Annotated in this window: 31 protein-coding genes and 2 pseudogenes (1 of these 33 cut by a window edge); 7 read left to right on the top strand and 26 right to left on the bottom strand. The window is 36.5% G+C overall.

Annotated elements, in window-relative coordinates:
• The first annotated feature begins 322 nt into the window (after positions 1-322).
• A complete protein-coding gene (locus U8D43_RS11255) occupies positions 323-664 on the top strand; it encodes a hypothetical protein (protein WP_335871275.1) in 342 nt (113 codons plus the stop codon).
• Positions 665-788: 124 nt separating this feature from the next.
• Here the strand turns inward: U8D43_RS11255 and U8D43_RS11250 are convergent.
• Positions 789-3,790, bottom strand: a pseudogene (locus U8D43_RS11250) (Tn3 family transposase).
• A gap of 313 nt (positions 3,791-4,103) precedes the next feature.
• On the opposite strand from U8D43_RS11250, the gene U8D43_RS11245 reads away from it, so the two are divergent.
• Both U8D43_RS11245 and U8D43_RS11240 read left to right on the top strand, forming a co-directional pair.
• Positions 4,104-4,352 (top strand): hypothetical protein, encoded by a 249-nt coding sequence (locus U8D43_RS11245; RefSeq protein WP_335871274.1) that lies wholly within the window; start codon positions 4,104-4,106, stop codon positions 4,350-4,352.
• A gap of 957 nt (positions 4,353-5,309) precedes the next feature.
• Positions 5,310-5,888 (top strand): hypothetical protein, encoded by a 579-nt coding sequence (locus U8D43_RS11240; RefSeq protein ID WP_335871273.1) that lies wholly within the window; start codon positions 5,310-5,312, stop codon positions 5,886-5,888.
• A 173-nt stretch (positions 5,889-6,061) separates the two neighbouring features.
• On the opposite strand, the gene U8D43_RS11235 is transcribed toward U8D43_RS11240, so the two are convergent.
• Complete coding sequence (locus U8D43_RS11235) at positions 6,062-6,580, bottom strand: hypothetical protein (protein WP_335871272.1); 519 nt, start codon at positions 6,578-6,580, stop codon at positions 6,062-6,064.
• Positions 6,581-6,992: 412 nt separating this feature from the next.
• Between U8D43_RS11235 and U8D43_RS11230 the strand changes: the two genes are divergently transcribed.
• Positions 6,993-8,378: a beta-propeller fold lactonase family protein gene (locus U8D43_RS11230; protein ID WP_335871271.1), complete on the top strand. Its 1,386-nt coding sequence runs from the start codon at positions 6,993-6,995 to the stop codon at positions 8,376-8,378.
• A gap of 911 nt (positions 8,379-9,289) precedes the next feature.
• On the opposite strand, the gene U8D43_RS11225 is transcribed toward U8D43_RS11230, so the two are convergent.
• The 11 genes from U8D43_RS11225 to U8D43_RS11175 all read right to left on the bottom strand — a co-directional run bounded on the left by U8D43_RS11225 (position 9,290) and on the right by U8D43_RS11175 (position 17,512).
• A complete protein-coding gene (locus tag U8D43_RS11225) occupies positions 9,290-9,784 on the bottom strand; it encodes a hypothetical protein (protein ID WP_335871270.1) in 495 nt (164 codons plus the stop codon).
• A gap of 410 nt (positions 9,785-10,194) precedes the next feature.
• On the bottom strand, positions 10,195-10,656 hold the full coding sequence (locus U8D43_RS11220) for a hypothetical protein (RefSeq protein WP_335871269.1): 462 nt from the start codon (positions 10,654-10,656) through the stop codon (positions 10,195-10,197).
• Positions 10,657-10,800: 144 nt separating this feature from the next.
• Positions 10,801-11,001: a hypothetical protein gene (locus U8D43_RS11215; RefSeq protein ID WP_335871268.1), complete on the bottom strand. Its 201-nt coding sequence runs from the start codon at positions 10,999-11,001 to the stop codon at positions 10,801-10,803.
• A complete protein-coding gene (locus tag U8D43_RS11210) occupies positions 10,991-11,347 on the bottom strand; it encodes a DUF4062 domain-containing protein (protein ID WP_335871267.1) in 357 nt (118 codons plus the stop codon). Before U8D43_RS11210 ends, U8D43_RS11215 begins: the two co-directional genes overlap by 11 nt.
• Before the next feature lie 367 nt (positions 11,348-11,714).
• Positions 11,715-12,053 carry a hypothetical protein gene (locus tag U8D43_RS11205; protein WP_335871266.1) on the bottom strand — a complete coding sequence of 113 codons (339 nt, stop codon included), beginning with the start codon at positions 12,051-12,053 and terminating at the stop codon, positions 11,715-11,717.
• Between the two features lies 1 nt (position 12,054).
• Positions 12,055-12,558 carry a ClbS/DfsB family four-helix bundle protein gene (locus U8D43_RS11200; RefSeq protein WP_335871265.1) on the bottom strand — a complete coding sequence of 168 codons (504 nt, stop codon included), beginning with the start codon at positions 12,556-12,558 and terminating at the stop codon, positions 12,055-12,057.
• A 188-nt stretch (positions 12,559-12,746) separates the two neighbouring features.
• Complete coding sequence (locus tag U8D43_RS11195; RefSeq protein ID WP_335871264.1) at positions 12,747-13,337, bottom strand: GIY-YIG nuclease family protein; 591 nt, start codon at positions 13,335-13,337, stop codon at positions 12,747-12,749.
• Between the two features lie 117 nt (positions 13,338-13,454).
• The gene (locus U8D43_RS11190; protein WP_335871263.1) at positions 13,455-14,441 is read right to left on the bottom strand and encodes an HNH endonuclease domain-containing protein; all 987 of its coding nucleotides are present in this window, start codon (positions 14,439-14,441) and stop codon (positions 13,455-13,457) included.
• A gap of 482 nt (positions 14,442-14,923) precedes the next feature.
• Positions 14,924-15,364: a hypothetical protein gene (locus U8D43_RS11185; protein WP_335871262.1), complete on the bottom strand. Its 441-nt coding sequence runs from the start codon at positions 15,362-15,364 to the stop codon at positions 14,924-14,926.
• The gene (locus U8D43_RS11180) at positions 15,339-16,595 is read right to left on the bottom strand and encodes a replicative DNA helicase (protein WP_335871261.1); all 1,257 of its coding nucleotides are present in this window, start codon (positions 16,593-16,595) and stop codon (positions 15,339-15,341) included. The genes U8D43_RS11185 and U8D43_RS11180 overlap by 26 nt, the downstream gene beginning before the upstream one ends.
• Complete coding sequence (locus tag U8D43_RS11175) at positions 16,586-17,512, bottom strand: DnaD domain-containing protein (protein WP_335871260.1); 927 nt, start codon at positions 17,510-17,512, stop codon at positions 16,586-16,588. The genes U8D43_RS11180 and U8D43_RS11175 overlap by 10 nt, the downstream gene beginning before the upstream one ends.
• Positions 17,513-17,753: 241 nt before the next feature.
• Here U8D43_RS11175 and U8D43_RS11170 point away from each other — a divergent pair, with 241 nt between their 5' ends.
• On the top strand, positions 17,754-18,014 hold the full coding sequence (locus tag U8D43_RS11170; RefSeq protein WP_335871259.1) for a hypothetical protein: 261 nt from the start codon (positions 17,754-17,756) through the stop codon (positions 18,012-18,014).
• A gap of 1,450 nt (positions 18,015-19,464) precedes the next feature.
• On the opposite strand, the pseudogene U8D43_RS11165 reads toward U8D43_RS11170, so the two are convergent.
• Together U8D43_RS11165 and U8D43_RS11160 are read right to left on the bottom strand one after the other, a co-directional pair.
• Positions 19,465-20,139, bottom strand: a pseudogene (locus U8D43_RS11165) (transposase); the annotation flags it as partial.
• Between the two features lie 814 nt (positions 20,140-20,953).
• Entirely contained in the window at positions 20,954-21,088 is a 135-nt protein-coding gene (locus U8D43_RS11160; protein ID WP_335871258.1) for a hypothetical protein, read from the bottom strand.
• 156 nt (positions 21,089-21,244) lie between these two features.
• Between U8D43_RS11160 and U8D43_RS11155 the strand changes: the two genes are divergently transcribed.
• Entirely contained in the window at positions 21,245-22,498 is a 1,254-nt protein-coding gene (locus U8D43_RS11155; protein ID WP_335871257.1) for a helix-turn-helix domain-containing protein, read from the top strand.
• A 500-nt stretch (positions 22,499-22,998) separates the two neighbouring features.
• Positions 22,999-23,691: a 4'-phosphopantetheinyl transferase family protein gene (locus U8D43_RS11150; RefSeq protein ID WP_335871256.1), complete on the top strand. Its 693-nt coding sequence runs from the start codon at positions 22,999-23,001 to the stop codon at positions 23,689-23,691.
• 131 nt (positions 23,692-23,822) lie between these two features.
• On the opposite strand, the gene U8D43_RS20990 is transcribed toward U8D43_RS11150, so the two are convergent.
• The 11 genes from U8D43_RS20990 to U8D43_RS11100 all read right to left on the bottom strand — a co-directional run.
• Entirely contained in the window at positions 23,823-23,963 is a 141-nt protein-coding gene (locus tag U8D43_RS20990; RefSeq protein WP_442893596.1) for a transposase, read from the bottom strand.
• Positions 23,964-24,071: 108 nt separating this feature from the next.
• Positions 24,072-24,725 (bottom strand): IS630 family transposase, encoded by a 654-nt coding sequence (locus U8D43_RS11145; RefSeq protein ID WP_335871255.1) that lies wholly within the window; start codon positions 24,723-24,725, stop codon positions 24,072-24,074.
• Positions 24,726-24,895: 170 nt separating this feature from the next.
• A complete protein-coding gene (locus U8D43_RS11140) occupies positions 24,896-26,179 on the bottom strand; it encodes an MFS transporter (protein ID WP_335871254.1) in 1,284 nt (427 codons plus the stop codon).
• Positions 26,180-26,619: 440 nt separating this feature from the next.
• Positions 26,620-27,831 (bottom strand): MupA/Atu3671 family FMN-dependent luciferase-like monooxygenase, encoded by a 1,212-nt coding sequence (locus U8D43_RS11135; protein WP_335871253.1) that lies wholly within the window; start codon positions 27,829-27,831, stop codon positions 26,620-26,622.
• Between the two features lie 13 nt (positions 27,832-27,844).
• Positions 27,845-28,363 carry a sterol desaturase family protein gene (locus U8D43_RS11130; RefSeq protein WP_335871252.1) on the bottom strand — a complete coding sequence of 173 codons (519 nt, stop codon included), beginning with the start codon at positions 28,361-28,363 and terminating at the stop codon, positions 27,845-27,847.
• A 53-nt stretch (positions 28,364-28,416) separates the two neighbouring features.
• Complete coding sequence (locus tag U8D43_RS11125) at positions 28,417-32,430, bottom strand: non-ribosomal peptide synthetase (RefSeq protein ID WP_335871251.1); 4,014 nt, start codon at positions 32,428-32,430, stop codon at positions 28,417-28,419.
• Positions 32,431-32,584: 154 nt separating this feature from the next.
• On the bottom strand, positions 32,585-33,094 hold the full coding sequence (locus U8D43_RS11120; RefSeq protein WP_335871250.1) for a GNAT family N-acetyltransferase: 510 nt from the start codon (positions 33,092-33,094) through the stop codon (positions 32,585-32,587).
• Between the two features lie 13 nt (positions 33,095-33,107).
• Entirely contained in the window at positions 33,108-36,206 is a 3,099-nt protein-coding gene (locus U8D43_RS11115) for a type I polyketide synthase (RefSeq protein ID WP_335871249.1), read from the bottom strand.
• Between the two features lie 30 nt (positions 36,207-36,236).
• The gene (locus U8D43_RS11110; RefSeq protein WP_335871248.1) at positions 36,237-42,794 is read right to left on the bottom strand and encodes a non-ribosomal peptide synthetase; all 6,558 of its coding nucleotides are present in this window, start codon (positions 42,792-42,794) and stop codon (positions 36,237-36,239) included.
• Between the two features lie 43 nt (positions 42,795-42,837).
• On the bottom strand, positions 42,838-45,453 hold the full coding sequence (locus tag U8D43_RS11105) for a non-ribosomal peptide synthetase (RefSeq protein WP_335871247.1): 2,616 nt from the start codon (positions 45,451-45,453) through the stop codon (positions 42,838-42,840).
• A gap of 43 nt (positions 45,454-45,496) precedes the next feature.
• Positions 45,497-50,058, bottom strand: partial view of a non-ribosomal peptide synthetase gene (locus U8D43_RS11100; protein WP_335871246.1) — the 3' portion only. 1,723 nt of this gene lie beyond the right edge of the window; 4,562 of the gene's 6,285 nt are visible here — the last part of the coding sequence; the start codon falls outside the window, past its right edge; its stop codon occupies positions 45,497-45,499.

Raw genomic sequence — 50,058 nt, 5'->3', positions numbered from 1 at the left:
AAATGAAAAACTTTTATTAAAGCGATTAAATAAACTTGTTCATAGTAAACTTCTTCAAGTACTAGACTAGCATTGCTTTCGTCAACAATCTGGACATCTATTTGGACATCCTTACAAAATTCTGAGCAAAAGGGATACTCATTTAAATATATTGAACCAAGTTTAAAAAAGTTAATGTATTATGATAATTTAGTTTGGAGTGAAGTTGAAAGTGCAATCTTCAGGTCAATTACAGGGACTGGTTTAAAGGATACCACTTGTAGAAGTATTGCTTTTTGGATAACATACGTTATGAAGTGGTTTTTCTAAGGAGGAATTTATTATGAATGAAAGAGAAAGAGAAGAATTAGTAACTACCCAAATACGCTTGCAAAATGCAATAATTTCTCTTTATGAGCATCTCGCTCCTGGTTTTAAAACACGAGATTTTGTCATATTAAAATATGGATTATCTTCATTAGAAAGCGATAAGCTAGAAAAATTTTTAATAGATCAACAGATACAAAAGAAAATTCCTACCAAAAAGGATATTCAGGTCAAATTGGCGGAAATACAAGATTTGCCTTTAGAAAGTATACCGTTAGATAAAGTTGAAGAAATTATTCAAGGATATTCTTCTGATGGAATAATGAATAAAATGTTAGAAAAAGTGTTGAAAAGTTAAACAAAGAAACCTCATTGTGCAATCGAACGTTCTTCTTGAATTCTTCGAATCTAAGTTCCATGAAAAAGCAGCTATATCATACCCTGATATTAGCTGCGTTATTTTATCGATTAGAATATGATAACTACGATATTTTCAACTTAATAGGTATTCGTTGATCCATATTAAGTTGAAAGGTTCCATAAGGATTCACATGATTATAAAATAATGGTGTTAATTCTCTAAAGTCTTCAGGAGTCATTTTCTTCAACCAATACTGGTTATTCTCATAGAGAACCTCTTGAACCATTAAGGTATTGATGTAAACAAAACAGTTTTGAAGCAATTGAAGCGATAAGACTGACACCTCTTAGTCTTCTAGAGAATTAGAACGCATCTCACTATTTTTCCCGTAAAAAATGTAGCTATTAACGGAGTTCCAGTGTTCAACAGTATTTAATCCCTCATGGATTTCTCTACCAACTTCTTCAAAGTGTAAATAATTACACAAGAAGATCGTTTTGATTGCTTTTCCTAACTCACAAAGCGCCTGATAGGTAGGATGTTTTGTATCCCTGGTAAATCTCTTTAAAATCGATTCTGCTGATGCAGTTCCAAACCGCAAAGCCGTTGCAAACTTTATGATCTGTTCATATTGTTGACGGATGATATCCCAGTTAATTGGTCTACTTAAAACCTCTTGTAAATGAGGATACTCCTCATTCATACCAGTTTCTGGACGATATAGCTTTTGAGAACCGATATTTTTAAAGCGTGGCATCAGTTTAAAGCCAAGTAGATGACAAAAGGCAAAAGCGACAACACCTTGTCCATGAGTGTCGACATAATTCCGGTCTACTTCCATGTCCGCACAGTGACGAAGGACCCCTTCCATCAAAGCCGCCACTTCCGAAGAAAGGCAAGACTTAAGTTGAGAGTAGATACAAGCTGACTTTCGATCTGTATGCCAATAGATCATAACCCCATGCTTTTTATATCGAGGATGCCATTCAGTAAGAAGATTTTGATCCCATGATCCAAAATGTTTTGAATCGGGCGCACATGCAGTGGTAGCTTCTCCCCATACTTCTTTCATTCGATTGTAGATGATATGGTTGGTAACCTCTGCATTCGCTTTACGTAAGTGATCTTTATGTATGAATTTTTGACGGATATAGCGAAGCTCTCGATAACTATCGGTGTTGCTTCCTGCAGAAACAGCTTTTAAACCTGTATTGGTTCCTAGTCCAAATAACCCCCGTAGGAGTCGACGTTGAATCGTTTTTCGTTCCAGGATTTCTCGATCTGCTGTAGTCTTAAAATGCTCAGTGAAATCTGTATGAAAATCGGTTTCTTTTAATAAATCTAATAAATTTATATCCGACCAGCGATTCTTGATTTCATATTTGATTTGAGCCAAATGTGGGGGATCAGGCTGTTTCTCTAAAGGAGAAACTCGAATCCACCCTTTATTATGTTTGGTCGTAATGGCGACTTGCTGATTATTCTTTTCTTCAAATCCATAATTCAATAGACTTAGCCGATCCTTCATTAACTGTTTGATTTCGGAAATAAACAAATCTGCTTCAATGGGTACTTTCAATGCTTGAAAATGTTCTTCTTTACGCTCTTCAAAATCTTGAGGTAAGACTTCGTCAGGATTTCGATATCGATCTGCACCCTCAATCCACACCTCTTTACAAAGAAGTCGAGTACGAAGTGATTGTAATACTGCAATTTCATAATTAATTCGATTCACTCTCTCAATCCCTTTATTATCTGTTTCAATAATGATACTTTTCCATTTGTGTTGGATAACTCCATCAATAGGGACTTCATCTCCGATTGGAAAATAACGTTGGCCACTTTCGCCATACTCTTGAATAAGTTGGATGGCTTCAATTACAGGCTGATGAAATTGATTATTTGAGCGAAAAGTAAGACTTTTAAATATTTCAGAAAGTGATTTCCGATAATGTCCTTGATAAGAAGAGTGCATTTTTGTATAGATTTTCCCTTTGTACTCCCTATTATTTCTTGTCATGTCCTTAATAATCTCTCGAATCACGTCAGAACCAACTATCGGGAATATAGTATCTTGGATGACTCCATCTGTGTGATCGACTACAGCTTCTAGTAAATTGATTATGTGTTTATTTTTCCCTTTTACTCGTTCCAATTCTTCCATTTCCTCTTTACGTGTAGTTTTCATGGCTTTGTTTCCTAACTTGTGTGTGATTTCATCTAAAAGATCAGCTAAAGAGTCAATGATTTCAGCAAGACGATTGGAAAATAAAATGGCAAGTAGGGTGTAACGAATTGGTTCAGGATGTGCGCGTAACTCGGTTACAGTCTCAGTAGCTGTACGGAGCCGATATTTTTCCACTAATTTCGGAGTCATTTGCTAACATAAACCGTCAGGAATTTGAAGATGTTGAATGGCGAGCAGTTTTCTAATTTCCATTTCCATCGTATTTACACTGGGTTTACCAGGAGAGGATAGTAGTTGCCGAAAAGTTAAAATGTCGTTGCTTTCTTCATCAGGAATTTCAGATTCGAAAAAACCACTGGCACCTTCAGCTGAATAGGATTCAAGGAAGGCATCTAATCGTGAACAAGTCTTAGGGGAAAGTTTCTGATGGGTGGTCTTATATAAATCCTTTTCAAAATGATCAATGGCAGATTCAATCATTCGCTTCAAGCTTCCTTCAGAGGGAGGCTCGACTTTCCATGTCCGAAAAGACTATATGTTTGATTCTTTAAGTAATCGGTATCATGTGAAAATTGAACTTGTTCTCCTAACCATTTAGTGAGAAGAATATTGTCATTTGCAGTAAGTTCTCGAAACCCGAAAAGATTACGTATTGTTTTTCGATGTTCTGTGTAACTTCTATCTTTTCCACCCCAACCATAATTGTCAAAAAATTCTTCTATAGAGGAATCTACTTGATTAGCTAGGTGTTGAACTATATCTAGTGGTCCATCTTGCTTCGTATCAGGAAACTGAGCTTCCTGTTGAAAATATTTAAGAAGAACGGCGAATCCTAAACGGTTTGCGCTTGACTTCTTACTCAGCACTAAATGGTTTTCGTTAGGTAATAAGCTAAAATATTTATCAAGTTCTTTTTGATTCCAATTTCTTTTCAATGGATATCCTCTTCTCTCTAGGTCATTTATATACAGTATAAATTTCGACATAGAAAGCTTCAATCATAGTTTGCGTAATTTTCAAAAAACTAATTTACTTTATTTAGGATTTTTCCTACGGACTAGAACAGCTACCCTGTCACTAGGCCTCATAGGTATGTAAATATTAAAGGTACAACCCATTACAATAGTTAAAATTCCAACACAATGATAAGTTTCAAGTCGAACATTCAATCATATGAAAGGTATTTAATTGATAGAATGGAATATGTATGCTTCATGGACAGAAGTTGCTGGATGGTTTTGAGCATTAATGGGCCTTGTATCACTAGTAGCAGAATATGGTACTGGTCCAGCAGGATGGATTGGAATTGGAATTGGAATTGCACTATACTATGGTGAGGCTCGTGCTACTCTTGGAGGACTAGCTTCAACTGTTTTTGTAACATATTCGAGACTATCTTTAAGCCGATATGCTGCTCAATACTGTCAAAACTTTAGGGATATATTATATTATAAAAATTGGGGTACGGTATCTATTATTCTAGTAAACGGATTCTAAATTGTGATATAAAAAAACTCCAACAAGAGGTTTTTTATATTTTCCCCTCTTTTATCCACCGAAAAATCGTAACACTTCCAAATATTCCAACTAATAAAACCAATATAGACATAGTTGTATAAATGCCTACAACATTTAACTCTTTTAACCCAGAGAAATTACTGAATATAAAATAAAGTAAAAAGAAGAATGCCAAATATAGAAAAATAATAGGTATAATCCATATCGCCCTTACCAAATTATTGCTCATATGCTCACCTCATATTAATCTCATTTACCTTAATATACTATTAATACTGTAACCAATAGACACCGTATAATCATTATTTGTTTATTTTTTCTCAATTCTGAAAGTTTACCTAAATACCTTGATTCTTGCAAAAAAACTATCCTATCAAAAATAGTCTAAACGTGCCTCATTGACGGAGCTTTTGTCGTTTCTGGAAATAAAAAAGGACATTTTTACATTTCTGAAGAAATTTTGGTTACCACCCCAAAATCCATTAAAAAGGAGAATGTCCATTATTTATATAACCAAATATTCCCATATAGTCAAATTTATTTTTGCTTTAGGCCTAGGTTTTTCTAAACTCCAAACTCATCACCTGTCGACTTTTATTCATGGAATCATTTTGACAGATGGGAAGAAAACAGCCTCCAATATTCAAAGATCGACCCGTGGGACAAGTCACTTAAGCTGTATAACAAAAATTTCTAAACCAGTCTTCTTGGTGTCCAATTCGCGCAAATCGTAGACGTATACATTTTATGATGAGTAAAATCAAAAAAACTTGCGAAACAAGGAGATACAAGCCCCATCATCGTTCTCACTCTGATGGGAAAAGTGTTTGGTCTCCTTGTATTGTGACTGCCCACGTTGTAAATGAAGGGTATTCCTTTGCTTTCAAATATCGATCCTGCTTCAGAGAATCCTACTGCAGCGTCAAAGGGTAGCACTTGATTGGTGGGCTACGGACAAACCGAAAAATTTATCCAGCAGGCGTTGGAATCAAATTGTCCCAATTTATCTCTGATTATAACCGGAGTGATGATCTTCATCCCGTTACGGTGGGGCATCTCCGATATAAAATATACTCGTATGAAGGAAATCTCAGTGACACTGAGAATGCTAGGGTCTTGGTGTCCTGGATGGATAAATACGATTCAAAGAAAAAAGCGTTCTGTCGCCTCTGTACGGTCTCCAGCCTGAATCTCGTAACAATCTTGAGCTACTATGAAGTGCGTTGGCACATCGAGACAGGATACAGGTATTTGAAAGATTTGCTCGATTTTGATCATTACCAGTTACTTTCGTACAAAGGGATAGAGCGATATTGGTGTATACCATTTCTTACCTATAACTTCCTCGAATGTCAGAGGAAAGAGTGGGACAAGGAAGGGATTATCACCATTGGAGACACCGTTCGCCGAATCCGAAAGGACCATTTGGGTCAGTTGATTCTTTATACTTGTGAGCAAGGGACCGCTCAAACCCCCTTCACAGAAGTAGTAAAACGTCTAAATTTCTCGGCTTAAAAACCAAATACCTTTACCCTTCTTTTAGTGCGGCCATTTTTGAGTGATAGTAATAAAATTGCAAGACTCAAGTAAAGTATTAGACTTGAACTTGAAAATAAAATTGGATGCTAGATCGATAATACTAAAAGTAGAGGAGAATGACGTTTACCCTACAATTATCATAAGTTCAATTACGGAGAGGTTACAGTTAACTCATAAATGTAATAATAGATTCCTGGATTCCCTAGTGGAATCACATCTATTCTAGGAGATCCATCATTAACCCGAGTCTGTAAAGAGGTTTCACTAATAACTTGATTAAATCGAATATTCTCTTCGTTCTCTACTGTTTGTGAAGTGTAAGCAATAAAATTCCCTCGAATTGTTGGATCTTCATTCCTGTCTATCCGATATATCGTTAAACTTGCTGCATTGCTATTCGCTCCGCTTAAGTTGATACTATCTCCACTTCTGTTTCTTATGTTCATAGTCACATTTGTAGCAAACTCCTGACTAGGAACTTGAAAAAAACCTGAACCAGTTTGTACACTATCGGTCCCGCCTGAAGTTAAAAGGTCTCCACCAGACCGTGATCCCTCTACCTCAAATGTCCCAATACCAGGAATCGTTAAGAAGAGTGAAAAAGATAGTGAAATGAAGTCTAGGTCAGGGCATTTGGATTCTTTTGAATATCTATTAGAATTTTTCATTTAGATTTTCTTTCCTTTCACATAAGATATTTACCTTATACCTTATGTAAAGGAACTTGAGCTTGTCACTTTAAAATAAAATAATAGTTATCAGTCTATTGATCCTTAAAAAGTAGCGGAAAAAGATCCTTATCTTTTAAGAAGATGAAGATTACATTAAGAGATCCTGGTAGAATTTTAACATTTGCTCATAACATACTCTTTCAAGTTCTTTCGATCATTCATTAATTAGGTAGAATAAATCTAATCAAATGAGCATTACTACTTTTTAGAACGTGGACAAACATACATTTATGAAGGTTCAACTAGCATTCAGTTCATACACCTAACACATTGTTGATTAAACTCCCATAGCATATATTGATTATTTTTATATTTAATCATTTATAAATTAAGAAAGGAGTTTAATTTGATGTCTAATTATTGTAGAAAAAAAACTTGGAATGGTCCCAACATTACCTTTGAAGTGTCTACTGAAATTGATTGTCAAGGGAATGTGACGGGCTGTGTCACCTCGGATGGAGAATGTCCTGTTTCTGGGGTGGAAGTTTTCTTTTCCAGCTCTATTCCTGATCGCATTAGTTTTAATCCGAATCCAGCAACCACAGATGAAAATGGACAATTTTCTTCCATGGTAACCGTTCAATTACTCACTAGTTCGACTGTCGCAACATTTTTAGCAAGTACGACGGTTGATAATACCCCTATTTCTGACACGGAGTTTACGACTGTAGGGTGTCAGGTTCCTGCAGAAACCGTTTATGTTACGAACTTACTTTCAAATAATGTTACAGCTATTAATGGGCAAACAAATACCGTTATTAAGACGTTATCCGTTCAGTCGTCACCTGCACGAGTCATTGTGACACCTGATGGAAAATTTGCTTTTGTAGCTAATGTAACTGCAGGGTCTGTTTCAGTCATTCGTGTATCAGATAATACACTGGTCGGTGATCCAATTCCTACAGGGGCACGTCCTGTGAATTTAGTTTCATCACCTGATAGTCAATTTGTGTATGTCTATAATGCAACTGCTAAAACCGTTTCTGTAATCGAAGTGAGTGATACGCCGAGTGTTATCAAAAATATAGATGTTGGTGAGGGAACAGGGGGGCCAATTCCATTTAAAAATATTGTCATAACTCCCAATGGACAGTTTGTTTATGTAGCGAATACACTAGACAGTACGATTTCCATTATTCGAACTTCTGATAATCTAGTAATCAAAACCATAGCTGTACAAAATGTCCCTTTGTCTATTGTGAGCTCACCCGATAGTAAGAGAGTGTATGTTGTCATTTCGAACGGAACACTTACTGTGATCGATACGGAGAGTCAGACTGTGATTTTGGACATTACGAGTGTTATTTCTTCTCAAAATTTAGCCATTACACCCAATGGTGAATTTATCTATGTGATTGGTTCCACTCAATTCGTTGGAGTCATAAGGACTTCGGATAATACCAAAATAGCGGAATTCCAACTATCTAAAGCGAACTTCGCACTAGATATCGTCGCCTCTCCAAACTCAGACTTCGTATATATAATAGCCAATCAAAATTTTGTAGCCTTTGGAAGTTATAATGTTATAAATGTAAGTACCAACACAGTTATGAAACAAACACAACTAGGTGTTAACCCACAACAAATGGCTATTAACACGGATGGAAGTAGGTTGTATGTATCAAATGGTGATCCTGATAATGTTGAAGTCATCCAAACCTCAGATAATGAAGTGATCGCAAATATATTTGCCACTGGAAATGGAGCACAAGGTATTGCTGTAACTCCTCAATAATAAAAAATGTGCGCAAGTTTTAGACGACTGAAAACATCTTAAGAGACCCCCGCCTTGGAGGATTTACTTCGTTAGAAATTTCGTTTCTATTTCTCCGATCAAACGAACTCATTCGATTCTTCTGTAATTAGTCTCCTGAATTATTCATAGAGATGGTTACAATTAACCTCGAAACCAGTAGTGATAGATCATTCAAGAGGAAATATTGATCACCCATTAGGTGAAAGTCTAAAAACATGAAAAAAGCCCCATTTTTGGTAATGTAATAGGTACCTAAGCCAAAACAAAACCAAAGAGGGGCTCTTCTATGACTAGGTTAAATGAACAATCCTTAGATTTCAACGGAAGAATAGTGCAACGGAGGGGCAGGTACCTCGTTCCGTTTAAAAGAAAAAATGGTACTGTGAACCAGTCCCTTCGCCTACATTTCTCATCTTAAATTATATGCTAAATCAATGAATGGCCTAATTTGTTCAAAATCATCTACCCACTCTAACCTAATATATGTCTCATGTGGATATCTTTCATCGTCATAATGCTGGCGATCAAATTGTCTTTCCAAAATATGATCTATTTTTTTTTTGATTACTAAGACCTAATTTTTGGCCCTTTTTACCTATGTGAAGAATAAAATGTCTTTGCCTTTGGATAGACAGGGTCGCAAATTTTGGTTTTCCTATACGTTTATAACCAATTCCATCTCTTGTCCCTGCATCTTCAATATCAGTGAAATCAGCTTCCTTCCATATGTAACTATGTATTTTTCTTGCTACCTTCTGAGCAGTGACTTTTTCAAATTGCAAAAAGAAATAATCAATAGTCTTTGCTCCACCTATGCAGTTGATTACACAGAACTCCTCAAACTGATCTAATAAAAAGCAAGTTAATACATCATTGGTTTCTTCAAAATTCTAAATTTGTTCTCTAAAGAAATTTCTTATCTCTTTCCATGTTAAAATGATATTTTCATTCACTTTTTGATTAATAGCAAATCTTTGTTTATGCCCTTCAAGTTGATTTATTTCTAAATATGAACCTATCCCTATCTTAGTTTCTATTAATATTGATACCGTTTCAGTAAGAATTGCACCATCAGGAATGTAATACTTCTTTTCTTGCTGACTATTTATCAATTTATTAGTTTCGGCAATTCCAATTACTACAGCTTGTTGAGTATATCGATGGAGTTCATTTGAAACTTGATACATATATTCATAAGTGTCCCTAACATTTCCATTTAGGCCTAACCAATCAATAAACTTGGCTGTTAGATTTGAAGATGAATTTTGCAATACATTTAAAAATGCCTTTGTAGTGTTATTCTCAACTTGTAGTAGTTTTGTTTCTTCTGAACCTTTTCTTGTTTGTCCACGATAATAATGAAAAATATTTTTATAAATCGACATATAGCCACCCCTTTTTCCAAGTCTCACAAAACCCTTTGCCATTCCAAAACAGGTGCAACGGAGGGACAGTTAACCTGTCCCTTTTGTCCACTAACTCACTATTCAACAAGAACAGTGGATTAAGAAAACGATTCCAGCGGGACAGTCAACTTGTTACGTCATCTCAAGCGTAAAGGGACTATTGGGCTTCATTGAAAAAAGCACAGCAAACAGCAGTGCTTTTTATTCTATAGTCTACTTAGGAATCTATTTTTTTCGTTTGTTATTTTTACCAAAAGCTTCTTTCAGCCGTTTATTCGTTTCGTCAAACCCCTTACCATTTGCCTCGACATACTATTCATCAACTTTTACTTTACCGGTGGCAACATGAATAATTTTTTCATCTTCATTACGAATCGCATGTGTACTCATTACTTTATCCCTCCAAGTGATTTGATGGCAAAATTTCGAAATAGTGCTGGTTCAGTCTCAATTATATTACGCATGATGTCTTCTTTAAAGAATTGTACGTTCTCTTCAGTCCAAAATGAATCGACAGGATAATGAAAACAAATAACATAATTTCCGGTTTTAATTCCAAGATAGAATTGTCTTTTCTCTTCATTATAAAATAATTCAGGGTTTTCACTCATAAATGCTTTTACTACATAGGGAGTCCAGTCGCCTAAGCTATATACAAAATTATTTTCGCTCGCCATTCCTGATACAGCAATTAATCGGAGCTGTTCGTCATCCATTTTATATAATGTGGTACCTGAGCAAGATTCATATTCACCAAGTACTTTTTCAAAAATTGTCCCAGGTTTTGAATAGATCGTACCTTTCTTTAGAAACCGTTGCAAACATTCTAGGATTATGTATTTCTCCGTCACTAAGATAATCCATTATTTTAGAAGTGAATTCTGCATGTTTGCGATAAGTTGGCCCCTCTGAAATTTGTTCATCGATTTCATCTTTCAACCCAAGATATTTGCTACCTTGACGAAATAAGTCACTAAAATACCTTTTAATAATAATTATTGTATCGACACCAAAGGTAAATTGTTCAAGGTAATGCCCTTTTTATAAATATCAAATAAAAATCCCCATACATATGAGTCAATGCTATCTGATATCTCTGGATGTTTGTTCCAAGCTTCTTCAGCTATATCTTTATAGGTATCAGGCTCCCCACCTTGGTGGTTCTTTTTATGTTCTTCAACCATTTCAGCAATCATTAACCTCAGAGTACCAGAACAATCGATAAATATCCTTTTGGACAAACAAGATAATGAGCTTATTGTTTTGATGGGCCGATTGAAATTCACAATGTGTAACGGTTGATTTAAGTGATTCAATATAATTACCAGCTTTACCCGAAACAAATAATAAAAAGACATCGCTTTTCACTACATGAGATAGACAATTTCCAACCAATTCTTGTGGGGGCCAAGGTCCGAAGTCTTTCTCATACATTTGAGGATAGTGTTCCATGTTTAGTAATGCTGTATGCACTTGCTCTCTAAGAATTTTTAGGTTAGGATCAGCTGCAGAACTTATAAAAACTTTTACAGTTTCAGCCATTTAAACACCTCTTTAAAGTTAAGTGCACTAAATAATTCGACACCACCCCGAAATATCCTTTTAATACCAATCATATTTTTTCAATCCAACAAGTTTCAATTCGTGACGTAGTTGCTATACGGCAGTCAAGTTCATACCCCATAAACCCTCCCCCATTCAATAACCCCAACCACCACCGGAAAATGATCTAACTCCTTCCTCATCCCCCGAAACGAGATGAACCGATTTCTCTTTACCATTTCAAAATCAAGCGGATATTCGTGACAATTCTTCTCTATTTGTACTCCAAAACCGAACCCGTTATGATCAAACTCCTTTTTTAAGAATAGAATGACCTCTATGTCAACAAAGTCTCACTGTTATCCAATTAATGTTTCTGACTGTCTTCTATTGTTGAGAAAATTCTTGAATACATTTCTTTAAAATTTTCAACGCTTTCTTTGTCATTATATAATCCATAATACCAATGGGTATCCTTTGCACCATCTGAAGAGAGGAAGCCTATTGCGTAGTGATTACTAATCTCTTTTAAATCTAAGTCATCTTCATAGATTAAATCTTTATCAATGAAAGGGCGATAAGACGTTGTAGCCTCAATAAAGAAAAATGGAAGATTAGAATTTAAATATACATCTGCATATCGACTTTCAGAGTACCAGAGGGACTGTCCCCCTGGTAAAAAGGGTTTGGTATCAACTATTGCCATTTTACAATTGATTCTTTTTCCACTTTCTTATTTTTGTTCTGAATGATTTAAATGGTGCAACAGAATTGATGTGAATAAATCTTATAGCAGGCCATTTCGGGTTACTTCCTGTCCATTTTAAAGTGCCTTGAGTATATAATTCTTCGGTAGTAAGGGTATCAATCCAAGACTGGAATTGTTGCTCTACTTTTTTGAATTCTTGACGAAGATCAGTTAACGAAAAATGCGAATAGTCGTTATAAAACGATTGATAGAGCGCACCTAATTGGTTCCATTTGTATTCAGAAGATGGGGTTACCACTTCTTTTCCAGCGCGCTCATCCCTGTCCCAGCTCATGACGAGATTTAGCCACCCGAGTTGGTAAGCAATTATTTCACCTGGTGTCCGGTCTACATCCTTATCATATGTATCTCTAAGATCATCAGATATATCATTAAACTCCCCATCTAATAACAAATAACGTTTATGAATCTCTTCTTTTAAAAGGTGCTTGGACTCGTACATGGGACCACTTCCTATCCGATTTTAACTATAGTTTACACTATTTTGATCAATCATTTTTACAGACGAACGGAATTTTTTAAATGGGAAACTTTATTTAAAAACAACAGAAAATGAATAGGAATAGTGCCTTTCACTTATCGCTTCAAAAATCAAACACAGAATTCATTGCTTCCTCTCCTACTCATCAATTACTCTATCGTTTTCTTCTGCTCGTACCATCCATCACCACCAGGGGCTAAGTTATAAAAAGATGGATCGTCCACCGCATGAAAGGTGTCAATATACATTTTTTCAAGCTCATTGAGTTGCACTGCTGAATAGGCGTAAGCAATGATCTCTCTCTCAAAGTTTTCTTCCCCTTGTTCTTCAATCGCTTCCTTTAAACGAACACCACTTCCTAGGTATGTATCATCATTCCTTGAATGCTTCCCAACATATTTCATGCCATTTAAGAGATTGGTAGTAAGATAAATAAATCCAAACTTATTGTCAAGATCAATCTCCCATTTTTCTGAGAGTTTTTGTTTCTTTCCAAGATTGGATTCTTTGATTTCTTTCCATTTCCCATTCGCTTGTAAAACTTCTTTACAGAAATGAAACATATTGTTATGGGTTCTAGCCTTGTTTTTACCATGGTGACGATTTGTATGTTCTACGCTTGAAATCAGTGCGTGCTTTCCTTCATGGGGATTTTGAATCGTGATGCGTATTTCATTTTCCGTCCACTGAAAGAAATTCAGTTTAAGACCACTCAATGTTTTCTCTGATTTTTTCGGCATATTACCCTCCTCTTTTTGTCTATATTCATTAAAGCTTTTACTCTATCGGATTCTGCTATCTCTCTCCATTAAATCCAAATCAATAATCTCAATATCAGATACAATTTTTTGAGCCCTCTACGGAATCCATATCTCATCAAACCCATTCTTAACAGAGTATTCATAAAGCAAAATGATTTTCTTTTCGTTATAATTCTGCATCAGTCCTTCAAGTTCACCTTCAGCACCGGGGACAGAAAACGCTTCATTCCGCTCCATGATTGTATCCAAAAACCCTCGTTCAGGTAACTTATCACTCTTTGAACGATTGCACTTGTGACAAGATAACACGAGGTTCCAAATCTGATCTGATTGAACAAAAGACCACGGTATGAAGTGATCGACATGCGTTTCTCTCTTTTGTCCGCTTAACGGCTTATGACAATAGAAGCAACGTGCTTCAAAGTGGGAGAGTAGGATTTTTTCAAAAGGTTTAAGGGTAGACCGTTTGGCAATGCTCTCTACTTTACCAAGAAGGTAGTTAATGCTTGGTACTTCATTCAGCTCTTCAATCATGGCGGACATATGGTAATTGGTTAGACTAATGATCAGGCGCTGGTAGTTTAGCATAAAGGTATGAACGGAGGGATTAAATCGTACCCTTTCTGTTTGATGATCAAAGGCATAAAATTTCCCTCCTGTATCCCCATATAGTGCACCAAAAACATTGACCTTCATTGTTGTTTTCACTTTACTGACTAGTTTTACTTGTACGGAGTCAGTCAGTTTGTCAAAAACCATTTCAGAAGGAATACCGTATTTACTCTGCCCCTCTTGAATAATGGACACGACTCTCGCATTATTTCCACGATTATGTTGAGTCAACTGGTTATGGATGATTAAATTCCAATACACTTTCGTAAAGGTGTACGCTAGTTGATTATAGCTAACTTCAAATTGTTCATTTATTTGATACAGGTTTTCTATCAGTGCTTTGATTAGTGCATACTTATATGTGGACGATTTAACTGACTTACTCGACAGGACGAAAGTGAAGATTCGCCAAATCTCTTCATCTGTTAAATATTCTTCTTTCAGCTCTCCTACCTTTAATTTATGGCTCATCCCTTACTCCTTACCTCAACCAAGAAAATTTCCTCTCCAAAGCTGCTTCTCTTGTCGGCTTTTAGACTGCGAACATCTTCAACTTGTTCCATCGTTGTTCAACGAACCATAGAAAAATCGTGAACAAATCACCTCAAACCAACCAGCATTCCCGATGCCACTTCCCTTGTTTTGGCATCACAATATACCTGCAATTTTTCAAAACTATTATTTTCCAATTAGATTATGTATTCTTGTTCAGAAAGGATTTTAGTTTAAAATTTCTTTCCAGCTGCTTCAATAATTTCTGGAATTCCATCCTTTAAGAGTTTTTGGATATCTGCATGGAGGATTCTCCTATGTTTTTTTAAAAAAGTTGTTTTCTTCCTTATACTATCATTATATAAAAATATAAAAAAGAACCTTATCGTTTAGTTGATAAGGTTCTTCGTACGGGGTTTGCTAAAAATCAACGCCACGTTTCCATTTTACTACGGTAGGGGTCAGGCACCATAAACCCTCCCCCTTTCATAAACCCCAACCATCACCGGAAAACAATCAAACTCCTTCTTCATCTCCCGAAAAGAAACCACTCGATTCCCTTTTACCATTTCAAAATCAAGCGGATACTCATGACAGTTGATCGGTGTTGTCTTCAATGTTTCCCTAAAATGCTTCCTAGCCTCCCCTTTGAACTTGGCATAGATAAAAGCAAATGTGTTTTTCTTTTGCTTGAGGGAAAAAATCCGAACTTGGCTAAAACCCAGAAGATTGTTCTCAATCATATTGTCCAGTTGTTCCGAGTTTGCTAACGATAGATCTAACATAGATTCATCATCTTCTAATGAGACTTTGCCCTCTTGTAGAAGATGCAGAATGCAGTGGGCCAATGTTACGTGTTCATATTCAATACTGGATTCATATAATTCGCGAATCGAGGACATCTTTGACCTCTCCTGTATGTTCGTTATAGCGGGTTGGTACAGTTCCCACTGGACCATTTCGATTTTTTGCAATGATCATTTCTAAAATTTCGCTGTTAGACGCTTTGTCGTAATATTTCTCTCGATACAAAAAGATGATGATGTCAGCGTCCTGTTCGACGCTTCCCGATTCGCGAATATCCGACATAAGGGGTCTTTTATCTGCTCGTTTTTCAACAGAGCGACTGAGCTGTGCGAGACAAATAACGGGACAGTTGAATTCTTTCGCTAGTGCTTTTAAGTTTTTGGATATCTCGGTTACTTGGAGATGGAGGTTCCCACCGAAGGAATCTGTCGAACGTATTAAGGTGAGGTAATCGATGAAGATAACAGGCTTTTTTTGTTGTTGGTGAATCAATCTTCTTGTTTTCGCTCTCATCGCTGAAATCGTTTGACCTGCTTCATCGAAGATCACGATATTTGTTGTGGATATGAGACCTAACACCGTTGGCCATTCCTGTTTCTGTTTATCCGATAAACCATTGGCTAGATTCCTCAAGCGAATTCGGTTAAAGCTTCCGGTTGAAGCAATCAATCGGTTTGTGATACTCCGTGCCGCCATTTCGAGGGAAAAGATTATCGGCATATTACCTTGCCAGCCCGCTTGTTTTGCCAAATGAATGAGTACATCTGTTTTTCCCATGGACGGTCGGGCAGCGATGATGGTTACCTCTCCGTCCTGCCACCCATTGGTGTATTGATTTAATTTGATGATTCCTGTGGTAACACTCTTTTCTTCGGTCTCATCTTGCCAGGGGGCTTCAAAAATTTTGGTTATTTCAGTTTGAATCGACGAGTAATCTTCTAGTTTTGATTGGTTAATGGCATCTAGCGACGAAACGACTTGATCAATCTCCCAATCTTCCTCTTTCGCTCTTGTTAAGATGTTCCGCTTTTCACGTTCTTTCCATGCAGTTAACACGAGGACTTCAAAATCCTCGAACTTTTCCACATTTGCATAGGATTGGAGATCATTCAGATAGGTAATGCCGCCAATATTTTCAAGATTGGTCAAAGTGGATAAGGTGATGACATCAGTCGCCTTTCCATTTTGACTCAGCTCGTTCATTTTTTGAAAAATACTTCGATGTCGCATGTCTTCAAAATGATATGGTTGGAGCACGGTATCTTTCAACAAGTAATTGGCTTTTAAGATGCTACCGATGAATGCTTTTTCTGCCGTCAATCCCATCTCCCTCCTTCGCCCGCTGATAAATCAAATGTGAATTCATTCTCTCTAGGAACATCCCTGCCCACCGCGCCATTACTTTGACATGATTTCACCTGGAATTTTGAATTTTCATAGGTTTGTATGTGGGTCAGACGGGTTAACTTTTTGTCCGCCCATTCTCGAAGAAGATATTCTACAAATCCAAACGTTCGTCGATTCCGGTCATCCGCAATTTTGATGGCCTCCAAAACAATTTCGGGCTCTTGTACATCTTCTACCCATTTTTGGATGGATGCCAATTGCAAAGGGGATAGTCGACATAGGCAGGATTCAAACGTTTGAATGATTGTCGCAGTAGCAGAGGATTTGTTTACTAGTTGATCTTCTACTTCTACTTCTACTTCTACTTCTTCTTCCTCTTTTTCTTCCTCTTGCCCACGTATCGTGGACGTATCGTAAAAACCTTTATTTGACGCGGTTTCACTCTTTTTTGAACCTTGCTTTACGTTCCCTTCATGAGTCGTATACTTATCGTAGATATCTTTAATAGAACCATTCTCCATTTGCTCACTAACGTATGATATTAACGAGACATCTTTGACAGATTTCAGTTGAGATTCCACACAATCCAACATAGGTTTACCCCCTCTGTTCAAGTTGTATTTCCCCCAATTTTTTATGGCAATTTCTCTTGTTTCCGGATTATAAATCATATTTTGATGACGATTGATAAAACGTTCAAGTAGAGCGTTAATACTTTCTTGTGAATAGCCTGTATCATAGGCCATTTGTTTTTTCGTAATTTGATAGATGCCGATTTGACTTGTACTACTATTGGTCAACAAGTAAAGAAAAAAATATTTATCCTCTGGTGTCATCTCTTCCACCACTCTCGGGTCATTCCAAAATTCTGTTTGGACCTTTCTAAATAGAGCCATTGTTTTTCCTCCCTTAGACGATTGGGACGTGTTTTGTAAACTAGCTGAGAGATCGACGCATACACCTTCCCAAATCAGGTATCGTTCTCTTATTCGTTTATATAGAGAGAAAGAATTATTATGGACACCCTTATAAAACATTTTTCCATGGAGACTGTTCTTCAGGTATGTTCCCATTACCACCGCTGAATACAAATAACATTTATAGGGGAATATAGGGGGAAAAAGGAGTGTTCCGAGCATGACACAACATTTTATTATTGAAAAACGGACGAATTCAGCTGCCTCAATATCAATTGTTCTTGCCCTAATTGGATTTGTTTTTAGCTTAATTCCTCTTCTCGGTTGGCTTTTAGTCCCCGTGTGGATATTAGCAATTTTATTTGGAGTAGTTGGCCTATTTAAACAATACAAGCGAGGATTAGCAATTACAGGGATAGCAATTGGCTTTTTTACTTTTTTTATAAAATATCCTTCCTTCAAGCTCTTATTGGATAAATGAAAATGGAACTCACTAATGAATAGGAGTTCCATTTTCATTTGTTAGGGGGAAGCACTGTGCGTTCATGTCCCAAAACACATTTACTTTCTCCTGATGATGAAATTTATTGCATCCCGATTGCTTACATTACTTTTATAAATAGTACTTGTCACTTCTCGACTTTTGCCAATAAAAAAAGGGAAGTGACAAGCACCATGTTTTCACATGAACAAGACTTCATTCATCTATTTTGTTCAGAGCTTTCTACTGGCCTAAAAGGAGTTTGAGTCAGGTTTGTTTTCTCTGCCTTTTAAAAATTGCTGACAAGATGGCTGTCTCCTTGCCCCTAGAGTTGGATTTCTTACCAGTTCTAAATATTTCGACTAGTTCGATTTCTAGAACTAAATATTCGTGGTAAAATACTTTTAATCCAAATTTGTAATCCTCCAAATCAACATAGTAAAGGAGGATTTAGATGAACAATTTAATCTATTTTCTTATCGTGATCATAGCGATTGTGGCGATTGTAGCCATTCTCGTGCTAGTGCCTATCACGAATAGTATTTTTGGTTAGCTTTTCCTAATAGTTGCGTGAAAAAGATTAAGGAGGAGCTATCACTGATTACATATGTATGTGATGTGACATCCTTAAGAAAACTCTAAATATTTTATAAAAAATTAAATGCGGTTCTGTGTTTTGATCCTTTTCAAGCGGAGAAGGATGACACTGCAGTTATGATAACTGTCCAATTATATTTACTGGGATTACAAATGAGGATTTCATCAGAAATTGATGAAGTCCTCATTTGTGAAATAAATTTATAAAGAGATGCAAAGAGGACAAATTAGTTAATTTCGCCCCATATATGTTGCGAGAAAACCTGATTATGAAGGAACTATCACAGATTAAGTATGTATGTGAAAGGGATAATTTAAGGAAAACCCTTAATATTTAATATAACAATTAATTGCGGTTCTTTATATTTGATCCTTTTTTAAGTGGTGTCGAGAAATGTGCAGTGATAATACACTTTAGGTATGTTAACTGTCCAATTATAACGGCTGGGATTACAAATGGGTCCTTCATCATAAAATGATGAAGGACCTTTATTAGTAAAATAAATTTATAAAGAGATGCAAAGAGGACAGTGGAATTTTAAAACGGCGAGCGGTGTTCTTATCCTAAAAAACTGGTTCCACAAAATTCTATTGGTGTCCATGTAGACAGTTCTAAAATGGGATCTTCGGAGTTTTTGCTCAAGAGGAGTAGTTAAAATTAAGGTGCTATTTCCATATCATACCAGGATAATTATTCAACTTTATGCCAATTCACATTATTGAATACCTTTGCAAGTAAGCAGGAATTTTTATAGTTTTGTGAAAATATTCGACATTAAGCTCTAAATCCCCTTCTTTTTCCAGCATATTCTCTTTACCACCGCTGAATAAAGTCGGAAATGCAGACATCGGTATCCACAAGGGATTCTTTTAATACGTTTATTTTTTCTTTAATCTTTGGATATTTACTGATCGCATCATTCTTTTCGACGACCTCTACAAGCTTCTGGCAATATTCGATCTCATCTTCTAGTACATCCGTTTTTGATTTAGGTGGTAACTGTTCCTTTATCACTTGATAAATCGCTTTTCGAAGTAGTTTTGATTTTTCCATTAAACGCTCTTTTGGAGACTTTTGATTATAACGAGCCCTTGAGTGAGTAGCATCAACAATGACAGAATTACTTTTGATGATTTCCTTTTCCAGGACTATTTCAACCGTTTTATTTATAAGTAAATCTAATAGACCGATATCCTTTAATCGCAGTTTACGAAATTTAGTCAACGAACTAGGATCAATGACTTCCTCTTCAGGGGTCATGTCTAGAAAATATTTAAACGACAGATCATACTTGGATCGTTCTACAATATCCACATCGGATAAGTCATGGATGGATTTAAGAAATAAATATTTGAACATACGAATAGGGTGAACCGCAGCCCAACCATTGTCATGACAATAATTGTCCTTGAGTTCATAAAAATCAATAAGTTCATTAATTTTAGGAAGCATATTATCTTTCGGAACGATTAAGTCATAAAGCGCCATAAAAGGGCTCAAATTCATAGACTTGTGGTTTGGAATCATCTCTGTCACCTTCTTCATATTGATACTTCCAATATACAACAAAAAAGAATTCCTTTGATTTATCGCGGATTTTTTCTGTGGCCTCCACTTTGAAAAGGTGCTTTTTTTTGCAATTTCGGCGTATGTTGCCAAGCGAGCTTTAAGAGACAACAATGTCACCTTGTCTGCTTTGGAACTGTCTTTATTTAAGCCAGAGACATACAGGTTCTTGACCTTAACTCCACTCTTTGATAATAATGCCAAGAACTTTATCTTGAATCACTGAACTCTTCCAGCCCTAATTCTATGTTTAAACAAAAATTCAAAGGAGTTGTACGCTCAGTATAGGCTTAACTTTAAACAGAATAAGCCGAAGAACGAAATCGCTAATGCAACGGCTAAAAAACATTCAAAAAACACAATAAAAACATAATAAAACGAAAAAGGGATGCACTTTTTATAGTTTTGTTTAATCGCCAAACCAAACAATCCAAAAAAGAGAGGCATCCTTTTTCGTATGAACAGTACATCACGTATTTCTAGTAAAAAACATCCTCATTTCATGTTTGATGGCATACCTTCGATAATAGCTGTAAACTGTTGACCGTGCGACTCGTCTGCTCTTAAATATCTGATCTCATCTCTTCTTAAATTTATTAACTGGATTAGTACTGATTACTGACACTAAAGTAATTAGTTGTTATGTATTATTTCAGATATACTATAGCCATACTGATTAATCAATATGGCCATTTATAAGCTGTCTTCGATTGATAGTTATACTATATTGAATATTTTTTTCAAAAGAAATTATGAACCTAGTATAACTGCAATACTATATGATTTCAGTTTGGCGAGGCCATACTTCATCGGAGTAGTTTTGAGGAGTGTCATTTGTTTTTAACCCCTCTCCAAATAAAAATGTCCCTATCATTAAAATAGTCGTAAGTAGTAATAGTATTTTTTTCATATCTCTTCTCCTCTGGGTTATTGTCATATATATTAACATTTATTTTCAGGTCATAAAATGTTAATATATAATCACATTTATATAATACCTTGTATTTGGCTAGCAATCAATTACATTTTTTTAAATTTTTAAAATTTTTTGTAGGGTGTGATGATTATGAATACCGTAAGTTATAGATTAAAAGAACTAAGAAAAGAAGCTGGATTGACTCAAAGTGACTTAGCCGAAGGAATTGTGAACAGGAGTTATATTAGTCAGATAGAAAAAGGCAAAGTACAACCTTCCTATAAGTTACTACAAGCTATCTGCGAAAAGCTAAACTGTACCATAAATGATCTTATTGCAGAGTCTGAACTAGAAGGCATTACTAATTTGGAAGTTGACAGAGAGCTAAATTCAGTTGAAGAATACTTAGAAAAAAACGAATACCTTTTGGCAGAGGAAAAGCTAAAACATATTAATCCAGAATCCCATGAACTTAATAATTATCAATTAGGTGTTTTTAACTTTTGTTATGGAGAGGTTGTACACCAACTATATAATATAGCTGAAGCGGAAAATTATTTAAGAAAAAGTATAGAACATTTTTCTCATAAAAATTATCTGAAGGAGAAACTTAAATCTCAAAATCATTTAGCTGAACTTTTGATAAAACAAAATCGAATATTAGAGAGTTTCGATATTTTAGATCAGTCCTATGATGAGGTTGTGTTTAATAAAATAACCGGTATAGAGAAAATCTCTTTACTTATAAATTTAGGAATTGTTCACGGAAGACTTGGTGAATACTACTCTGCAATTAGGTTTTTAAAGGAAGCAAATGATTTAAACAAATCAACTGGCATGTTTTATAAAAGTGGAATAATACATATGGTACTTGGATTATGTAACCGCAGAATAAATAAAATTAATGATGCAAAAGTCACTTATGAAAAAGCTATCGGTTTTCTGAAAAGTGCGGAAGATTTTATAAACTTAGCAGGTACATATATAAACTTAGGTATTTTGTTAAGGCACACCGGAAACTTTAATAAATCCGAAACATACCTCTTCTTAGCAAAGGAAGTTTATACTGACTTAAATGATTCTACGGGGTTGGACAATGCTATTTATGAAATTTGTACTACAAAAACTTCTAAAGGGGAGTATCACGAAGCGGAAGAAATGGCTTTAAACTATCTAAAACAAGTGCCAAAGAACAGCCCTATTATTAGTAAGCTTTATCTCACTTTAGGACTAGGTAAGAAGAAACAAAAATTATACGAAGATGCTATTACTTATTTTAAGTTGGCTTTAGAAAAATCAGATGGTGTATTATCTTCAAAAATCATGGATTATATGGCTGAAACATACTATACACTCAAAGATTATCAGAACTCATCGTATTATTATTTCAGTACAAAACAATAATACAATCACATGTAGAAAAGACCTACTTAAATTACTCGAAGGTTTTTTCTGCATGTGTACAATTAACTAAAATGTGAATTATTATATAGAAGCTGAAAACAGTATTTAAAGATAGTGTTGCTAGAGTACTTCTAGTAAAGGCTTGCGTTTTTGTGGCAAGTCCCCCGTGGCTTTTAGGTTGGATTATACTCTCCAAAAAATTTGGAGGAGTTCTTTAAAGAATCCCTTTCTTTAAATTAGGCTCTTTTCGTTTACATTGTGGCTATTTCTTCTAATTTTTGATTAAATCGTCCATTTCACGTTGATTTCCATCAAATATAGATGAAATGATGCCAGAAACAAAGCTATATCACCGTTTATAGATTGGTTCGAAAAGCAACAAACTTTGCGAAAACAGCCTTAGATTAAAATTTTTCTAGATGGTTTTCATAAAAAAAGAAAAAGACATCCCTTTTGTGATAAGATGTCTGAACTAATCTCGATTCAAATAGGAGGAATCCATGTCAAATATTTACTCGGTCTATCTAAATAAAGACCTCCCTGATGACCATTTCGACCGTCTGTTATCTCTACTCACATTGGAAAAGCAGGAAAAAATTAAACGATTTGTTTTCCCTATGGATGCATTACGAAGTTTAGTAGCCGAGTTGCTATCACGTTATTTGGTTGGAATCAGGCTGCAACTTAATAATGACCAGATACATTTTGAAGTGAATAGTTATGGAAAACCATTTGTTAAAGGACCGACAGATTTCCATTTTAACGTCTCTCATGCTGGTACATGGGTTGTTTGTGCAATTGATACACAACCAATTGGAGTAGATGTTGAAAAAACGATACCAATCGATTTGAAATTAGCAGATCATTTTTTTTCAATAAAAGAGCAACATGATTTAAATGGGCTACCTCACCTAGAACAACAATCCTACTTCTTTGATCTTTGGTGCTTGAAAGAAAGTTATATTAAAATGGTAGGAAAAGGACTTTCAATTCCTTTAGATTCATTTACCTTCAGTTGCTTGAAGCAACAGATTTTTTTCTGTTCAGAATATGAGGACTCCGTTGTATATTCCAAAACGTATAACTTGACCCCTGAGTATAAAATGGCGGTTTGTCAAAGAAATGCCAATTTTACTGATAAAGTGCATAATATTCCTTTTCAAACGTTAGTTAATAAAATGTTAAGTTGCTAACCAAACTAAATTCCGAAAAAATATTTTTGTGTATCCTACTAGTTTTTCACTTCATTTGAGCAAGATTACTAATAAAGACCGTATATATAATGGTAATTAACTAAATAAATAAAACTAAATATTTTGGAGCTTTAAACAGCTTTTATGATCTCTTTTACGCTTTTATAAAACACATTATAAATCACGGATTTTTTCAACCATCCCCAAAGCCCTTCAATAAGATTTAGTTCTGGACTATAGGGTGGAAGAAAAAAATTGAAGTAGATTGGCATTTACTTTTAAAAAGGGTTAAATGAGTTTTGCATGATGAGTTCTTGTATTATCCAAGATCATAACTATTTTTTCATTTGGGTAGTTATTCATCACTTTTCTTAGGAAAGTCAATAAAAACTTACGTCATAGCGTTCTTCTTCCATTAAAAAGAGTTCTCCTATTTCATAATCAAGTGTACCGATTCGTTTAACACCGTGATGTTTTCCATAAGTAGGCATGATTTTCTGTTTTCCTTTAGGGAACCACGTGCAAGATAATACCTGATAGTCACGTATCATAGATTCATCTTCAAACAAAATTCGATCTATTTCGTTATTCATCATTTTTTTAACCCATTTAAATTCTCCCTTGAATAATTCTTGTTTTTCAGGATCTGCTATCGCTAATGTATTCGTTGGTCTAGAGTAGCTGAGTCCTAACCGATGCAATACTTTTCCAAATCCACGATCGGTAGAGTCAACATGAAATGTGCTCTTTATCCAATCACGGATCAGAAAAGAGGTCCAGTTCATTTCAGAAGGGAATCCAACATTAGCTGGTACCTTCTCGGCGATCACCTTATAGAGTTTTTGTTCTTGTTCTTCTGTCAGTTGACACGGGCGACCCGGAGATTGACCAGGAACTAAACCTTCTAGCTCTTTCGTTTTATAAGCACGAACATAATTGTATACAGTCTGGACCGCACACACTGAAAACTCCGCGATTTCGACATAACTACGCCCCTTCAAATGCATCAATATGGCTTGATAGCGTTTGAACATTCGTAGATCTCTTAAACCATGCATCTCAGCTTTTATTTCTTGAATCTTTTCGTTTCTGTTTTTTTTGGTTGTTTTTCATCCACAGTCCTCCTTCCAGTAAGTATCATTTGTTACCTACAGAGATTGGACAAATGTCCTTAAAAACCATTAATTCTATATATATATTGTAATTATTTAACTAAAATTTCCATTTTTCCATCAGTAACTTTTCTGACTGGAGATAATAAAACCCACAAGAAAGAAAACATCCCGCCACTTACAGCCACAACTATAGTAGGATATAACCCTATCCAAGTACCAAGCAGTCCGCCTGTAAAGGCTCCGAGTGGAATACTTCCCCATACAAGCGTACGCATAGTGGCATTCATACGTCCCAGTACATTCTTTTCAGTTATCATTTGACGAAAACTAACTTGGGCAACATTATAAATAGTCATAGAAAAAGTTACGATAAATAATGCTATGCACATCATTATGAATGCAAAAGTTTCACTTCCCACTGCTCCTAAAAAGAATAAACCTCCTAGACCTTGGAAAAAAGAAGAACTTACTATGACTGCACCAAAACCAAATCTTGTGACAATTCGGTTACTTATAAAAGCACTAATTACTGCACCCATAGAACTTAGAGTCATTAACAGTCCTACAAGCGCAGGGCTAAGACCAATCTCTTTTGTGGCATACAAAATTAAAATAGCCAAAAGGATATTAAGAAAGAAGTTTGTCGACGCAGAACAGCCTGCGATTGCAGAAAGGTAACGATTCTTGAATACAAAACCAAGGCCTTCTCCAATTTCTCTCCAAACATTAGAATTCGACTTTTCATTTTTTATTATTTTGGGCTCATCAACTTTTACAAAAAGTAGCATTATACCAGAAATTACAGAAGAAGCTGCATTTAGGATGATAGCAAACGCTCCGGTAAGCAATTGCACCAGCATCCCTGCTAAGCCAGGACCTGAAGACTCAGAGATAGATCTGCTTAATTCCAACTTTGAATTTCCGTCTGTCAATTGGTCCTTTTCTAAAATATAAGGGACGAAAGATTGATAGCAAATAGCATAAAATGTGGTACAGATTCCCGTAAGAAATGCAACAATCCATAAAGAAAGCATATTTAATGATCCTAAGACAAAAAGAATCGGAATAATGAGCAGAATAGCCGCTCGAGAAAAATCCATAGTAATCATAAGTAAACGCTTTGGTAAATAATCCACCCAAACTCCAGCAAACAAGCCAAACAAAAGGAAAGGAGCAAACTCAACAGTCCGTAATACCCCCATCTCAAAAGGGGTTGCATTTAATGAAATTGCAGCAATTAACGGTAATGCCATGACTGTAATTTGTGAGCCAAATGAGGACAAGGTCTGTCCTAACCAAAATAACATGAAATTACTATTTCTCCATAAGCTTTTCTTCTGCTTTACTACTTCACTTCCAAGTTCATGTTCCACTTCAAGTGTTTTAATATAATCACCTTCTATATTGTATTGATATACCTATTTCCTTTAATGAGTATTCAGTTTACTAGAATGATGTTTAACAAGAACGCTTTGCAATGCTAAGAGTAAACGTGATGCAGAATACACTTTAGCTGGTATTGTAGAGCTCGACGATGTTTTTATAGTGCGCGTTTTAAATGCAGAAAGCGAAGTCGTTGGTCGAACTTGCCATTGACTTGATTAAAAACATCTCCAATTTTTTCGGACTAGTTTTTCTTACAATTTGATCGAAGAAATTCAAAGGAGAATAATTTAGCCGATTTGTAAGATTATGTGCATCATTAAAGACAACTACTTAATCTGAGCTAGTGGATATTTATTACTCCTTTTAGAAAAAATTGTTATAATTTTCAAACACTTGAGATTAAAATCATAATTTAAGAAACGACCCTCTAAACAAGCTGTTTTTGGTGTTGGGGAGTAAACCACTCATTTAATTCTTTTAAACCTTCCAAGCCCTCGATAATTTGGTCATTTTCAAGACCATAATCTAGAAGACATGCAATCTCGTCTACCCCATACTGATGTAGACGTTCAACCATTGCTGCACATTTTTGCTTAGAGCCCATTAAAGAACTCATTTGAAAATATTTCTCAAATGCAAATTTTATAAGTGATTCTCGGCTAGTGTGCAACATGCTACCCACTTTTTCGTCTCTATTCGGGTTCATAGTATCGTATTGATCTAGAAAAGTGTCCAAGTAATCCCGCAACGGCTCCCTAACTAAATCTTTAACCTCATTGTCCTCATTCCCTACGTAAGTATGTAACATAACAGCTACTGTACCCTCCTCAGGATCATGCCCATTCTCTTCTCGTTTTTCACGGTAAAGTTTGATACGCTCTTTTAATCCATCAGCTGGATGGTTAGAAAGAGAGCATAATATATTGAACCCCATCTCTCCAGCCTTCTCCCAAGTCGCGGGATTACCAGAGGCTGTAAGGAAAAGAGGTAACTCAGGTTGGATTGGTCTCGGCAACATACTAATATCAATCTCTTTTCCAGTTATGTCTGGGTATTTTACTGCCTCTCCACGCCAGAGCTGGCGAATTTGTTCTAGATTTTTAAACATTAGTTCCTTTCGATTGTCATAATTCTCAGGATTTAAAACAAAATCAGCTGGATGCCAGCCAGTAGCAACTGAAATTGCTGCGCGCCCACCAGAAAGGTTATCAACTACCGACCACTCCTCAGCGACTCGTAAAGGATTATGTAAGGGTAATACAACACTCCCTGCTCGTAGTTGAATGTTTGTAGTCACTGTAGCCAAAGCTGCAGCAAGTACCGACGGGTTGGGATAAAGTCCTCCAATTGCCTGGAAGTGTCGCTCCGGTGTCCATACTGCTTTCAATCCATTTTGATCTGCGAACTTCGCGCTTTCTAATAACAAACGATACTTATCTGTTTTGTTTGAAGAACCCTCACCTGAGAAGAAAATTAAGGAGAAATCCATCCCCTTTTTTTTAAGGCTTTCCGAAATTTTTGGCTTGTCCATATTTTCTGCATTATGATTGGTAGCTTTTTCTTTTTGCTTAAGTCGCTTTTCTAGTATTCTACGTTGCTCTTGATTTAAATCAGCCAATCTATTTTTTAACTCACTCATTAAATTTCCTCCCCTAGACAGTATGCTTACGCGCTAACTTTTTTTGTCTTCTCATTTCCATCATACGTTCATCATTTGTACGGAATAAAAAATCCCACAATGTAATGTAAAAAGAATAATTACATTGATAATATTTATGGTGTTTCATGTGAAATACCCCTATAGGAATGATGTTCGTAATCTTTGATGTAATATTTGGATTGTGATCTAGAACATTACGTGACAGAAAGATTTCATAGAAATAATGAAATACAAACAGAATGACTCCAAAAACTGGATCAACAAAAAATAAAACAATAATTGGTAGGGTGAAAGTAATCCATACGTCTAGAGTTTCTTTCCACCCGCCAAACCAGAAGAAATAATCATGCCAAGGTGGCCATTTTGATTCATCATAATCATACCGATGGTGAGCTAAATGAATTTTATTTAGAAAATTTTTTTTGTGTGGTATATGAGCAATCACATGTATAGTGTAGGACCATAATGTCCATAAGAGAAAGTAAATAAAAAGCTTTAAAATAAAAATCATTTCAACACTCCCTTTAATTAATTGAGAAAGAAATAAGCAAAAACGGACTAATATTATTCAACAGATGAGTAATGGTTATTTACAATATTACCAAGCTTAGGGTGATGTACAATTGAGAAATGATCAGCAATCATTTGATGCAAGGAAATATTAGTGACCAATTCAGTCCAAAGCCCTTCTTCTTCAGGAGAATCTTCTGCACGGAACAATAGAACATTTGGAATTTCTAATTTATGTCGTTGTGAAGGTTTATATTGATGGAATGCCCGTGCTGTACTTTTATAAACGTCAAATAAACGACGTATATATTCAGTAGATGTTCCAAGTGGAACTAATCCAAATGCTTCAAGTTCTTTGTACAATGATGAATGGTTCATGTCTATCCAAGACGAGATCACTGAATCAGAAATTATTTTTCCTGAAAGTGCAGATAATTGTCTAATGAAATTGTAGAAAATTGATTCATCAGTTGTATTTATACTCTTAGACAAATAACTATCAATAATAACCAACTGAATAACTTCATGACCAGCTTCTTTGAGCTTGTTCGTTATTTCATAAGCAATGAATCCCCCCATAGACCATCCACCTAAACGATAAGGGCCTACTGGCTGTACTTCCAGAATTTCTTTAATATACTGATCTGCCATCTCTTCTACTGTGTATATTGTGGAATTCTCATTAACAAATCCATGACCTTGAAAAGCATAGAAAGGTTGATCTTCTCCAAGCTGACGTGCAAGTGTGAAATAACAACTTACTGTTCCTCCGACTGGGTGAATGAAAAAGAGTGGAGTTTTCTTCCCTTTTTGTTGGATTTTCACGATGCATTTTTCTGAATCCAGCTTAGTACTTTTTGATGCCTCAAGTAACTTCATACGTTCAATTTCTGCTACCCATTCTGCTAAAACTGGATATTCAAATAACATTTTTAGAGGAACGATGCACCCAAGCTTACTTTCAGCCTGATATACAACTTGAGTCGCTAACAAAGAGTTCCCCCCTACTTCAAAGAAGTTATCCATTATTCCGAGGTTAGGATAATCTAGCAAATCCGTCCAAATTGACACAGCAATTTCCTCAGTTGGGGTTCGAGGAGCAATGTATTCTTTAGATTTAATGACGTGCAACTCCGGTTTCGGAAGTGCTGCTTCATCCACTTTACCATTTACTGTCAACGGAATCTCTTCCATCAAAACATAATGTGAAGGCACCATGTAATCTGGTAATCTACTTTTTAAGAAGATTCTTAGTTCATCAAGTCTAATTTCAGGATCGTTTACAACAATATATCCTGCCAACTGTGTGTTTCCATTTGCTTGTTTAAATGGAACTACAATTGATTGAGAAACCTTACTGTACTGCTCTATTGCAGCCTCAACTTCACCAACTTCTATTCGATATCCTCTAATCTTCACCTGATCGTCTGAGCGTCCCAAAAACTCTACTGTCCCGTCAGGAAGAAAACGGGCTTGGTCACCAGTTTTATATAACTTATCATTTGAATTCTCAGAGAAAGGGTTTTCTACAAAGAGCTCCTTAGTCAGTTCTGGACGGCCCCAATATCCTTTAGCTACGCCTTTACCACCAATATATAGCTCTCCATAAACACCGATAGGAACGGCTGTTTGATTGTTATCTAAAATGTAAATTTCTACGTTATTTAATGGTGTTCCTATAGGAATAACATTCTGTGGCTCCCATTCAACATCTGGTTCAAACATGGTAGCAGTTATTGTCGTTTCCGTCAGTCCATAGTCATTAATCCATCTCACCTTGCCCTTTGTAACATCCTTCCATGTTAAAAACGTTTCAATGGAGACCTTCTCTCCACCCACTATTACTAATTTTAAGCTAGGAGGTAAAAGGGTAAGCTCATTTTCTAAATCCGCTACAAGGCTTGTCCAGTAGGCAGTCGTCATATTTAGTACTGAGATTCTTTCTTGACCAATCCACTTTAAAAACTCTCTACCTCCAGAGATATATTTATCTCTCCAAAGAACTAAAGTAGCACCCGCTAATAGAGTAGGAAATATTTCTTGCACAGCAACATCAAAACTAATTGAAGTGAACTGTAGCACACGCTCTTGATTGTTAAGTTTAAATCGGTCAATAATATTGAAGCAATGGTTAACTACTCCTTTGTGTGATACCATGACTCCTTTAGGTTTTCCAGTGGAACCAGAAGTATAAATAACGTAAATTAGATCTTCAGAGTCAACCTTTAATTGGCTTGATTCACGTGATTCCTTTGCGATTAAATCCCACTCTTCATTTATAGAAATAATCCAACATTGTTCATTATCTAAACCCTTTCCTTCTGAATCTAGAGTGAGTAGGATCTCAACTTCAGAATTATTAACCATATATGCCTTGCGTTCTTGAGGATATGACGGATCTATTGGCACATAAGCATTGCCTGCTTTTAATATCCCTAATAGTCCAACCACCATTTCTAATGAACGTTCCATGCTAATTCCCACTAACTTATGGGGAGCTAATCCTTTATTAATTAAATAATTGGCTAGTTGATTAGAACGCTCATCCAACTCTCGATAAGTATATTGTTCATTTAGAAACCTTACGGCAACCGCATCAGGTGTACTAGCAGCTTTTTGAGAAAAAAGTGCATGAACACTTGTGTCTGGTAACTGTTTAATTTTATTTCTGCCGCTCCACTTCTCTAAAAGTTGTTGCTCTTCTGTTTCGGACAAAAGCCGTATTTCTGATATCGGTTGTTGTGGATTTTCTATGCACGACTGTAACAAGCTCAAAAAATGCTTTAACAAACGCTGAATGGTGTCAGAGTTGAATAAATCAGTATTAAAATCCATAGAGCATACTAATTCGTCATTCTGTTCTGTTATGGTAAAACTCAATTCCAAAGCACTTGCCTTCTTTTGAAGATTATGTGTCTTCATAACTAAACCCTGAAAAGGTTGATTTTCTTTATCTTGGGCCGTAAGGTACGTTAGCATAGTTTGAAAGAAAGGATTATGGCTCATGTTCCGCTCTGTTTGTAACTCTTCGATCAGTTTTTCATAAGGAATTTCTTTATGTGCAAATGCACCAAAAGCAACTTTACGAGTCCGCTTTAGCACTTCTGCAAATGTAGGATTTCCCTCTAGGTTGTTCCTCAATACAAGGGTGTTAGCCAACAAACCAATTAAGTTTTCCAACTCAGGACGATTGCGACTAGAGATTGAAGTCCCTATACATAAATCATCTTGGCCGGTGTATCTAGATAGTAATGTTTGATAAGCTGCCAACATCGTAATGAACATCGTTACGCCATTCTTACGACTCAATTCCTTTAAATCTGTCGTAATTTCAGCAGGAATTGTCATTCGCATTCGTTCTCCGTTGTGCGTCATAACAACGGGCCTAGGACGATCCAAAGGCATTCGAAGAACTGGTAGCTCTCCGTTTAGCTTTTCCTTCCAATATTTCAATTGTTTCTGGTACACTTTCCCCTTCATACTCTTCTGTTGCCAATTTGCATAATCGACATATTGAATAGGAAGTGGAGGGATTTCCCCCTTGTCTCCTTGGATATAGGAATTATAAAAGAATCCAAGTTCTTGGATAAGCTTCTCTAACGATACAAAGTCGGCAATAATATGATGAATCTTAAAAACAAGAAAACTATCTTCTTCATTCATTTCATAAATTGATAAACTTATGAGTGGACCTGTCTTCAAGGAAAACGGCTTTTCAATTTCTTCCTCCAATAGATCAATAGCTACAGCCTCACGGTCTTCAACCTTAGTCTCCCTCAAGTCTATTTTCTGAATTGGAATCCATAGTTTATCAAGAATTATCTGCTCTGGCTCATTTCCTTTTGATTGAAAAACCGTGCGTAGTGTGTCATGACGTTTAACAATTTCATTTAAGCTTTTTTCTAAAGTCTTACTTTGTAGTTCTCCACTTATTCTATAAGCCAGATTAATATTGAATTGAATACTCTCACTTTCCATCTGACTTAAAAACCAAAGCCTGTATTGTTCCACAGTAAGAGGAATTGATTTTTTGCGAGAAATACGCTCCAAGGGTACAGTTTGATTCATTGCTTCCATCCTTTCTTCTTCAGTTGAAGTCTCACTTTTCAGAATTTTTTATTTGAAAGAGACCTGCTATCCAAGAGCTATATTATTTACTATGCACTCAATAATTGAGAGCAGTCCTCCAATTATAATAACCAACGGAATGGATAAATAATTTTTAGATTTCTTTATAATAAATTACAGTAGCTTCTAACTCCCCATCAGCAGATTTAGCATAGTTGGGGATTTTTCCAACTTCAGAATATCCAAGAGATTTATATAATTTGTTGGATGGGTCACCTAGTCTAGTATCGAGAACTAATAGAGTTATACCCTCCAACTTAGCCCGCCTGTGCAAGACACTCATTAGCTCTCTTCCAACCCCTTTTCTACGGTGGCTAGTATTGACCATTAGCTTCGCTACCTCAGCTCTATGGGTAGCGTTTGCCTTTTTCATGGTATGTAATTGAACCGCTCCACACATCTCATTATTTGTTCTAGCAGTCCACAAAACAACACCAGGGGCCAACACATTTTTCCAGTATTTTTTTGCCTCTTCTCTACTTATCGGTGGCATAAAGCCGACCGAAGCACCTTCATCAACAACCTGAATTAATAAATCAGTTAAATCATCTAGATCTTTATCATCGATTGAAGTTACTTCTTTTATTTGCAGTTGGTCAACCAAATTACTTCCCCCTTTATCTTTTATTTGCACCCTCAAGCTCTTTAAGTATCTCTTCAATCTCTTCATCGGAAGCACTTTCTAGAATATTTCCTACATCCTCCAAATTTTCTAATTCTTCTTCTACCTGCTTAGCAAGACCAGATATGGTTGGATTATCAAACATATCTTCAATCTGTAATTCAACGTCAAATTCTTCTTGAATGCGATTAAATAGCTGAATTGCAAGCAAAGAATGTCCACCAATTTCGAAAAAGTCATCATTAACGTCAATTGATTCTATACCAAATAGTTCTTCCCAGATAACCCCAACTCTCCCTTCAACTCCAAAAGAAGTTTTATCTTCCATAGTAGTTGATACTAGATTCTCAGTTTCAACTACTATCGATTCTTCTTCTGTCATTTTTGCATCCAAATGCTCATTCTCTATGACTTCTTGTTCTGTAACTAAATTAGATGACACTCTATCAATCCAAAAGCGTTTCCCTTGGAATGGATAAGTTGGTAGTGGTATACGATGTGCTTTATAAGAATTATGGAATCCTTGCCAGTCAACAGAGACACCTTCCAACCAAATCCGTCCAATTGCTGATAATAAAACATTGTTATCAGTTTGACGATCCTTAGGGTGACGAAGAAGCGGAAACACAATAGGTTTATTTTCACTCTCATGTCCTTTTATGAGTCCAGTGAGTGATTGACCAGGTCCTACTTCCACTATAATAATTTCTTCTTTCAATAAGGTTTCTACACCTTCTGTGAAGCGAACCACACCTCTCAAATGATTCGACCAATACCTTGGATCGGTTGCTTCCTCAGCTTTAATCCATGCGCCAGTAAGGTTAGAGAGATATGGAATAGTAGGTTCTTTCAACTGAACCTTGGATATTTCATCAGCAAATTCATCTAAAATTGGATCCATCATTGCAGAATGAAAAGCATGAGAAGTAATTAACATTCGGGTATCTACACCCTGTCCCTTTAACTTTTGTTGCAATGCATCAACTTCCTCCTCTTTTCCAGCTATCACACACAAGTTAGGTGTATTCACAGCTGCAAGAGAGAGTTGGCCATTAAGGTGTTCTTTTACCTTTGATTCAGAAAGAGACACCGACAGCATTTTCCCGGTTGGCATTTGTTGCATTAAGCGCCCACGAATAGCCACTAATCGAAGAGCATCTTCTAGGGAGAATACTCCCGCTAAGCAAGCTGCTACATATTCACCGATACTATGACCAAGCATTAGTGCAGGCTTTATGCCCCAAGAATCTAATAATTTAGAAAGTGAATATTCTATTGCAAAAAGGGCTGGCTGTGCAATTGCGGTTTGTTTTAGTTGCTCAGATGCAAACGCTTCGTTGTCTGGCTGATATAGAAGTTTACGAACATCAGTTTTGATTAATGGTAAAAGCTTGTCACAACAGTGGTCAAACGTTTCACGAAATACAGGCTCTTTAACGTAAAGCCCCTGTGCCATTCCGACATACTGAGACCCTTGTCCAGAAAACACAAAGGCAATCTTACGCTGTTTTTCACTCAATCCTTTAACCAGTTTAAGACTATTCGGATTCCCCAAAGTTTCTAGTACTTCGTCTCTTGTTTGCGCAACTAACATAGCCCGATGTGAAAATTCGTGGCGCCCCTCCTGCAGAGTATAGGCAACATCAGTTAAATCCACATCAGTTTTATGCTGAAAGTAATTCTTCAATCGTTCAATCGAACTGTTCAACGCAGTATCTGATTGAGCAGAAAGCACAAGAATTTGCTCATTATTTTTTGTTCTTTCGGGCTGTAATTCAGATGGAATTGCTTCTTCTAATATAATATGTGCATTGGTCCCTCCCATCCCAAAGTTACTAATGGCTGCTCGACGTGGAATCCCATTACTCCTCTCCCAATTCTGAAGGTCTGTATTTACATAAAATGGGCTATTATTAAAATCAATATTTGGATTTGCTTCTTCAAAATGTAAAGTTGGTGGAATCTTTTTATAGTAAAGGGATAAAGTTGCTTTTATTAAACCGGCAACACCTGACGCCACTCCAAGGTGACCAATATTAGATTTTACTGACCCAATTGCGCAATAATTTTTCTCAGTGGTTTGCTCACGGTACACCTGTGTTAAAGCAGATATTTCAATCGGATCACCTAATGGAGTTCCTGTTCCGTGTGCCTCTATCATACCGACCGTATATGGGTGGACATCAGCCATCGCCATCGCATCAGCGATTACTTCAGCTTGCCCATTAACGCTCGGTGCGGTGAATCCAACTTTGTCTGCACCATCGTTATTAATTGCACTTCCTTTAACGACTGCATAGATAGTATCGCCATCATTGCGTGCATCCTCTAATCGTTTCAGTACAACGACTCCTAGACCATTTCCAAAGATTGTCCCCTTCGCTTTTGCATCAAATGGGCGACAATGTCCATCTGGTGATTGAATCCCACCTTCTTGGTACATGTATCCCGTCTTTTGAGGAGTTACTATCGACACTCCGCCAGCAAGTGCCATATCACATTCGCCACTTAGCAGACTTTGGGCTGCGTTGTGGACAGCAACAAGAGATGTAGAGCAAGAAGTCTGCACACTAACACTTGGTCCTTTAAGGTTCAATTTATAAGATACTCGAGTAGCCAAATAATCCTTTTCATTGCCGTGACGAATATTTAGTTCCCCAACCGAATTATAAAGGCCCGGTTTACTGTACAAATTAAATAAATACGTACTAGAAAAGACACCTGCATATACACCAATACGTCCTGGGTATTTTTCTGGATTATGCCCAGCAATCTCCAATGCTTCCCAACAACACTCTAAAAATAACCGTTGCTGTGGGTCCATGATTTCCGCTTCTCGTGGTGTAAATCCGAAGAACGAAGCGTCAAACTTATCAATATCATTAAGTTCTGTGCCAGCCTTTACATAATTTGAATTTTCATACTGAGACGGGTCTACCCCCTCTTTTCTCAGTTCTTCATTACTAAAAAAACGAATACTTTCCTCACCTTCCATTAAATTCTTCCAATATGTTTCCAAATCGGGTGCCCCTGGAAATCTACCATTCATACCAACGATTGCAATCTCTGATCCATTCTCTGAAGACGTGCTCATAGTTTATATCCCCTTCCCCTTTGTCTACTATTATTTCTTTGTATTTCTCTTATTACGACGTTTTTGTAAAGCATTTCGTCGGTTACTACCACGGCTCTTAAATTTTTCAAATCGTAATGATTCCTCCCCTTCTTTAGTAAGTTGTGTTGCTAAGGAAGAAATTGTTGGGTATTGAAAAAAGTCTACTAAAGGAATATCTCGTCGCAACAGCTTGGCTAGTTTTGTCTTAGCTTGGAGAATAAGTAAAGAATGTCCTCCTATGTCAAAGAAATTATCATGAATACCAACATGCTTCACTCCAAGCAACTCTTTCCATACTTCTCCTATCTTCTCTTCTATCTCTGTTTTTGGAGAGATAGATAATACAGAAACCCGCTCATTAAATGAAATAGTCGGGTCAGGAAGATTTCGACGATCCACTTTTCCATTCGCATTAAGTGGAATTGCTTTAATCTTTATAAATGCCCCCGGAACCATAAAAGAAGGTATTTTTTCTTTGACATAAGCTCGCAATTCAGCGATTTCCACCAAATCATCATGAGGAACGAAATAGGCTGCAATTCTTTTGTCACCGTTAGTTGCTAACACAGTAATGACTACTGATTCTTTAACAAGAGGGTGACTAGAAATAATAGATTGAATTTCTCCTAACTCTACACGAATTCCCCGGATTTTGATTTGATCATCTAGCCTACCTTTAATATCCAGTAATCCATCTGTGCGATAAATACCCATATCTCCAGTTCTATATAAAATATCTTTTGGATCATCTGTGAAAGGGTTCGGTATAAAAAGAGCACTATCTTTTTCATCAGATTGAAGATAACCAAGAGTTCTAAAAGGTGTTCGAATGAACATTTCACCTGGTTCACCGATACCACAAAGCTGCAATTCTGTGTTTAATACTAATATTTGAGTTTCAGGAAGTGGTTGTCCAATTGGTTGTACAGATGACAACTCATCCGTATTTGGAACTTCGAAATAACATTTTGCCAAAGTTGTTTCAGTTGGGCCATATAAGTTGATAATTTTGGTATGTTCACCAAAATTAGTGCGCCACGAATGAACTAAGTCTGCTGTGAGAGGTTCTCCTGCAAAGAAAACGTAACGTAGATGATTAAGCTTAATGTTTTCAATTTCTAACCATGACTTTGCCAAGCTAGGTACAGTATGAAAATAAGTAACCTTCTCTCTTTTCAGCCAAGGTAAAACCTGTAAAGCAGATAAATCTTCTTCTACATCCGGCAAACAAATCGTCGCTCCACTTGTCAATGGAAGTAAAATATCCCGTAATACAACATCAAAAGAAAGGCCTGTTAACTGGGCGGCACGATCTCCTGGTCCTATCCCAAATTTTTCTCGTTGCCATACAAGGAAATGTCCCAGTCCACTGTGCTTTCCAATAACACCTTTAGGCATGCCAGTTGTTCCGGAAGTAAAGAAAATATAAGCTGGATCTTCTGGTTGTGGTAGTGTAAAACTAGCTATCTCTATGCTCTTTGAATCTATTGAATTAGTTAGAAGGTTACCATTCATCGAGTCAATGTAATAAACCTCTTTCCATTCATAATTTGTAAAAAAAGACTCGTCTTCGGCCTGACTTTTACTCCCAACATAAATCAGTCTATTAACACTTGATGAAAGCAGAATTGTTTGCCTTCTCTCAAGTTGCATGTTTTTTTCAATGGTTAACACAGTACCGCCTGCGAATAACACACCCAACATGCTAGCGATAAGACCCATACTGCGTGGTCCACTAATGGCTACGACTTCACCTTTATTTAATCCTCCAGCATGAAGACTAAGGGCAACACTTTGAGCTGCTTCAGCCAATTCACCATAATTTTTCTTATTTCCTTGATGGCTAATGGCTATCTGATTTGGATTTTCAAGAGCAACCCTACTGAACATTTCAGGAACAGATGGGTATAACGGTTTTTCTAATTTTGCTTTTGGATTAGGTAAAATTTCTATGCTTTTATCTGTTTTCAGAGAATAAGAACAAATCGGCAACTCACTGAAATCGACCATCTGTTTTAATAGTGAGGTGTATTGATTTGAAAGTTCTTTAATTCTCTCTTCACTATAAAGATCCTTTTGGTAAACAAACTCCATCTCTATGCCATCTCTCGTCTCATGTATATAAAGTGTGAGACCAAACTTGGATTGTGGATCTCCTACATCCATTTGAGATAGAGTGACATCCTGCCATTGTGCAGTTTTATTAGGTATATTTACTAAATTAATCATCACATCAATGATAGGATTACGACTTAGACTACGCTCTGGCTGAATAATCTCTACTAACTTCTCGAATGGCATTTCCTGATGAGCATAGGCATCTAAGCAAACCTTACGTACCCGTTTAAGTACTTCTTCAAATGTTGGTTTTTCCGAAAGGTCAATTCGGAGTGCCAGAGTATTGATAAAGCAACCAATCAATGGTTCTGTTTCTGTTTGGGTTCGTCCTGCAATAGGTGTTCCAATAATCATGTCTTCTTGTTTGCTTAATCGATTTAGCAACACACTGAAGGCTGAGAGGAACACCATAAAATCTGTAACCTCTCTCTTACGACTAAGTTCTTTTAGCTTTTTAATGGTGTCTTTTTGAATTTGTACCGTTGTACGGCCACCACGGAATGCTTGTCGGTTAGGTCTTGGATTATCGGATGGTAGCTCCAATATTGGTAGTTCCCCACCCAATTGCTTAGACCAATATGCAGTAAGATGTTTAAAGATATCTCTGCTTCCCTCAATGTTTTGCCATTTGGCATAATCTGCATACTGAACAGATAACTCCGGTAAAGTTGCAGGTTTCCCACGGAGATAAGCTGAGTACAACTCACCTAATTCTTGTATTAACAATCCAATTGACCATCCGTCAGAAATAATGTGATGCATTGAAACTAATAGGATATAATCCCCTTCGCCTAACCATAACAAGCTCACATTAAGTAGAGGTCCTCTCTCTAAATCGAATGACCGACTAGTTTCTTTTAAAATAAATCTCTCTACTTCTAAACTCTTCTTTTCTTCTTCCGTTTCACGAAAATCTTTTAATGTTATTGGAATATGAAGAGTAGGGGATATTATCTGTACTGGATCATCTTCATCCTTAAAAGTTGTCCTAAGTGATTCATGTCGTTCAACAATTTGGTTTAGACAAATTTCAAGTGCTTGTTTATCCACAGTCCCCTCTATGCGAAAAGCTGAGAATAAGTTATAAGCTATACTCTCGGGTTCTAGTCGATCTAAGAACCATAATCTTTTCTGCGAAAACGATAGTGGAATTTTCCCTTCTCGAGACATCTGTAGAATATCTTCTTTCCTATGGTTGAGTTCTGATTCTAACTTACTTACCTCTGGTTTATTAGAAAAGACATCAGATGCTAGTTCAGCAATTGTCGGATTATCAAACAAAGCACGAAGAGTAATATTTGTATCTAAAACAGATCGTAAACGAGAAACGAGTTGTGTCGCCAAAAGCGAATGACCACCATACTCGAAAAAATTATCATAAACACCTATTCTTTCAACATCTAATAAACTCATCCAAATATCTGCCATTTTCATTTCAAGTGCCGTACGAGGTGCTGTGTATAGCCGCCCCTGTCCATTTAGTATCTTTGGAACAGGCAAAGCCTTTCGCTCTATCTTTCCATTCGGAGATAAGGGCATTTCGTCTAGAAAGATAAATAGTGACGGAACCATGTAGTTTGGTAACTTACCTAGAAGATCATTCCGTAACCGAGTTGAAAGCTCATCTTCTGACAACATTTTCTCTTTTGGAACAATATAAGCCACTAAGCGTTTCTCTCCATGTTGATTTTCCGTTGCCACGACTACTGATTCCTTGACACCATCGCATTTTCTTAGTGCCACCTCTATTTCTCCTAACTCAATCCGAAATCCCCGAATCTTCACTTGATGATCTATTCGGCCTAAATACTCAATTGTTCCATCTTGTAAGTACCTTGCAATATCCCCGGTTCTGTACAAAAGTGGAGTTTGGTCATCTCCATAGGGATTGACGAGAAACTTTTCAGCAGAAATGGTGTTATCGCCAATGTAACCTCCACCTACTTGTACTCCTGCTATGCACAATTCCCCCGGTGTCCCTACCGGTACAAGGCCCAATTCACTATTCAAAATGTAGGTTTTATTATTAGGAACAGGTCGCCCAATTGGCATTGGCTTATCTAGTAATAATTCCATATCTGGCAAACGCTTAAATACAGTAATATCAGTACATTCTGTAGGACCGTATGTATTGACCACTTCTGCATTACATGCACTTGATGAGGTCCACGATGACAAGCGATTGGCAACTATAGGTTCCCCCCCTAGAAAAACATGGCGCAACTTTCTTAATTCGGAATAGTTATTTCTAACAGCTTCGTCCAACAATGGGTAAAACGCACTTGGTGTGCAGCTTAGCAATGTAATGTTATTCTTTTCAATCTCATTCGTTATCGCTGCTGCATCATAAAGTCCCGAATTATACAACACTAGTTGTCCGCCTGTCATAAGTGGGGCGTAGATACTTTTTTGCGTCATATCAAAACTAGGTGAAGTAGTCAACAACATGCTATCGGAATCAGTCATCTGGAATTCCCCAATATACCATTGCATTAAGTTTTCAAAGCCTCTTCTAAAGACATTTACGCCCTTTGGTTCTCCAGTAGAACCTGAGGTGAAGATTACGTACATACGGTTCATTGCATCCGCTTTACTCTGCAGATTATCTTCTGATTCAGCTGCCAATAGTCTTGCCTCACTATCTAGACACACAACTGTTACCTCGGCCCCTACAGGTAACTTCTCTGCCCAGACTTGTTTTGTTACCAACACCTTCAACCCTGCTCGCTCTACCATATAACGACGTCTCTCAACTGGCAATGAAGGGTCAAGTGGGACGTAAGCACCTCCTGCCTTTTGTACAGCAAGCATACTAATTACCATATCAGGAGTAGATTCCAAACAAATACCAACTAATGTGTCTAACCCAACACCAAGTGACTGTAATTTATGAGCTAATTGATTGGCTTTACGATTTAATTCTCTATACGATACTGTTTCTTCACCGAATACAATAGCAATTTCCTTTGGTTTACGAGAAGCCCACACCTCGAAGCCTTCCTGTACACTTGTAAAAGGATAATCTAAATCTGTCTGATTCCATAAGTGTACCTGTTGATGGACTTCCTCTTCAGTTAACATCGGTAATCGAGCTACGCTTTTATCTGCATTTTTAGTTATTCCCTCTAATATATTCAAGAAATGATTTACCATTTTCTTGATAGTTTCCCTATCAAACAGGTCCGTACTATATTCTAAGGTCCCTGTAAATCCATCTTCGGATTCCGCCATCTCCATCAGTAAATCAAATTTTGCAGAATGACGATCGACATCAATAACCTCAGCTTGAAGGCCTTCCATAGCAAAAGTAGTATCCGTAAAGCGAAGCGAGAACATATTCTGAAAGATCGGCGACATATGAATATCACGATCTGGTTGGACAATTTCCACTACTTTTTCAAATGGAACATCTTGATTAGAATAAGCTTCTATAATGTTCTTTTTTACATTCTGTAGAAAACTATGGAAAGATACATTTTCATCAATTTGACTACGAATAACTAAATTATTTATAAAAAAACCAATTAATCCTTCTACCTCTTCCCATTCACGACCTGCTACTGGTATACCAACAATTAAGTCAGTCTGATTAGCATACCTGTACAGCCAAACATTATATGCAGCAAACAATGTCATAAAATTAGTCGTTTTCTCTCTTTGACTAAATTGTTTGATTGCATGACTAACTATAGGATTTACCGTAAATTCAAATGTTTCCCCTCTGTTCCCTCGTTTGCTTGATTGTGGAGTAGCTGAAGACAATTGTAATACTGGGAGCTCACCAGAAAGTTTATTCTTCCAAAATTGGAGCTGCGATTCATATTCTTCTCCATGTAACTGTTCTTTTTGGTAATGAGCGTAATCTGCATATTGGATTGGCATCTCCTCAAGTTCAATTTTTTCCTGATGGATAAATGCCTTATAAAGTTGTGACAATTCCCTTTTCAGTATATCTGTGGACCAACCGTCCGAAATAATATGATGTAGATTAATAAGTAGTAGATGGTCCTTTTCATTAAGACGAATTAGTCGTATATGAAACAGAGGTCCTTGCTGTAGGTCAAAAGCGGTTTCAGCCTCTTTTTCAGCTAAATTAATTGCATGCTCCCAACACACATTCCCCTCCAAAGAGGATAGATCATCAATTTGAATTTCCCATTCAAGTCTTTCTCGAACGATTTGTACAATTTCTCCATCTACCTCACGAAACGTTGTACGTAAAGTATCATGGCGATTAACGATTTGACTGAATGCTCTCTTCAGTGCTTCTATCTGAATAATGCCCTGTAGTCGTATGGTAGTAGGAATATTATAGACAAACTTATCTTCTAGTAATTGGTCAATTAACCATAATCTTTTCTGAGCAAATGAAGCATCAAATGAATAAACTTCATCTGTTCTTTCTTTCAATAAAACTTCCTCTGTTGAATGATGAGATGCTTCCTTCATTGAGATCCCTCCTTTTTTATTCCAAATATTAACAGATTAGCAACTAGTTCAAAAGATGGCTTTCACGAGATAGCTTAGAAATTCGTTGCCTACCATTTTTAATAGGAGTTTTCTTATTTCCCTCAACTACTAGCGCTAACTTAGCGACGCTCGGGTGTTCAAACAGGGTTTGCATTGAGAGCTCTGTATTTAGAGCCGAACGTAGACGATAAACTACTGTAGTTGCTAACAAAGAGTGTCCACCTATAGTAAAAAAGTTGTCATGGACTCCGACTTTTTCATTTCCCAAGACTTCACACCACACATCTGTAATTACTTGTTCTACCGTGTTCCTTGGTGCTACATATTCCGACAGTTCAAAACTTGATTCAACCGGATCGGGTAAAGCCTGTCGGTCCACCTTCCCATTTTGATTTAGTGGAAAAGCCTCTAAGAACATACAAGCTGAAGGGACCATATATTCTGGAAGTATCCCTTTCAAGTACTGTCTCAATTCAGTCGATTGTATTTTATTTTTAGCCTTCTGGACCACATACATGACAAGGCTTTTGTCTCCTACCTTATCTTCATGGACAATTGTCAATGCTTCTTGCACTGAAGGGTGCTCCATGAGAACCCTTTCGATTTCCTCCAACTCAATTCGATAACCACGAATTTTAACTTGGTGGTCAATCCGTCCCAAATACTCAATGTCTCCATTAGATTGCCAACGTACCATATCCCCAGTTCTATACATCTTCATTCCAGGTTGCCAAGGGCAAGGAACAAACTTTTCATCACTCAGTTCATGACGATTTAAGTAACCACGGGCAACACCGCTACCAGAAATACATAATTCTCCAGTCACCCCAATTGGCTGAAGGTTTAACTTCTCGTTCACAATATAAGCCTGTACATTGGGTAATGGTTTACCTATGGGGATGCTCCTGTGTCCAAAGTCCCCCACAACAGGATAGTTTGTAGCATAGATTGTAATTTCCGTTGGCCCGTATAGATTTTCCAGACACACATCTTCAAGCATTTCCTTAAAATTGTAAGCCACTTTAATTGGAAGTGCTTCTCCTGCCACCATTACGTACTTTAATGCCGGCAAGCTTCTATCGATCCGGTTTTCAAGTTGCTGAGTGAAGACATTTAATAATGCTGGTACAAAATTTACGTGTGTTACATTTGATCGTCCTAATACGCTCAACAGTTTATCAGGATCCTTTTCCGCTTCTGGTTCGAGTATGACAAGATGACCACCTCCACGAATCCATCCGAACACTTCACTTACAGATACATCAAAAGTAAACGGCGTTTTCAATAAGTAACAATCCTCGGATTCAAATGGATATCTCTCTTCTAACGCTGTCAGAATATGATTCAAATTGCTGTGTTCAACCATAACACCCTTGGGTTTTCCTGTGGAACCAGACGTATAGATGACATATGCTAAATCTGTCTCCCTGTTCACACACACTAAGTCGCTCTGATCATCAGCATAAGAGGCATCATCGTCTAGATTTATCTTTTCATATCCATCTTCTAGAATATCCATGAACTTTGATTGTGTTAGGACCACTTCTGCATGACTATCTTCAAGGAAATACTTCACTCGAGACAGAGGGTCTTTGGGGTTAATAGGAATGTAAGCGCCACCCGCCTTAAGGATAGCGAATATTCCGACAATCATCTCTACAGAGCGTTCTGCAATTATTGGAACCATTCCATCCGGTTGGACCCCTTTATCTCTAAGTGTTCTTGCCAACCTGTTGGCTCTAGCATTTAAATCTTGATAAGTAAGGTGGATATCGTCGCAAACTATCGCTAGTGCTGTTGGCCTCTGAGCAGCTCGTACTTCAAATTCACCCATGATAAGGTTCGAATCAAAGTTTAATTTTGTTTTATTGTAATTAATTACCCACTTGTTATCGCTCACTGTTAAAAGGACAACTTCTAACAAATTAGTTTCTAAGTTACTCAACACCTGTTCTAGCACTCTAAAAAAGTGACTCACTACCCTATCAATCGTCTCTTGTCGATAAGAGACCGAATTATACTTGATTCTAAGAGTTATTCCGCTCTCTTCTTTTATAAAGGAAAAGAGAAAAGGGGGGACTTCTTTAAATGTAGAGACATGAATATTTTCAAGTTGAACTCCGGTCTCAAAGAACGGGTTTTCTCCAGAAGTCGTTTTTAACTCTAATTCTTCTGCTAAAACGTCCATCGGATAATTTTGGTGCCCCGCAGCATCTAAAACAGTTTGCCTCATCTGGATTAAAAGGTCTTTAAAAGTCATGTCTGCTTCTAACCTACTCCTTACGACAAGACTATCATTCATCAGATTCTCCGATTGAGGATTAGGTACTGGTTGCCCAATAACTATGTCTTCCAGTCCGGTGTATTTATAAAGAAGTACCGTAACAGCAGACGCAAGTACTACATGCAAAGCATGATCATTATTATTACTGACCTTTTTCACTTGCTCCCATAAATCTTCTGAAAATTTATAATTAGGAGATACAATTTCTTCCTGAGATTTGGGTTGAAAAGTGTCAGATGGAAAACATGCTACTTTTGTTAACCCCATCAATTTCTCTCTCCAATACGTTCCTTCTTGCACTTGCTGTTTGGCAATAACCTTTCGATTACTTTTAATGAATTGCGCTCTGCTCATTTAAGTCACTCCTCTCAAATCCACATACTTACATTTTTCCCTTTTAAAAGGAAAAATTAAAGTTCGTCACTTCCATTTTATTTGTTTTTGGAAATATGGACAGTTGAATATCTGCTAGTTTCACATCCGGATTTTGGATAACTACATCAATAATTTCAATAAAATATCTTTGAAAGTTCGTCATAGTTTCTGTTGAAAATAACTGTTTAACGTATTCCCAATCAATTACTAATTGGTCTTCACTTTCATAAATTTGCATATTTAAATCAAACATGGCAAAGTGTCCATGCTCATTAGACAATTGAATATTTCCACCAAGGAAATTCATCTTATATAAGTCAAAACTTTGTAGTGCGATCATAGTGTTGAAAAGTGGATTATGATTGTATCGGCGATCCTTGACCACTTCACTAACTAACTTTTCGAATGGATAATCTTGATTCTCAAAAACATCAATGGTTCTTTGTTTAACATTACGAACGAAGGTACTGAAAGTAATATCTTGTCGTGGATAATTCCTAAGGCATAATGTGTTTACAAACATACCTATTACATTTTCCAAACTCGGGTAATTCCTTCCGGATACTGGTGTTCCAATTACAATATCTTCTTGACCTGTAATCTTCATTAGGAATACGTTATAAATTGAGACAAGGATTTGAAAAAGAGTTGCTTCTTCCTTTAATGCGAAACTGCGTAAGGCAGAAGTTTGCTGCACATTAATTTCAAAAGTAAGAAATGCACCAGACAAATTGGGATTATCCAGTCTCTTTTGGTCAGTTGGTAATTCTAAAATTGGAGACGGTTCTTTAAAGACATCTGACCAAAATGTAGCTTGTCTTGCTTCAATTTCATGTCCCCGCACTTGATTCATCCATTCAGAATAGTCCTTGTACTGTAAATTGAGCTCAGGAAGCATTTTCCCCTCATATAATGCTTGCAGCTCTTTAAAAAAGATTATTAAAGAGAGTCCATCAATAATAATATGGTGCATATCTATGATGAGTTTGTAAGTTGTGTTGTCCACCTTAACCAATCCCACTCTTAGCAATGGGGCTTGAGATAAGTCGAAAGATCGCATAAATGGAGTTTTATGTAAATCATCTTCAGAATCATAATATTCCAAATCTAATACAACCTTCTCCCAAACCTTTTGGTGTACTTGTCCATTCTCATATTCAAATGACGTTCTTAATGATTCATGACGATCAATCAAATGTTGCAACACATTCTTGAATCTTGTTATATCTAACGATTGTCCTAGTGTGACAGTAGTTAATACATTGTAGTTGGTCAGTTCAGGATTCATCTCCTGTTGGGTAAACATTCTTCCTTGTTGAGAAGACATTGGGTAATATTTTTTTGTTTGTGCAACTGGAATCTCCATCACATTTTGATGTATATCATTTCTAATTTGTTTTGCCATAATTTCGATTGTTGGATTTTTCAGAATACTTGATAAAGACAGACGGATTCCAAATTCCTTCTGGATATAAGCATGTAAAAGTGTTGCAGATAAAGAATTCCCACCTAATTCATAGAAATGGTCAATTACACTAACCTTTTCAACACCTAGAGCTTGCTCCCAGAGCTTAACTAATTTCATTTCTGTTTCATTCCTTGGTGCTGTATATGCATTATTGATTGCTCCTTGGTGAGAAGGCTCTGGCAATATTTTTCGGTCTACTTTTCCATTTGTATTTAGCGGAAACTCCTTTAAGTAAAGAAAATGATCCGGTACCATAAAAGCAGGTAAAGATTGACGAAGATACTCTCTTAAATCTAGATGATCAGCCTCAACATTCCCTGTAGTCGTGTAATAGGCACAGAGGTATTTTTGTCCACTCATAGGATGCTCTTTTACTATTACAATTGCCTTATTAACTGCATTGTGAGTTAATAATTTATTCTCCACTTCACCAGGCTCAATTCTAAATCCTCTAATCTTCACCTGATGATCAACCCTCCCCAAAAACTCTATGTTTCCGTCAGGAAGCCATTTTGCCATATCACCAGTTTTGTATAACTTTTCAATTTTATTAAATGGGTTATTGATAAATTTTTTCTTTGTGAGTTCTGGTCTTTTAAAATAACCACTTGTTAATCCATCGCCACCTAAGTACAATTCACCAATTACTCCAACCGGCTGTACATGATTGTACTTATTTAAAATATAAGCTTGCGTGTTTGAAATTGGTTTCCCAATGGGAATTCTATTTTCAAAATATCGCTCTATCTCATAAGTAGTTGAGAAAGTTGTGTTCTCTGTGGGCCCATAACCATTAATAACCTTCAATTGCTGGCACTCTTCTCTTACTCGGTTGATATGATTTGGCGATAATTCATCCCCACCTACAATCAAATACTTCATGGAGGTAAACAGGGAAACATCTTTGTCTACTAATTGATTAAAAAGTGGTGAAGTTAGCCACATTGTATTAACTGAGGTTGTTATAATCGTTTGCTTCAATAGGGTGGTATCCAAGAGCCCTTCCTTATCAATAAGGTATAGAGTTCCCCCATTTAGCAAAGCTCCCCAGACCTCAAATGTAGTCGCATCAAACCCAAATGCTCCGGTTTGTAATATTCGTGTGTCTGAAGAAAAAGGGATATAATTAGTATTTTTGACCAATCGAATAACGTTACGATGACTAATACACACCCCTTTAGGCACACCTGTTGTACCTGATGTATACATTACATAAGATAAATCCCTAGCCTGGTTTTTCACTTCAAGGTTTTGGATATACTCACGATTGAAAGAGATTTGATCAATACAAAGAGTTTTTCCAGAAAATTCGTTACTCTTTGCCAGGTGTGAGGATGTCAACAAAAGATTAGTTCGACTATCTTTTAACAAGAAAGCAATTCGTTCACTTGGATAATCTAGGTCTATGGGAAGATAAGCACCTCCTGCTTTTAACACTCCAAGCATACTAACTATCATTTCAAGTGAGCGTTCTAACATTAAACCAACTAATTGACTTGGTAAAACTCCATTTTGTCGTAAAAGCTGCGCAAGACTATTGGCTCGCTGATTTAATTCAGCATATGTCAAATTCTCCCCATCTAAGGAAACAGCTATCTGTTCAGGGAACTTTATTACTTGCTCTTCAAACAACTCCTGAATCGTCTTATTTTTAGGAAAATTGGTACTATTTTGATTGAACTCAACCAATATTTGTCGTTTCTCAGCTTGGGATAAAATATCAATATCTTTAATTGGCTTAGTAGAATTTTTAGTTACCTCATTTAATAGTTTTACAAAGTGCCGAACTATACGTTCAATTGTTTCTACTTTAAACAGATTCGTACTATATTCTAAGTCAAAAGATATACCATCATTTTTTTCTATAGCAATTAGGCTGAGGTCTACTTTGGATGTCTTAAAATCAAAATTATATGGTCTTACTTGGGCCTCTCCTAATGATAGTCGACTTCCTTTCATATTCTGTAATACAAACATGACATCAAACAAGGGATTACGACTAATGTCTTTCTGCAGATTGATCTGCTTAATTAGATCCTCAAGTGGATAATTCTGATTCTCGTATATACGTAAAGATTCCTCTTTAATAAAACTTAATTGTTCTTCAAAGTTCTTTTCTAGATCAATTACTGATTTTATGACAAGTGTATTTGCAAACATTCCTACGGTCATATCTAAATCTGGATGTTGTCTATTTTCGATTGGGCTCCCCACAATAATTGTTTCTTGATCTGTATACCGACTTAATAACATTTTAAAAGCCGTTAATAACGTCATATAAAGAGTTGCTTGATTATCTCTTGCCACCTTAAGTAAGTGCTCTGTCAAACCACTATCAATTTCAAAAGAAACTTTTGCTCCTTCAAATTTCTGTACGTCAGGTCGTTTAAAATCCGTTGGAAGATTTAAAACAGGTGGGTCATTTGAGTAACTTTCCAACCAATATTTTTCTTGAGCAGCAAATGTATTGCTATCTAACTGCTCTTGGTACCATTGAGTGTAATCTGCGTACTGAATGGAAATTGGTTTCAGAGGTTTCCCTGCGTACAATTGGGATAACTCATCAATTATGATATTAGTAGATACACCATCAGCAATAATATGGTGATAATCCAGAATAAAAATAGATTGATAGTCATCTAACTTTATTAATTTAGCTCTAATTAATGGTGCGCGTGATAAGTCGAAAGGTTTTACAAATCGTTTTATTAGTTCGTCAGCTTCTTTAACTTCTACCTCATCATAATCTAAATTAAAAGGTACCTTATCATGGATTATTTGCACGGCATTTTTATCTTTTATCATAAATCTTGTTCTCAAGCTTTCATGACGTTGGATGAGTGTATGCAAAGCTTTTTCCAGCGTGCCGATATCTACATAACCTTTGATTTTAAAAACATTAGTAATATTATAATTTACCGATGCTGGATCAAGTTGATTAAGCATATACATTCTTTTTTGGACGGAGGACAGTGGATAATAAGGCTTTTTAATTGCTTTTAGAATCGGCCTATACTCCTCCTTGCCTTCTCTACCAATTATGTAATTTGCTAAACTCTTTATCGTCGAATGTTCGAAAATGACTTGTAACGGAACATTTACTTGCAATATTTTTT

This window comes from Bacillus sp. 2205SS5-2 (genome assembly GCF_037024155.1).
Lineage (GTDB): Bacteria > Bacillota > Bacilli > Bacillales > Bacillaceae_K > Bacillus_CI.
Note: the sequence above shows the minus strand (reverse complement) of the source record. Positions and strands in the feature narration are given on the sequence as shown.

What these genes read in the sequence shown, in the direction of transcription:
- U8D43_RS11155 (WP_335871257.1), top strand. Translation starts at nt 21,245, where the DNA reads ATGAATACCGTAAGTTATAGATTAAAAGAACTAAGAAAAGAAGCTGGA.
- U8D43_RS11185 (WP_335871262.1), bottom strand. Translation starts at nt 15,364, where the DNA reads ATGTCCTCGATTCGCGAATTATATGAATCCAGTATTGAATATGAACAC.
- U8D43_RS11180 (WP_335871261.1), bottom strand. Translation starts at nt 16,595, where the DNA reads ATGGGATTGACGGCAGAAAAAGCATTCATCGGTAGCATCTTAAAAGCC.
- U8D43_RS11150 (WP_335871256.1), top strand. Translation starts at nt 22,999, where the DNA reads ATGTCAAATATTTACTCGGTCTATCTAAATAAAGACCTCCCTGATGAC.
- U8D43_RS11115 (WP_335871249.1), bottom strand. Translation starts at nt 36,206, where the DNA reads ATGAGCACGTCTTCAGAGAATGGATCAGAGATTGCAATCGTTGGTATG.
- U8D43_RS11190 (WP_335871263.1), bottom strand. Translation starts at nt 14,441, where the DNA reads ATGAGCCATAAATTAAAGGTAGGAGAGCTGAAAGAAGAATATTTAACA.
- U8D43_RS11160 (WP_335871258.1), bottom strand. Translation starts at nt 21,088, where the DNA reads ATGAAAAAAATACTATTACTACTTACGACTATTTTAATGATAGGGACA.
- U8D43_RS11215 (WP_335871268.1), bottom strand. Translation starts at nt 11,001, where the DNA reads ATGATTGCTGAAATGGTTGAAGAACATAAAAAGAACCACCAAGGTGGG.
- U8D43_RS11255 (WP_335871275.1), top strand. Translation starts at nt 323, where the DNA reads ATGAATGAAAGAGAAAGAGAAGAATTAGTAACTACCCAAATACGCTTG.
- U8D43_RS11130 (WP_335871252.1), bottom strand. Translation starts at nt 28,363, where the DNA reads ATGATTTTTATTTTAAAGCTTTTTATTTACTTTCTCTTATGGACATTA.
- U8D43_RS11125 (WP_335871251.1), bottom strand. Translation starts at nt 32,430, where the DNA reads ATGAATCAAACTGTACCCTTGGAGCGTATTTCTCGCAAAAAATCAATT.
- U8D43_RS11205 (WP_335871266.1), bottom strand. Translation starts at nt 12,053, where the DNA reads ATGGCAATAGTTGATACCAAACCCTTTTTACCAGGGGGACAGTCCCTC.
- U8D43_RS11105 (WP_335871247.1), bottom strand. Translation starts at nt 45,453, where the DNA reads ATGAGCAGAGCGCAATTCATTAAAAGTAATCGAAAGGTTATTGCCAAA.
- U8D43_RS11225 (WP_335871270.1), bottom strand. Translation starts at nt 9,784, where the DNA reads ATGTCGATTTATAAAAATATTTTTCATTATTATCGTGGACAAACAAGA.
- U8D43_RS11170 (WP_335871259.1), top strand. Translation starts at nt 17,754, where the DNA reads ATGACACAACATTTTATTATTGAAAAACGGACGAATTCAGCTGCCTCA.
- U8D43_RS11245 (WP_335871274.1), top strand. Translation starts at nt 4,104, where the DNA reads ATGGGCCTTGTATCACTAGTAGCAGAATATGGTACTGGTCCAGCAGGA.
- U8D43_RS11110 (WP_335871248.1), bottom strand. Translation starts at nt 42,794, where the DNA reads ATGAAGGAAGCATCTCATCATTCAACAGAGGAAGTTTTATTGAAAGAA.
- U8D43_RS11145 (WP_335871255.1), bottom strand. Translation starts at nt 24,725, where the DNA reads ATGTTCAAACGCTATCAAGCCATATTGATGCATTTGAAGGGGCGTAGT.
- U8D43_RS11135 (WP_335871253.1), bottom strand. Translation starts at nt 27,831, where the DNA reads ATGAGTGAGTTAAAAAATAGATTGGCTGATTTAAATCAAGAGCAACGT.
- U8D43_RS11230 (WP_335871271.1), top strand. Translation starts at nt 6,993, where the DNA reads ATGTCTAATTATTGTAGAAAAAAAACTTGGAATGGTCCCAACATTACC.
- U8D43_RS11235 (WP_335871272.1), bottom strand. Translation starts at nt 6,580, where the DNA reads ATGAAAAATTCTAATAGATATTCAAAAGAATCCAAATGCCCTGACCTA.
- U8D43_RS11195 (WP_335871264.1), bottom strand. Translation starts at nt 13,337, where the DNA reads ATGCCGAAAAAATCAGAGAAAACATTGAGTGGTCTTAAACTGAATTTC.
- U8D43_RS11175 (WP_335871260.1), bottom strand. Translation starts at nt 17,512, where the DNA reads ATGGCTCTATTTAGAAAGGTCCAAACAGAATTTTGGAATGACCCGAGA.
- U8D43_RS20990 (WP_442893596.1), bottom strand. Translation starts at nt 23,963, where the DNA reads ATGCCAATCTACTTCAATTTTTTTCTTCCACCCTATAGTCCAGAACTA.
- U8D43_RS11200 (WP_335871265.1), bottom strand. Translation starts at nt 12,558, where the DNA reads ATGTACGAGTCCAAGCACCTTTTAAAAGAAGAGATTCATAAACGTTAT.
- U8D43_RS11210 (WP_335871267.1), bottom strand. Translation starts at nt 11,347, where the DNA reads ATGGCTGAAACTGTAAAAGTTTTTATAAGTTCTGCAGCTGATCCTAAC.